The sequence below is a fragment of the Enterococcus sp. AAFC-DPL-5146 genome, from assembly GCF_058216635.1.
Genome location: NZ_CM177103.1, coordinates 1,844,969 through 1,902,639 on the forward strand (window position 1 = coordinate 1,844,969; position 57,671 = coordinate 1,902,639).

Below are 57,671 nucleotides of genomic sequence, written 5' to 3' on the forward strand. Positions count from 1 at the left end.
TTTTTCCTTTTTGTTCATAAATCGTTTGGAAATCAGCTAATATTTGACAAGGGTGATGGTCATCTGTCAATCCATTAATAATAGGAATCGATGCTTCTTTAGCCAGTTCAGCGACCATTTGATCTGAATAAGTCCGAATCATGATTGCATCGACATAACTAGACATTACTTTGGCAGTATCTTTGGTTGGTTCCCCTCGCCCCATTTGAGTGCTTTTAGAATCTAAAACAATGGCTTGTCCGCCAAGCTGAATAATTCCTGCTTCAAATGACATACGAGTCCGTGTGCTGTTTTTTTCAAAAATCATCGCTAAAATTTTCCCTGACAATGCGCCACGATAGGCCTCTGGTTTAGCTTTTATTGCGATTGCAAGTTCAATAATTGATATAAATTCTTTTTTTGTTAATTCTGTTAAATCTAATATACTCTTGCCATACATCGAATTAATCATCTGCCTTCTCCTCACTCAATACTTTTTCTAACATTGCCAGAGCTTCTGTAATTTCTTCTTTTGTAATTGTTAGTGTCGGTAATAATCGCAAGACAGATTTCCCTGCTTTTAAAGTAAGTAAACCTTCTGCTTCAAGTTGTTGGCTCACCTGATTTAAGGTCCTTTGATCAGATAATTGGATACCGATCATTAACCCTTTCCCCCGCACCGATTGGACAATCGAACTTTTTTCAGCTAGTTGTTCTAATCCTAACAATAATTGCTTACTTTTATTTTGAACCTCTTCTAAAAATGCTGGTTGATTGATTCGATTAATCACTTTGTTTGCCACACTCATTGCTAATTTATTGCCGCCAAAGGTCGATCCATGACTGCCTGGTCCAAATGATTTTGCCAGACTACTTTTACCTAACATGGCACCAACTGGAATCCCATTCCCCAAGCCTTTTGCCAAGGTAAAAATATCTGGTTCAATATGATAATTTTCATAAGCATAAAAAGTTCCTGTGCGGCCAATTCCAGTTTGAATCTCATCGATAATCAACAAGGCTCCAAATTCATGGCAAAGTGATTGAACAGTCTGAAGCCATTTCTTATCTGCCGGCACCACACCGCCTTCGCCTTGAATCAATTCCAACATAACAGCTGCTGTCTGATGATTCATTTCTTCTTTTAATGGTTCGATTTGATTAAAGGGTAAATAAACAAAATCTGGTACTAATGGCTCAAACCCAGCATGAATACTCTCTTGTCCCGTAGCACTCATTGCACCGTATGTTCTCCCATGAAAAGAATTCGTAAATGTGATGATTTTACTTTTTCCTGTTGCTTTACGAGCCAACTTGATTGCTGCTTCATTTGCTTCTGCACCGCTATTGCAAAAATAACTAACATAGTCTTTTCCTACCGCTAATTTCTTAGCGACTTCTTCTTGTAAGTGATTTTGGTACAAGTTGGGCGTATGCCATAAAAGATTCGACTGATCTGTTAAAACTTGATTAAGCTCAGGATCATTATAGCCTAAGTTCATAACACCTATGCCGCTAGTAAAATCAAGATAGTTTTTCCCAGTTTGGTCTGTTAGTGTGTTTTTGAATCCTTTAATGATCTCCAATTCTTTTCTTTGATAATTAGGAAATAAATAGCTCATGCATGTACCCCCGTAGACGTGATTGTTGTCCCTGGATGTTGGATTCTATTAGTAATATGGACATTTCCCACACCACCTTTAATTGCTGAAACCGCACTTTCCAATTTCGGCAGCATCCCACCTTTAATGATTTTTTCTGTTTTTAACTTAGAGATATCATTAGTAGTTAGTTTTTCCAACAATTGTTCTTCTTTTTTTACACCGGGAACATCTGTTAATAAAAAAAGTTTTTCTGCTTGCAGTTCTTCGGCAACTTTACAAGCGACTTGATCCGCATTAATGTTTAGCCATTCTCCAGTCTCTGTTAAGCCTAAAGGAGCAATGATCGGAATATGATTGGTTTTTAGTAAATGCTCTAATAGTTCAGTATCCACCTGTTTTACTTTTCCAACAGCTCCCAGCCTCTGTTTGTCTAAAAAACTTCCAGTAATAATTTGACCGCATGATGCGTTTAAACCAACAACTGAAAATCCTTCTTGTTGAAAATGTGTTGTAATCATCGGCTGGACTTGGCCAATCAATACCATTTTGGTAATTTTCAACGTTTCTTCAGTTGTTACTCGCAAGCCTTCTTGAATCTTCACAGGTACCCCTAAACGCTGCATCATTTTTGAAATATAATGTCCCCCACCATGAACAATCACTACTTTTTTCCCTTGTGTTTGCCATTGATTAACTTGCGAAAAAAATGATTTTGTTAAGTTATCACTGGCTACTCCACCCATTTTTATAACAATGACCTTCTTCATATCTGTCGCTCCCTCTGTGTTTTAAACCTTCGCTTCTCTATTATTATGGATAAACTGGTAGATTATTTAATCCGCATGTCTCATCAAATCCGGCAAAAATATTCAAATTTTGAATCGCTTGTCCAGCAGCTCCTTTTCCTAAATTATCGATGACGGTTACAATCGTTAGCATGTTCGTTTCTGGGTTATAGGCAAGACCTATATCACAATAATTCGATCCGATAACTTGTTTAAGTACAGGATAGTGACCTGCTTTTTGAATGCGGACAAATGGATTCGTTTCAAAGTGTTCTTCATATAACTGGATTAATTTCTCGTCAGAAATAGGTTGTTTTAATTTTGCATAAGCCGTTAAAAAAATCCCTCTTGTTACTGGAATCAGCGTAGTAGAAAATTGAATTGCTTTGAGTTTGGGCTCCCAAATTCGTAATTGTTGGCTGATTTCAGGAATGTGCTGATGTGTGTTCATTTTATACAGCGTCATATTATCATGTGTTTCAGAAAAATGGGTGCTTTGCGATAGCCCTTTGCCGGCACCAGAAATGCCCGACTTAGCATCGATGATAATAGAATCTAGAAAAATTTTATTATCTATCAATAAAGGTGCTAAAGATAATTCCGCAGCTGTAGCATAACAACCTGGATTGGCAATCCATTTTGATTCTGGATCTTGTCTATATTCAGCTAAACCATAATCAAACTTTTGAATTAGGTTGTTTGGTGCAGCTTTAAATGAATACCATTTTTCATACTCACTTTGCTCTTTCAAACGAAAATCACCAGATAAGTCAATCACAGGAAAATCTGCTTCTATAAAAGGAACAGCTAACTCTTTGGAAATTCCAGATGGCGTTGCTAATAAAACAAGTTCACTTTGCTCCATAATTTTTTCTGGATTGATTTCTTCTAAAGGCAAAGAGATTAGCTGTTGCAAATGTGGATTCACGTCACTAAATGATTTTTTATTCATTGAATGACTATGAATCGAAACGACTTCAACAAATGGATGTTGTCTAAGATAACGTAGAAGCTCCAATCCACTATAACCTGTAACACCAATAATAGAAACCTTCATCACTTCACTTCTTTTCTTTTTAGTTTTTATCTATCAGATGTTGTTTTTCATATTATACGTTCTCTCCCAGTACAAGTCAATGGTTTTTTATTTACAAATATGCAAATATATAAATATTTATGCAAAAAAGTGTGGTTATCCATTTTAATTATGAATAAAAAAGAATCAGAGATAAAGCTTCATAAGCTTTATCTCTGATTCATATAAACAATTTACACTGAAAGATAAATTGCTACGGTTCCGTCTTTTTTATAATGTTCCACATCACTCTTATACGTACGTCTTTTTTCTAAATCCTCATCTTTCCAAATTTCCTGCCATGCTTCTCCTACAGCTTCTGGACTAGCATGTTTTACTGGAATTTCTATATAATCCCCTTTATAGATTACAGTATTATCAGGGTAATCTGCTATCTCATTACCAATTAATAAGTCATATTCTCCTTTGAAATTACTCTCATAGTTAGAATAAACTGCAAAAAATTCTCCTTCTAATTTCATCGTTGAAACCTCGCCCCATAATGAGATGATTTCATCCACCCGATCGTTACTTGTACGAATTTTCTTTCCTCTGATTATTTTTTCACTTAACTGAATCGTCATATTCTACACCCTTTCATCGGTCTAGGAGGAGCATAACATAATAAAAATGACAACTGTCTGTCATCATTTATCGTCCAATTAATTACATGTAAAATTGAACAATAACAATTGCAATCAAAATAAGAATCCCAGGAAGGTAATTAGATACTCTGATTTTTGTAATCCCCATAATATTCAGTCCAATACCTAAAATCATCAGTCCACCAATCGAACTTATTTCTCTCATTAATAAATCAAGCAGTTCATTAGGGATATATCCCATCATCAAACTGGCTAGTATCGCTATAATCCCTTGATAAAGAAAAACAGGTACTGCAGAAAAAAGCACGCCTACACCTAGTGTAGCTGTTAACATGATTGATAGAAATCCATCCATCACAGCTTTTGTAAATAGAGTCTGATGATTGCCTGCTACACCACTTTCGATTGCACCGATGATTCCCATAGAACCAATTAAAAAAATTAACGTAGCTGTCACAAACCCTTCAGCAAAATTACTGCCTGGTTTTGCATAACGCTTTTCCAATTTCAACCCTAAATGATTCATCTTATCTTCCAAATTTATTACTTCACCCAGCATTGCACCTATGCACAAACTAATTAAAATCACAATAAACGAAGATGTTTTAAAAGCCATCTGAACCCCCAATACTATAACCCCTAAAGAAATTCCTTTAGTGACTGTATCTTTCATCTGTTCTGATATATTTCGTAAAACAGCCCCCAATAAACTCCCAATTATAATTGCTAACCCATTGACTATTGAACCTAGTAAAATCATTTCTCTACCCCACTCCTATTTCATCCTACATTTTTTCTTATTATACGATAGGAATAGTAAAAGGGGAATATTATTCGTTTATTGTGCAATATATCTGATGAATAATTATTTTTTTGTAGTCTCGTGCTATTTTTTACCTGTATTATCAACTATACTAATCATAGATAAAAAGAGACAATTAAAAAGTGAGGAAACAAAATGACAACTATAGATATAGAAAAGGTCTTGGAGACCTGTTTGCTAGCTGGGAAAATTATGCTGGAAAGTGATGCAGAAATGTATCGGGTAGAAGACACCATGAGTCGGATTGCATTGGCCTCTGGAGACTACCGACTAGTAAGCTACGTGACACAAACGGGGCTTTTTGTGGGACTTGATGGGACATCAACAATTCGAATGGTTCAGATTTTGAATCGTTCCATCAATTTGGAAAAAGTTTCAAGAATCAATCAACTTTCCAGAGAATACGTGGCTGGTACTTTCACTTTAGATGAACTTCTAGAGCAACTCAAAGAATTAGAACAAGAACGTAAATTTTTTCCTTTGTGGTTGCGATTTGTTAGTGCAGCTATTGTCAGCGGAACTATTATGATTTTGTTTGGCGGTGTTTGGACAGATTTACCTTTAACTTGCTTAATTGGAGGTTTAGGGTATGGCCTTTACTACTCCAGTTTAAGGGTTTTACGTATCAAGTTTCTTTCGGAATTTCTGGCAGCTTTTTCTATTGGTTGTGCGGCTCTGTTAAGCACTCAAATTGGATTAGGGATAAATCAAGATATGATCATAATCGGTTGTGTCATGCCTTTGGTTCCAGGCGTTCAAATGACAAATGCCTTACGAGATTTATTGGCGGGGCATTATTTATCTGGCGTTTCTAGAGGGACAGAAGCGATGATGACTGCTTCAATGATTGGTTTTGCTATTGCTTTTGTTTTTCAATTGTTTTATTAAGAGTTGGGTAAATTTCTCTGTTGAGATAGACAAACTCATTACGCTTTTAATTTAAGGAGGTCCATCATTCATGTTTAATCTATTAGTTCAATTTTCTTTTAGTTTTTTAGCATCTGCAGCATACGCCATTATTACAAATGTTCCTCGTCGTTCGTTGGTTGCTTGTGGTTTATCTGGTGCTTCTGGCTGGATGTTTTATTGGGTTTCGATTCAATTAGGTGGCAATGCGGCTTTAGGTTCTTTATTGGGGGCTTTAAGTGTTGCTGCGGTTAGTTTTGTTTGTTCACGAACGTTAAAATTGCCTGTTACGATTTTTAATATTCCGGGAATGGTTCCCTTAGTTCCTGGTGGACTTACATATCAAGCAGTCAGAAATTTAGTTATCGGCAACTACGAGACCGCAATTTACTCCATGGTTCAAGCAATCATGATTGCTGGTGCAATTGCATTAGGTTTGGTTTTATCTGAGGTTTTGAATCATAATATCCGCAACTTTAGAGAAAAACGTGAGATATTGAGTTTAATTCGAAAAAAAGAAGAAAAATAAATTTATGATACTTGCAAAAGAGGTGAATAGATGAGTGCATTGATTATTCTTTCATAGATAAATGAAGAAAGGAAAAAAATAATGATTAAAAAAATAGAAAAGCTAACTTCTAAAGAATTAGAAGAAATAATGACAATTTGGCTGACTGCAAATATCGAAGCTCATCCCTTTATTCCAGAAAGCTACTGGCAAGAAAATATTGATTTTGTTAGACAGCAACTACCTCAAGCTGATTTGTATATTTACAAAGAGACAGAGCAGATTGTCGCTTTTTTAGGGATGAATGAGACATATATTGCAGGGATTTTTGTATTGAGTGCCTACCGTAATCAAGGAATCGGTCAAAAGCTTTTAAACGAAGTTAAACGTTCCTACAGCACCTTAAATCTTTCTGTTTATGCAAAAAATCAAAATGCCTTACATTTTTACCAGAAACACGAATTTCAAATGGTTTCAGAACAATTTGATACTAATGGTGAACTGGAATATAAACTTGTTTGGGAAAGATAATTACTAAAAAAGTACCAGCCAAAAAATCGGCTGGTACTTTTTTTAAAACGAACGATAGACATACTGATTTTTCGGTGTTTCTACTTGTTTTACTTTCGTAACATCTACAACAGGGATTTCTCGCTTAAATGGTGAATAGTAGTTTGAATGGATTGTTCCCGTCAGTTCCACCCAATCATTATTCTTAAATGATTGTTCTTTAGGCATATGCGTCAATAATCCAAACACACCAGAATCAGCTACACAATGAATAATACCAAAGCGGAAAACAAAAGCAGCCGTTTGCTCATTTTGCGTAGAATTAAAAACAAAACCTTTATAAGAAATGGTCTTACCTATAAATTCACTTGGATAATTATAGATTAATTCCATGACTTCTAAATAATTTTCATCGGTAACTGCTACATGATTATCTTTAACATATTTACTCAACGCTTTTTTCATCTGTTCATTGTAATCAGTCTTATCAAAATAAATACTCGTGTCAGGTTTTAAGTATTGTGTTTGGACATCCGGATCTCCGACAGACTCTTTACTCAAAGGAAAATTAAAGCCTTTTGCTTCAACAATCGAGGTATCCAAACTAATTGTTGGAAACATAAATCCAACAATCAAAGGCAACGACAGTAACAGATAAGCAATCCCCTTTTGATAAGGTTTATTTAAGCCATGGTCGTGTTCATCATGGTCATGATGATGGTATTCAGTTGTTTTTTGATCCCCTTCTTTATTCCAAATAATCAGTTGAACAATCGCTAGAACAAAAGAAAGCACCATCGATAAAATCGCTAAATATTGGTAATGAACATTTATATATTGATTTAATCTGCCAGACACTTGTAGGTACATCATTAAAATCGTATATCCTACCAAAATCAAAAATCGAATCATTTATTCTTCCCTCCTTAGATTGCTAACGCATAAAGACTGACAACTACCGTAACGATACCAACAAATTTCAACATAAATGATGTTTTAAAATAACGTTTCATCATCAATAAATTCTTAATATCCACCATTGGTCCAAAAACAAGGAAGCCGACAACTGGTCCACTACCAAATAAACTCAATAAAGACGAGCCAATAAATGCATCAGCTTCAGAACACAATGACAACGTAGCGGCTAATACAAGCATAACTAAGATAGCTAAAATTTTTGTATGACCTAATTGTAAAATAGCTCCTGTTGGTAAATACGTCTGCATTGCAGCTGCTAAAAGAGAACCAAAAATCAAGTAACGTCCCGTATCGAAAAACTCATCAATTCCATGGGTCAATACAGACCAGCACTTGTGCCAAAAAGTCTCCTTCTCATGATCGTGATGATGATTTTCTTCAATTGCACAGGCATCATTAAGAGCAGATTGCTGTAAAACAGGTTCTTTATTAATATAAGCTAGCCAAACACCGACAACTAATGCCACTAACATACTTCCTAAAACTCGCCAAATAACAAATTCCACTGAGTTTCCAAAAGCAATAAAAGTAGAAAACAGGACGATTGGATTAATAATTGGTGCCGTGATCATAAATGCAAATGCAGTATATGTTGGCACATCCTTTTTCACAAATTGATGAACAATCGGAACAATGCCGCATTCACAAGATGGAAAAAAGAAACCAAGAAAACTCCCTACAATGATTGATAAAAGTTTATTTTTAGGTAATAATTTTTTAACTCTTTCTGGGGTTAAAAATACATGCAACGCACCTGATATCACACAACCAAGCATAACAAAAGGTAACGCTTCGATTACGATTGATAAAAAGATCGTGCCCATTTGCAAAACTGAATGAGGTAAAAACTGAAACATCTAATTCCTCCTACTGCTGTTAAAAATAACATCAGTAACTGTATCTTTACATCTGCTTTTTAACATTCAAAAATATAGTTAACTATACTGCACCTGCAAAAAAAAAACAAGATAATGCCGCATTTATTAAAAGTTCTATAATATATTCCACACATAAAAAAAGAGTAAAACAAAACCAATACTTAGTTTTGTTTTACCCAGTCACTTAGATTGCAAATAATTCTGACGCTGATTCTGGATCTGTGTCATATACATTAAAATCAAAATTAACTCCTAATCCTTTTTCAGTTAAAATTGATTCCATTGCCATCCGAGCATGTTCTTTTGTATTATTTTCTTTACTTAAATGCCCTAAATAAATTCGTTTCGTCTGATCACCAATCACATCAGCCATCGTTAAGGCACCATCATCATTAGATAAATGACCTTTATCTCCCAAAATTCGCTGCTTTAAACTCCAAGGATAAGGACCCATCCGCAAGATCTCTAGTTCATGGTTACTTTCGATTAAATAGGCATCCGCATTTTTGATCGTTCCTCGAAGATGATCGCTACAATAACCAGTATCCGTCAACATGACAAACGAACGGTTATCTTTAAAGAAACGGTAAAACTGTGGTGCTGCAGCATCATGTGAAACCCCAAAACTCTCGATATCCATATCACCAAAAGTCAAAACTTTACCCATATCGAATATATGTTTTTGCTCAAGTGCGACATTTCCGATTAAAGGGTCCATTGCTGCCCATGTTTTTTCGTTTGCATAAACGTCTAATTTATATTTTCTAGCAAGTACTCCTACACCATGAATATGATCTCGATGCTCATGGGTAACTAAAATAGCATCTAAATCTTCTGGTTTGCGATCGACTTCGGCCAGTAATGAAGTAATTTTTTTTCCGCTTAATCCGGCATCTACAAGTAGCTTTTTGTTTTCTGTTTCAATAAAAAGGGAATTACCTGTACTTCCGCTAGCAAGAATGCTGATATTAAAAGCTTTTTCTTGACTCATTAATCTGTTCGCTTCCCTTCTTTAGTCTACAGCTACTTATTATACAACCATCGCTAACGATTTTCCACCTTTGGGACAGTATTGTTTGTAATAATCGTATTGCTCATGGCATTTACTTGTTCGATTTGTAGATTACTTCCATTGGACTTAATACCGATAAACCATACAGGAACATAAACATTTTTTTCACGAATTTTATAAATCCTCGTATACGCTAGTTCTCTAAAGGAAATTTTTGAATTGCTTGGAATCTTATTATTTATATACAACGTTTCTATGGCATCACGCTCAGAGGATAAATCCATCTTATCCCGTAATTCCTCTATCCCCTGGATATGAGTTTGGGTATATTTATAAATTTTATGAATTCCTGCAGATTCATCTGATTTTTCTAGTTTTAATGAAATTTGTGCTGTATCATCTTTAAAAGGAATATCCTTATAATTTTGTGAAACAATCACTTCGGGAAATTCCCCATCTAAACTAGAAAACTCAGGTAAATAGTGATATTGATTACCAAAAAGAACACTGTCTTTATTATTTAAAAAAGCTTCAAGTGATTTGTTTACATTTTTTTCATCAATAAAATAACTAGTTTGGCTGTTGCTCATTTGAGGATAACCGATTAAAGAATTATCGATTAATTCGACTCCATTTCTAAAGAAATTCCGATCTCTTGTTTCACGTTCATTTTGAATCGCCTCATCAAAGTTTGTTTGTTCCCCACTTAAATAGTACCCTTCCATTTTGTCGCTAGAAAGAGCATTTTTATAGGTAATTCCATCTTTGCCTAGACGTTTTTCAATACTGTCAGTCTGATCTGAAAAAGAAACGTTGCTTTCTTCTTTTAATCCTTCTTGATAAATACCAAAGAGGAACATATTTAAACCTAAAAATGCGAGGAAGAAAATCCATTCGATTCGTTTGAAGTCCATTATTCCACCTCCAAATTCGCCAGATGTTCCAATAATTCACGTTCTGGGTACCATTTGTTATCATAGCGAATGTACCATTCTGGAGTTAAATCGACAACTTGTGTAATCTCTTCAATCTTGTGCCACGTATAACCGATTACCATTGAATTGATTTTCCCTGAATCAGCACCGTTTGCAGCTAATTGTTCCAACAAGTTTTCTGTACTTTTCAAAACAACTTCTTCTTCTGATGGAATCGGTACTTGAATCGTATCCACACTTGTTTCGATTACAACGCTTGTTTTTTCTGCCTTCTCATTACCAATCGTAACACGAACTTGCCCTTTGTCATTTTCACTAAAAACGGGATAACCTTCGACAAACGTGCGGTAATTGACCTCAGAATTAACTCGATCAAAATAACGAATATTCCCCATATTTGTGCCTAATTTTTTTACATAATTAAAGCTGTCCGAATAGATATTATCTTCGGGCGTTCGAGTTCCTAATTCACCATTAAATTTGATTGTTCCAAGTTTTTCTTCCGCAATCAATCGCTCACTGCCACTGGTATAAGACAGATCCTTACTATCTTCATTTGTTTGAATATCATCAGGATTGGTAAAAAATGCATTGCGGAACTTAGTGACCGGCTGAGAAGCTAAGATATAACTGTATTTTTTCATTTTTAAATCTTCTGACATAAAATAATGTTTTCCAGCGATAGCCTGTTGCTCCGATATTTGATTGTATTTTACACCAACCTTATTCATTAAGGTTAATACTTTTTCGTTGTCAATAGTAATTGACGCTTCATAGATATCTTTACGGTTAAAATCCAAGAAACGAATTTTATTTTGACTTAAATCAACTTGAATGCACGTAAAATAAATATCCTCATTATCGTTGATATCTGCTAATTTAAGATCTAGATCATATACCGAGGTATACTCGCTTAACAAAAAAGGACCTTCATATAATAGCTCAAATCCTTGATTTATTAATAGATATTTTTCAAACTGTTCTGAATTCCCCTGAACTGTTTGGACTAATTCACCAAAGGTACTATGTTTAATTTCGTTTTGAATATTCGTAATCAGATTTTCACTGTTGTTCATTTCAGATTTGCCATCCTGCATTCTGACTAAACGTAATGGTAAAAATACATCTGTATCCAGCCGTTCATTTACAACTGGAGTGGCAAGTTTAGGATCATTTTTAACTGGCTGTTCTTTTTTTGCTGAACTGATCCAGATACTAACTGAAAGATACAGACTCAACAGCACTAAAAAAACTAAACCAATTCGTACGATTCGCTCTGTTTTTTTCATTCCCACCAATCCTCCTCATAAGGTTCATAAGGCAAGGATATATAAAAGGTAGAACCTTGACCTTCTTGACTTTCCACCCAAATCGCTCCGTTATGAGCCTTGACTACCTCTCTTGAGATGGCTAAACCAAGTCCAGTACCACCTTGTTCCCGGGCACGAGCTTTATCTACTCGATAAAATCGTTCAAAAACTTTATTTACATCTTTTTTTGGAATCCCTAGACCTTGATCCGTAACACTGAATACTACACTATTATGAGTTTCCAACAAACGGCAAGTAATTTCTCCACCATCAGGAGAGTATTTGATAGCATTGTTTAAGATATTATCCAATACTTGAATGACTTTATCTGTATCTAGTTCCACCCATAAATCACGTTTCGTGAACTCACGGTGAATGGTATAATTTTTATCATTGGCTTCCACCATCATATCGAAACGATCCAATACAAAATTAATCAATTCATTAAAATTGACGTACTCTAACTGTAACTCACCATTACCTGAATCCATCCTTGAAAGATTTAGCAAATCATTGATCATTCGAATCATTCGATCCGTTTCTTCCAATGTAACATTCAAGAAATTTGGTGCAATTTCAGGATTTTCCCAAGCCCCTTCACTTAATGCCTCGATATAGCTTCGCATGCTAGTTAAAGGTGTTCTTAGTTCATGAGAAACATTTGATACAAACTCTCGACGTTCTCGTTCATTTTTTTCTTGTTCTGTTACATCATGAAGAACACAAACAAGACCTGTAATAAAGCCGGATTCCCGACGAATCATTGCAAAATCAACACGAATAATCATTTGGTCTTCTTCCATTGAAGACGACGAACGATCAATCAGTATTTCCTCAGGTTCTTCCAGTAATTTCCGTAAAGTGTAATCTGTTTCAATATCTAAAAGCTCCAACAACGAAGAACCAATCACACCTTCGTCTTTGACGTTTAGTAAAGAAAGTGCCATTTCATTGATAGTGATGACCTTACCTCGTCTATCTGTTGCAATAACGCCATCCGTCATATGAGCTAACACACTGTCCAGGCGATTCCGTTCGGCTTCCATTGTTTCTTGTGCCTCTTCAATTCGTTCAGATAATTGGTTGAAGGTTTCCGCCAACTGTCCTAACTCATCTTTTCCATAGACTTTGACTTTACCAGTGTAATCACCTCTAGCAATCCGCAGTGCTTGTTCTCTCATTTCACCAATTGGCTGGGTGATTGATCTAGCAATCAACAGTGTTACAATGATTGAAATCGCTCCAGCAATAAGCGAAGCCGTAAAGAAAATACGAGCGGTATCTGTAATTTCCTGATATTTTCCTTCGATATTACTTTTAACATAAAGAACCCCGATGACTGTGTCGCCAGTCGGGGATTGGATAGGCTGAACATTGATGTATACACGTTTATCTTTATCCATGGCTGAATATTTTTTAGCACTGAAGTCATTTAAATCACGATAATCATTCTTCTTACCAACGATTCCTTGCTGATTCAAATCACTCGTCGCACGAACAATTCCTTTATCATCAACAACACGGGCTTCGATCGTTTCAGAGGCTGAGAAATCACTCAATGTTTTCTTTAAATTAGCATCAATCTCTGAGCGATCTCGATCTTTTTCTCCTAGTTTCGTACTCAATGTGCTAGCTAGTTGAGTTACTTGTAAATCAACATTTTTTTTATAATCATTGATCGTTGTTGACTCTAACTCTCGGATAAAGTAGCCTCCAATGATTTGGATTGCAATCAATAGTAACAAAATAAATGATAAGGCTATCTTAAAGTTTACCGATTGAAAAAAGTGAACTTTTTTCTTCATAAATCACTACTCCTGTTCAGGGTTTCGAAGATAATAGCCGACACCACGGCGAGTGACTAAATAAGTCGGATGGCTTGGACTGTCTTCGATCTTCTCTCTTAAGCGACGTACGGTTACATCCACTGTACGAACATCACCAAAATAATCATAGCCCCAAACCGTTTGCAGTAAATGTTCTCGCGTCATCACTTGACCAATATGTTTGGCTAAATAATAAAGCAATTCAAATTCACGATGTGTCAGTTCGATTTTGCTCCCTCGTTTTGACACCATATAAGCATCTGGATGAATCGTTAAGTCACCAATTGTTAATTCTGATTGTGTTGTTGATTCGGCTTCTTTGGCACTAGTTGCACCACGACGCAGATTAGCTTTGACACGGGCTACAAGCTCACGATTAGAGAAAGGCTTGGTTACATAATCATCTGCACCTAATTCTAAACCTAAAACCTTATCAATTTCAGAATCTTTTGCCGTCACCATAATAATAGGCATATCGTAGGTTTTACGAACTTCTCTAGCCACTTCAAGTCCGTCCATTTTTGGAAGCATCAAATCTAAGATAATTAAATCTGGTTCAACTTCTTTCACTTTTTCGACTGCTTCTTCACCATCATAAGCAGTAAATACTTCGTATCCTTCTTTAGTAAGGTTGTATTTCACAATTTCCGAAATCGGCTTTTCATCATCTACAACTAATATTTTTTTCATATAAGAGGCACCTCTTTTTTCTTTTGTCTTTTCGTTGTTTAACCATATTCTCCCTTATTATACCTTATTTTGTCCACTGTTTCACCTTTGATAAAAGACTCCTTACTCTTTTCTTATCTATACCTTGCAAAAACTTAGGCTTTCCGACTATAATTAAGAATAAGATTTTTTAAAGGAAGCGATAAAAATGAAAGCACCAAGATTACAACCTGGTGATGAAATTCGAGTCATCGCCCCCTCTAGTAGTTTTTTACGATTAACGGATTTGGGAACTGAAGCAGCTGTGAAAAAGTTGACAGAATTAGGATTTAACGTCACTTTTTCTGAACACACGAATGAACAAGATATCCTTGGCTCTTCTTCTATCATGAGCCGAGTCAAAGATTTACATGAAGCTTTTTCAGATGAAAATGTCAAAGGTATTTTAACAGCAATCGGCGGCTTTAACAGCAATGAGTTGCTCCCTTACCTTGACTTTGAATTAATTAAACGACACCCTAAAATTTTTTGCGGTTATAGTGATATCACGGCTTTATGTAATGCAATTACTGCAAAAACAAAATTGCTTACTTACGTAGGCCCGCATTTTTCTAGTTTTCAAATGGACGAACTGCAAGAGTATCAAACAGAATTCTTTTTGCATGCAACGTCCGATGAAAAAGCGTTTGACGTTTGCGCTTCTGATTCATGGAGTCAAGATGAATGGTATTTACCGGATTCTAAACGAACATTACTTGCAAATGATTGGAAAGTTTATAGTCATTCTAAGCCTGTAACTGGCATTTGTTATGGCGGTAATTTGGGTACATTCCAGCTACTTTTTGGTACTCGCTTTTTACCTAAACTAGAAGGATCAATTTTATTTATTGAAAGTGCGGAAGAAAATGATTATCATGATTTTGCACGTGGTTTGTCTTCGTTATTACAAGTTGTGAAACATCCTCAGGCGTTATTAATTGGACGTTTCCCTAAAGAAACTGAAATGACAGAAGAACGACTTTTAGCTGTTCTAAGAAAATATCCTGTATTACGTGAGATACCTGTTATTTATGACATGAATTTTGGTCATACTCAACCGATTTTCACCATTCCTATTGGTGATCAAGTAACTGTTGATACCTCTCAGAAAAAACTCACCTTTTTTTAAATTGAAATCCACTAATGTCAACTTCACTTCATTTAAGAGTAAAATTGACATTAGTGGATTTATTTTTTGTATTCTTTTTCCCATTGTTCATATAAAGTTATTTTATCATCTAATAATTCAAGGTGACTTTTGACTTTTTGGTATTCAGATACGATTTTTATACGATGGTTTAATAATAACTGTTTGCGCTCAGTAATTGTTGTATCACCTAGTTTTCTTAACTCAGTATATTTTTTGATGTCTTTTAAAGAAATTCCTGTATTTTTTAATTTAATCACAAAAGTTGCCCAATCAAATTCTTTCTCCCCATAAACCCGATAATTATGTTCATCTCTTAATGGCTCGATTAACCCTTCTTTTTCATAATACCTCAATGTATGTTCACTAATACCAATTTTTTTTGCAAATTCACTGATTGTATACATTTTTTTCATCCTTTTTTTATTTTCTCCTTGCTTTAGAGATGACTCTAAACTTTATAATTCAATTGTACCATCAATTCTATTTTTTAGGAGGAAATAATTATGAAGTATACAGCAATCACAGGAGCCAGTTCAGGAATTGGATTAGAAGCAGCAAAAGCATTTAGCCGGATGGGGAAAAATCTTATTTTGATTGCTCGCAGAGAAGATCGTCTTACTACCTTGAAAGAGGAAATTTTATCTGAAAATCCTAGCTTAGATATTATCATCAAGACAACTGATTTATCACAATGGGAAACGGTTTTGACAATGTACAATGACCTAAAAATTTACGACATTGAGACTTGGATTAACAATGCTGGTTTTGGTTATTATCATTCTGTCGCAGATCAGGACTTAGATAAAGTAAATCAAATGCTTCACTTAAACATTGAAGCACTTACCTTATTATCAACTCTCTATGTCACTGATTATGAAAATAAAGAACAAACTCAATTGATTAATGTCTCTTCAGCAGGCGGTTATAAAAATATCCCCAATGCAACAACCTATTGTGCTACTAAATTTTATGTGAGTGCTTTTACTGAAGGGCTCTCTCTTGAATTACAAGCTAAAGGTGCACCTCTCAAAGCCAAAGTTTTAGCTCCTGCCGCTACTGAAACAGAGTTTGCTCAAGTTGCCAATGGTTCCACCTCTTATAACTATAATGAAGGATTTTCTAAGTTTCACACAGCCAAAGAAATGGCTCATTTTCTTGTAGAACTTTATCAAAGTCAACAGGTTGTTGGACTTGTTGATCGAAATACTTTTGAGTTTAATTTATCCGGTCCACGCTTCGATTATTATCAAACTGGCATAAAAAATTTGTAACTCATTTACGTAAAAAACTTGCCTGACAGAATTAGTCCATCAGGCAAGTTTTATTTTCTTTTTTATTCTTCTGTATCAAGCAAGTACTTACCAACTAAAGCTGCAAGTATACCGCCGATCAGTGGAGCTACAATAAATACCCAAACTTGCGATAATGCTTCGCCTCCAACAAAGATTGCTGGGGCTAAACTTCTAGCTGGATTGACAGATGTACCAGTTAGTGGAATCCCAACTAAATGAATCATGGTTAGAGTTAAACCAATCACTACTCCTGCAAGTTTTGCATTGCCTTTTTTAGCACTTGTTACAGTCATGATAACCAAAACAAAAATAAATGTTAAAATAATTTCAACTGTTAAAGCACCAACTGCACTCAAGTCACCAAAGGCATTTTGGCCTAAGTTTATTGTTTCTTTTCCAGAGGCCTTCAAAATAGTCAACAATGTAAAAGATGCAATCAAACCACCAACGATTTGTCCAACAACGTAGTAAATCAAGTCCATCGTTGAAATACGTTTATTGAACCACATACCTAATGATACTGCTGGATTTAAATGAGCACCAGACACTGTACCAATACTATAGGCTGCTGCAATAATCGTTAAGCCAAATGCTAAAGCGATCCCTGTTGTACCAATACCTTCCATTCCATTTCCCAATACCGCGGTTGCTGTACCAAAGAAAACCAAGATAAATGTTCCAAGACATTCTGCAATTGCTTTTTTCATAAATTTTTCTCCCTTCGATTTTACTGCTTCAAAAGATTACCATACTCACGAAAATTTTCATGATAGTTTCAACTAAAATTAAAGGAAAATTTAGTAAGTAATATCTTAATCTATTTGACAAATTTAATCATAAAAGGAAATGAAAAAATATACCAACAAAAGACATCGGATTAATGTACATTGTTGGTATATTCAAAAATTAATCTAAAAGTTGGATACCAATCCCTAAAAGCCCTGGTCCTGTATGAACAACTAAAGCGGGACTGATCGTACCAAAATAAATTTTTTCTGCTTGTGGAAATTGCTCTTTCAGTTTTTCGTAAAAAGCTTCTGCTTCTTCTACTGCTTGTCCTTGAGCAACTGCTAAAACAAATTTCTTATGATCTCCAACAAAGGCTTTGACTAAATCAAATGTCTTGTCTAAACTCTTCTTTCTACCACGAGCTTTAGCTACCGTGTGATAGACCCCATCTCCATTACAAGAAATAATTGGATTTAACTTCAACGCATTTCCTAAGATAGAAGCAACTAAACCAATTCGTCCGCCTTTTTGTAAATACTCCAACGTTGCAACATTGAAAAATACTTTTGTTTTAGCAACATTGCTAGTCAATTTTGTTTTGATTTCATCCCAAGAAAGATCTGCTTCTATTAATTTAGCTGCTTCAATTGCTTGCAGACCGCTGCCGATCCCAATATTTTTTGTGTCTAAAACATATGTCTCTAGACCTTCAAACTCCTCTGAAATCAATCGAACCACATTATAGGTTCCACTTAACCCACTAGAAATCGTCACAGCTAGAACTTTTTCATAACCGTCTGCTTTGATCTGTTCAAAAATTTTTGTAATCGTTTCACCATCTGGTAAAGAAGTACTTGGAATCTCTATCGGCAAACGTTCATAGACTTCTTCCGGTGTAATATCTACCTTATCTGTATAAATACGATCTTTATAAATAATTTGTAAAGGAATCATATACATTCCGTATTGTTCAACTAATTCTTGCGGGACATCTGTTCCTGAATCAACTAATAAGGCAATTTTTTCTTTATTCATTCTCTTGTTCTCCATTTTCTTCTAAATATTTTTGTTCTAGTTCAATGACTTTTTCAGTAAATAATTTTGTTGCAAAAGATAGTGTCGCACCTTTTACTACCATAAATTCAAAAGGAATTGGTTGTTCAAAAGCGGCAATTGGTTTGTTTCCTAATGCTTGTGAAACAACAACTGCTAATGCAGCCTCCTGTTCATCACAAAACAGATTATATGCTTCACGAATACCAACAGCTGCACCTTGAAAAATAATTCCTTGCTTGATTTCTGGTATGGTTAATACTTGCTTCAACAACGTAATAGCTATTAAAAATGCTAAATGTTTTTGATTGTATCGTTTTTTCTTGGGTGCTGGAATCAATCCTAATTTCACATAATTATTGACCATTGATGATGTTAGCAATGTGTGCTTTTCTTTTAGAATAACAGGAGATAAATAGCGTTCAACTAACGTAATCACTTGATCCATATATAATTCTATTTCAGGTAATTCATGCCATCTCGGCAAATGAACATCTACTAATTCTTCTCCCCAGACTTGCAAAGAGGTTTTTATTTCATTCACAAGATCCCTCCTTCTACTTACAAAAACAGTTTAACATTTTTTTGAAAAACATTCAATCTAGTTTCTAAAACTAGATTGAATGTTAAGAAAAAAGCAAGCTTTCTTTAGTTAGCAAGCTTGCTTTAATATCTTAAATTGACCATCCCTTAAAAATCGTTAAATCCATCATCCTCTTTCGCATCCTGCTTAGAAGGATCAAATCCAAATTTTCCTCTATTTGGAAAATCAGGTGAGCCATATCCTCCATGAGGGTCAAAATCTGGCTCCATTTTTCTAGGATTACCAAAACCGCGACCACGTCTACCTCGAGCATGATGACCTTTAAAGTTTCTCTCTTCTTCAGGTATTTCATCATACAAAGCTTCAAGTAATTTACTCATAATTATTTGGAAGGACTCTTGTTCTGATTCTGTTAAAACATCAAATATGTTTTTTTCTTCTTGTTCACTATTATCAGCTGCTGTCATTCCTGATTCTGTTAAGCGAATGACCATCACTCGTCGATCGCTTTCTAAGGGCTCACGACTGATATAGCCTTTTTTTTCTAATTTCCCTAGTAATTCACCTAAAGATTGTGGGCGCATATCTAGTAAATAAGATAATTCTTTTTGAGTCGTTTCAGGTTTTAGCTTTAACAAATTCAGGATTCTACCTTGTCCTCTATGAGGATTGCCAAAAGGCCCATGTTCTCTGCGTCGTTTCATAAAATATCTTTGCATCATTGCTTGCAAACTAATAAATTGTTTCATCAATGTTTGTTTTTCCATAATTGATTCCTCCATAAAATACAGTATAGTTCAGGTACCTGTCTTTTATTATAAAGGTACCTGATTAAAAAGTCAACAACTAAATAATAATAAGTAATCAATTATTATAAAGTTACCTGCATAATAAAAAAGAGGTTAGATGCAAACTCGATCGTTCTGCTTCTAACCACTTAATTAAATTCTATATTTTTTTCAACTCTCGTTTTCCAAAAACAATGCCAATAAAAAAGAATAACTCCAATAAAACAAAGAACAAAATAAAACAATGCATAAAAAATTCTTCTGGTAATACATTAATGATGGGGTCTGTCACAGGATCAAATAACCAGTCATCATTATTGAAAAAGAACCCATGAAATGCGACAAAAAACTGATCAAAACCAATTGCCATCATGATACCAAAGAATACTGGAATAAGCATTCCCCATTGAAATGGACGAATCAAACGCCATACTCTTCTCTGCTTAATTAGCCGAAAAAGAAAAATACCACTTGGAATGACTGTTATAGCAAGAACTCCATAACAAAGTAAAAATAGACGTTTTACTTCATAAAAATGAAATGCTCCGCTTTTAGAAACTGGAAAATCCGATAATTTCAAGGTGTGATTAAAGGGATTATTTAAGTATGCCATTAATTGATCATAATTTTGTAATAAGGTTGACTTATCCATTGACACATAATCTAAAATCTTCAACGAATCAATATCAATCACATACAATAAACGAAAATTAATCGTAATTGTAATAGCTAAAGAGATAATAGTCAAAATCAAACATAAAAGACCCGCTCTCTCAAGCCAAATCCAGCTTCTTTCTTTTACTTTCATAATCAAAAATCCCACTCATCTAAAGACTCAACAATGTAAGTTGGTTTTTCAGGTAAGCTTGCAGCAGCTGATTTAGAGGTAAAACCAGATAAAACCAGCAGACTATCAATACCGTTTTTAAGACCAGATTGAATATCCGTTTCATAATTGTCACCGACCATGATAACAGCTTCTTTATCCAACTTCATAACTTTTAGCGCTTCATTCATAATAATGGCATTTGGTTTGCCGATCATAACGGGTTCTTGTTGTGTTGCTGTTTGAATTAACGAAACAAACGAACCTGCTCCAGGCAATAAGCCTCGTTCAGTCGGAATACTTTTATCAGGATTTGTACCAATAAATGTTGCACCATTTCTGATACAAAGAGCCGCTGTTGCAAATTTTTCGTAATGAATATTAGTATCCAATCCGACAACAACATAATCTGGCTGTTCTTCATCCCATTCAAAACCTGCAGATAAAATCAAATCAACAAGCCCAGACTCACCAATCACAAAAACTCGATTCCCCTTGCCTTGTTCCTTCATATAGTCAATTGTTGCCAAACTTGCTGTGTAAACAGTCTTAGCAGATACATGAATATCAAATTCCTGCGCTAGTCGATTGGCAACGGCTTCTGGTGTTTTTGTTGTATTATTCGTCACGAAAAGAAAAGGCAAATTCAATTCTTGCAAGCGTTCTACAAATCGTTTTCCTGCTGGAATAACTTCTTTGCCTAAATAAATCGTGCCATCTAAATCAATTAAGTATCCTTGATAATGCTTTTTCACAGATGATTACTCCTCACGTTGACGAATAGTAAATGAACGTCCTTGGCTAGAAACACTATCTTGTTTACCAACGACTGGTTTTTTCACTTCATTTTCTTTACGATTTTTAATCACTGGTTTCGTTTTGTTTGTTACTGGTACACGTTTTTCTTCTGTATGAGCTTGATTGTGATTTACTGGTTTTTTATTTGTTTTCTTGCGACGAGGTTGTGGCTTTTCGTTTTTTCCGCCAATTCGCTCGATTACAAAGTAAGCACAGCCAAAATTACAGTACTCATATAAATAATCTTCCAGTGTGTCAATTCTCTGTTCTGGTGAAGCTTTACGATTTGATTCATTGAAAAATCCTTTTAAACGAAGTTGATCGTATCCCCAATCACCTACAATATAATCATATCTTGAAAGAACATCACTAAAGCGTTCTCCTAATCTTTCCGCATCAAAAGCCTCTCGATGATTCTTCACTAAAAGATATTGACGTTCACCAATCGTTAAATGAATATCATCAACAACAGTAACGATTTCGCCTTTTTTCTTTTCTTTGACAGGTTCTTCTTTTATTTCTTCAAGGACAGCAGTTATTTCTTCTGTTAAGGTAGCTGCTGGTTCTTCTTTATGTTTAGTTGGTTTATTAGATTTGTATGGTTTCTTTACTTTGTCTGTCATTTTTTCACCGCCTAGATTTTATTATACCTTGTTTTTATAGGATTGGGTAGTGGGCACTCAAGTAGTTTGCTAAAACAGTTCGGAGAAATTCTGGAAAAATAAATTCTACCTCTCCCGCAAGTTCAATTGTCGGAAAGAACGGGATAAACATGAAATGATCAACGGTAGTAAATGTATATTTCTGTTCTAAATTGATGGGCTGCCCCTGCCAAAGAACTTGTTTTTTCTTTTTATTGTAGGCAAGTCCATCATAGTATAGCTCCCCAAAAACTTTCCCGCGAAATCCCATCCCAGTGATTGGAAATTTACGTAAGTACTGACGGTTCTTTTCCATCTCTTGAACCAAACGAATCAATTCATTTCCTGTTAATGTTACCCGAATAAGATGCATTGGATGAGGTAAGGTTTCGTGTAACTGATCTTCATCAACGATACCTTGAGGGATATCTGCCAAAAATAGGCCATTATTTAAAATTGCTGCATCCGTCTGTCCCCTTTCTCTCAGAGCCTTTAGTGTGACTACCATCAGTGATTGTTCCTCATTTAAGGTAAAGGACAATGTCTGAGGGATATCAGCGATTTTTTTTGCTTTTAACAACTGATGACCTAAAGCTAAATAGTCTTCACTCTCTCTTTGATCATCTGGCAAGTCAGGTAAATCAGCCGTTGGAACTGCTTTGGCTTCACTGTGAATGATCTGTCCAGTATCAACGGTTAAGTGAACTTCTCCAATATAATAACCAAATTTCCCAGCAGCTGATAATTGAGTGTTATTGATTTTTTCGCCCTGTTTGAATACATGATGTGTGTGGGAACCCAACAGAACATTGATTTCAGGAAACTCATTTGCAATCTTAATATCTTCATCGATTCCTAAGTGGCTCATTAAAATCAAGAGATCACATTTTGGTTGAACTTCTCTGATTAAAAGCGGCAATATGTCTTTGGTTGAGTGAATAGACCAACCATTTGGCTCATAAGTTAAAGGGAATGATGCTGTCAAGGCAATCAAACCAATTTTCACTTTTTCTTTTGTTTCTATGATTTTGTAAGGCCTTACCCAATCAGGTGCTTCACCTGTATTTAAATCAAATAAGTTCCCTAACAAAACATCAAAATTCCCATGATCGTATAAATGATTCAGTTGTTCTTTGGAATTACCGATTCCTTCATTATTGCCAATTGTTGCAGCATCGTAGCCTGCTTCATTCATCAACTCTATGTTCGCTTGTCCGTCTGTTGCTTCTGTCAGCGGATGCCAACGATCAATGAAATCTCCAAGATCAACCGTGATTACTGTTTTTCCAGCTTTTCTATATTTTTCTCTCTGACTGATTAAATATCGTCTGATTTTGGGCCAATTTTCCAAATGTGAATGTAAATCGTTGGTATGCATGATAACGATTTCTTCCATTGTCTCGTCCCCCGATTTTAGTATATAAAAATATAGTACCATACTTCCAGATGAAGTATAATAAACTAACCGCTAAAAAAAGGAGAAAAAAATGAAAATCAATGGACCTTTCGGAACAATTTGGTTGGACGCTGATAATAAAGGCTTAACAACCGTTTCTTTTTTTGAACTTAACAATCATCAGACAAATCAGCACACTGAGCAAGCTGCAAAAGAGTTAGCAGAGTATTTTTCGGGGAAGCGAACCAATTTTACTGTTCCTTTATCCATTAATATCGGCACACCCTTTCAACAAAAAGTTTGGGATGCACTGTATCAGATTCCTTATGGTGAAACTCGTAGTTATTTAGCTATCGCACAAGCAGTCAATTCACCTAAAGCTGTTCGAGCAATCGGTCAAGCAAATAGTAAAAATCCGATTCCTATTATCATCCCTTGTCATCGAGTAATTGGTAAAAATGGAAAATTAACTGGCTATTTAGGGAGTTCTGAGCATGATGGTCTTAGTATAAAAAAATTTCTTCTACAAATAGAAAATACATTGTAGATTCAAAAAATAATGAGCAAACAAAACGGCACTCGTTTTGTTCGCCCATTATTTTTCGTTGTTGTTGTATAAATAGAATGAAAATTCACTTAAAATTTATTCTTTGTTGTCTTTATTTTCTTCACTATCTTTGCCACGATATTTCTCTAAATATTGTTCTTTTGTCATAACATCATCCACATCCATATTAAACTCAATAAGCTCTAACCCTGTCATATGGTGAATGGCGTCTTTTACTTTTGCAACTGTTTGATCGAAAACAGTTGACATAATCACATCATATTCACAAATCACAGATACATCAACAGCCACTTGTTTTGTCCCAACTTCCACATCAATTCCTTTAGTGATGTCTTCATTGTCTCTAAAGCGATCGGCAAGATCAGTAAAAAGATTACCACTTAATCCTAAAATACCATCTACATCTGAAATAATGACACCTACGATTTTTTTGATAACCACATCACTAAACGTCAATTTTGTTTTTAGATTACCAGTATTACTTTGTAACTCTTCTGTCACTTGCATTCCCTCCTTTAAAAATAGTTTTTAAATTCCTATCATAGATCTTACTGAATCTATCAAGGAATAAAAATCCAAGTCTTCATCACGCATTTTTCCAATGATATAACCTACTGCTGCAAAAATCAATAAAACAAGTGTTTTTCCTAAGCCAATAAGTAACAAAAGTACAGCTAATAGGAAAAACAGAGTTGTCCAAATAATCCGGAAACGATAAGGTTTAAGCAGTTTAAACCATCGTTTTTTTTGCTCTTGATCCATTGCTTTCCCCTCCTAAATCACTCGTGATTTCTTTTTGCCGAAAGTCGTAGATTCTGCTGGTTGTTTTTCTCTTAAATGAACGGTTACGTGACTCTCGATTGATTCCAAAGCATTAGATAATGCGCTTTGTATCTCTGCCTTAATCTCTTCTGCCATCGGCTGGTATCGTTCTTTACTAAGAACGTCAAGCCATAAATTGACAGCTACTTTTTCTTTTCCTTTGATTTTGATTTTCATTTTTGTCTTATCTGGATGGATGATTTTACTGTACGCCTCTTCTACCAATTGTTCCACTGTACTTTTGGGTATTTCAATCCGATTTTTGCCTTCCTTCACGACCAAGCGTTTTCTTTGACCAGAAACGGAAAGAACCACCACTAAACTTAGAAGTAAAAGTACCCCTAAGGCAAGTAAAATACCTTCAAAGAAGGAAAATAACCAAGGATAGCTATAAAGAAGCCAATCTACTTCATATGACACCCACGGAAGGTCGATCAATTGACTAAGTAAGCCCAAAGTGCCCACAAATAGCAAGAGTATGATTAGTGCAAAAATAATTTTTAACAACCGTTTCATATACTTCCCTCCTTCAAAGACTAGTTGTTTTGCTACTAATCAAATTGTAACGCCTAAAAAAAAGTATTACAAAAGATACGAATTGTCTTTTGTAATCGACGGTTCAAGTTTCGAGAATAAAAAAACAATTATCTGATATCCAGCTTATTACTCACTGAATCACAAATAATCGTTTTTTATTTTAAAATCAGATAATGACCACTTTTTTCAATATTATTCATCAAGATACTCTTCTTTAGAAAATTCCGTATCTTCATACTCCCCACTATCACCATAAAATTGATTATATCGTTGTTTAAACTTACGGAATATATAGGTAACTAACACCTTGGCAATCGCATAAATCGGAATCCCAAATATCAAGCCAAACATCCCTAATAAATCCCCCATAACCAATAAGACAATAATAATTGTCAATGGGTGGACAACTAAACGTTTACCCATGACTTGCGGTGCAATTAAATGCCCATTTAACATTTGAACTATCATCCAAACGATTGTCATTTTAATAAACATTCCAAATGAAACCATTAACCCAACAATCGCTGCTGGTATAAATGCAATAACTGGTCCAATATAAGGAATAACTGCTGTTACTCCCACAATAATGGATAAGGTTCCAGAATAAGGCATTTGAATGATCCAAAATCCGATAAACGTTAAAACACCAATCGCAATTGATACTAAAATTTGTCCTTTTAAATACGCACCTACTTGACTACTCATCGTTGCACCAATTTCTTTGGCATCATTTCTAAAACGTGGTGGGACAATCTGTAAAATAAAAGAGAAAAATTTCTGATCATCTTTTAGCAGGAAAAAAGTGATAATTGGTGCTGTCACCATTACTAAAGCAAAACCTGTCAACGTAGAAAACACTGTGGATGCACCTTCCACTGCTTTGCTGAAATAACTACCAATTCCATCGGATACATTGTCAAACCATTTTTGAATTCCCGCTAGCGCATTTGCTAATGGTTTCTCTAACGCAGAATTATGGAAAAACTCGGTAATCATCTTATTTAAATCAATCATATACTGGGGAAAACTTTTGATTAGTCCATCTACTTGCTTTTGTAGAATCGGAACTACAAGTATAATTCCCACAACAATCAATGTTACTAGAATCAAAAAAATAGCTGAAACACCATACACTCGCTTGATTTTATGTTTTTCCATCCAATTCACCAATGGGTTAAACAAATAATATAAAATCAAGGCTAAAATCGTTGGGCCAATAATTGTTTTAAAGACAACACCGATTGGGCCAAAAATAAAACCAACTTGATGAAAAACAAAAATCACTGCCCCTAGCAACAATAATGCAACTAGTGTAAATAATAAGTTTTTTCCACCAAGAAATTTAATCCAACGTGTCTCATCTTTCTTTTCCATCTTCTTCCCTCCTTAAATTAAAAATATAATAAGCTCTTCAAATCCCGTAGAAAAATAGAAAGATAGGTTTGCGATTCTTTTTGTCACAGGCAGATTTTATCTTTTCCAGTACCCTTCACTCATTGGGGTTTTAGCCCTTAGTAATTAGTGAGATCAACGTGTCCAACTCATGAAATTAGATAACATCACTCCATTTATTGTAACAAAAAATCTGCTTCTGTAAAAAAAAATTCACTTTGAAATTTTTAACAGATAGAATCAAAAATCACCCAGTCGCTACTAACTGACTGAGTGATCTTTTTATCTTAATTCGTTGCTTTACGTCCTTTACGTTGTGTTGCTTCCATAATTACTGGAAGAATTACTGGACGGCGTTTTGTTTGCTCAAACAAGTAACGGCTAAGCTGTTCACGAATGTCTTGTTTTAACTTACTCCACTCAAAATCGCTACTTTCAAGATGCTTTTCAACAATTTCAGTTACAATATTACTGCTTTCTTGCATCAAGTCTTTACTTGTTTTTACATAAACAAAGCCTCTTGATGTAATCTTAGCAGGAGAAACAATTCTTTTTTCACGACGATTGATTGTCACTACAGCTACAAAAATACCATCTTCAGATAAAATCCGACGATCTCGAAGTACGATATTCCCGATATCTCCAACACCAATTCCATCGATCATGATATTGTCAGCTGTTGTGCTGCCAGCGACGGTCATTTTCTGTTTACTGTATTCAAGAATATCTCCTCGACCAGTAATGAAAATATTTTTGTAAGGTATTCCTAGTTCATGAGCCAAATCAGCATGTGCTGCTAATTGACGATATTCCCCTTGAACAGGGATAAAATATTTTGGTTTCATCAAGTTTAACATCAACTGTAAGTCATTTGGATTTCCATGTCCGGAAACACGCATATTATCAGAAATCTGTTTAACAACACCACCTGCACGATAAACAATGTCTTCTGTCTTTGCCACAGCTGTTTCCATTGCAGTTGTCGGAGTTGTTGTGATATAAACCAAATCGCCTTCTTTAATTTTGATGACACGGTGCGTGCCATTCGCCATTTTTTGTAAAGACTTAATTGGTTCGCCCATTGTTCCTGTTTCCAAAACGACTAATTGATCTGCTTGATATTTTTTCATATCTTTCACACTAATGATCAAATCTTCGCTTGGTAATTTTAATTTATCTAACTTAATTGCTGTATTGATAATTCGTTGGAAATCTTGACCTGTTAGAACAATTTTACGGTCTGAACGATGCGCAGCATCTAGTACTTGTTGAACACGTTGCAAATTACTTGCCACACAAGCCACGATGATTCTGCCTTCCCAATAGCGAATCGTATCAAATACTTCATCAGCGATTTGAAGTTCAGAAACCACTTGGGTTGGATTTTCAGCATTAGAAGAATCACTTAACAGTGTCAATACGCCTTCTTTGCCAATCTCAGCTAAACGACCAAAATCTGTTTGATACATCGGAATTGCGCTTTGATCAAACTTAAAATCACCAGTATAAACAATGTTGCCTTCTTTAGTTTTTAAATTGATTCCGATAGAATCAGGAATCGTATGTGTGGTTCTGAAAAAGCTAATCGTTGCATTGGCAAAATCAATTTCTGTATGGGCATCAACTACATGAAAATCATTGAAGTCTTTAGATGTTGCTTGATCTCCTACATTTAATTTTGCTAACTCGATTGTTAATTCCGTCCCAAATACTGGTACATGAACTTTAGATAAAAGATAGGGTAATGCTCCGATCGCATCAGCATGACCATGCGTTAAGAAAATTCCTGCAACGCGGTCAATATTTTCCTCCAAATACGTAAAATCGGGAATCACTACATCAATTCCTAAAAGTTCATTTTCTGGATATTTTAATCCACAATCCAGTACAAAAATTTCATCTTCCACTTCTGCGATATACATATTTTTACCATTTTCACGAACGCCGCCTAAGGGAACGATTTTTATTGTACTCACTAGTTTCACCTCTCTATATTCTCATACTGAATCAAAGATCCAGTATGCTTAAAATTTTCGCCTTTTCTTCAGAAGTACATGATACAAGAGGTAAACGTAATTCGCCAACTGATATGCCCATATGATTTAATACGGCCTTTACAGGAGCTGGAGAGGGTACTGTAAAGAGTGCGTTCATTCTAGGTAATAGCTTACGTTGAATGCTTGCAGCTCTCTTGATTTCACCTTGATCCAGTGCTTGGAACATGTCATACATCTCAGTTCCAAAAACATGACTTGCAACTGACATGACCCCTTGTCCTCCTATTGCTTTGATTGAAAAAGCTAAGGAATCTTCTCCAGTATACACTAAAAAGTCTTTTGGCGCCTTCTCTATCAACTCGGTCAGTGCATCTAAACCGAAACATTCTTTGATAGCAATGATATTTTTCAGTTCTGCTAATCGCAAACTTGTTGATACATCAAGACTTGCCACCGTTCTTCCAGGTACATTGTATAAAATAATCGGCAAATCACTGGCCTCAGCAATTGCTTTAAAATGTTGATACAATCCTTCTTGATTTGGCTTATTGTAATATGGAACGACTGCTAATCCAGCATCGATCCCTCTAATTGCTGAAATTTCCTTCACAAACTCAACAGAATCTCTTGTATCATTGGTTCCCACACCACAAATAATCGGCACTCGTCCGTCGACTAAGCGGATTACTTCATGAAACAACTCAATTTCTTCATCATGAGTTAATGTTGGTGATTCCCCTGTTGTTCCCGCTAAAATAATACCTTCTGTATGATTATCAAGCAAATGTTTCACTAATTTAGGCAGTTGAGCAAAATCAATTGCGCCATTTTCATCAAAAGGTGTGACCATTGCTGTAATAATCGTTGCGTTTTCTAAATTCATACTTACTACCTCCTAATTTTAAAAGCGTATCGGGCTCTTTCAATCTCAGCTGAAAAATAGGAAAATATGGTTGTGGTGCTTTTGCCACAGGCAGATTTTATCTTTTTTCTGAGAGACTAGCCCGCGTAGCTAGATAACATTTAAAAGTGTAGAGGACTCGTTCAGCGCTGACTAAAAAATAGGAACCATTGACTATGATGATTTTTGTCACATTCAATGGTTTTCTTTTTTCGAAGTACTAATCCTCATAGCTAGATAACTTTTTCGTAACAACCTTCTACTTTGCTATAACTTGTACTTTAAAACATCTGTTCATACGATTAACTATGTTTTAAAGTAACCAAATCCATCTCATGTAACTTTTCTGCAATTTGAACAGAATTCCAAGCTGCTCCTTTTAACAAGTTATCAGAAACGACCCACATATGGTAACCTTTGTCGATGTCAATATCTTGACGAATTCTTCCGACAAATGTTTCTTTACGGTCTATACTTGTCAAAGCTTGAGGGTACAATTGTTGACTTGGATCATCTTGTAAAACTGCTCCTGGAGCATCTGAAATCAATTGTTTTATTTTATTGACGTCAGATCCCTCTTCTTTAACTTCAATGTAAATCGACTCAGAATGACCAGATAAAACAGGAATCCGTACACATGTTGCAACGACTTTGATGCTGTCATCTTCCATGATTTTTTTTGTTTCATTAATCATTTTCCACTCTTCGTACGTGTAATCAGCGTCTGAAAAAACATCAATCTGTGGTAACGCATTAAATGCGATTGGATAATGTTTTTTATCTCCTCCACAAGGTAAAATATCAGCCTCTAACTCTTCAGCAGGCGTACCATTGATATAAGCTAATGCTTGTGATTTCAACTCTTGCATAGCATTAATTCCAGCACCACTGACTGCTTGATAAGTTGAAACAATCAAGCGATCTAACCCGTATACTTTACGAATTGGTTCAAGAGCCACCATCATTTGAATCGTTGAGCAGTTTGGATTAGCAATGATTCCTCTATGCCGTCTTAATGCCTCTGAGTTGACTTCTGGCACAACTAAGGGAACTTCTGGATCCATTCTGTAATGGCTTGTATTGTCCACCACAACGGCTCCACGTTTGACCGCTTCTGGTGCAAATTGTTTTGAGATGCTTCCCCCAGCGCTAAATAACGCAATGTCCACATCATCAAAAGATTCAGGCACTAACTCTTCGATTACATGGGGTTGCCCCTTAAACGTTACTTCTTTTCCCGCAGAACGTTTTGAAGCTAAAAGTTTTACCTGTTTAATTGGCAATGATGTCTCTTGTAACATCTCAATCATTTTTGTGCCAACAGCACCCGTTGCGCCTACCACGGCAACATTATACATTTTTTCCATACTTATTGATCTCCTCTCAAATTCCTGAAGAAAGTTGCTTTTTCTATTTTACCATAATATCGGCTTTTACTACATAGGAAGTAAAACGATTTTTCATCAAAATAAAAGATAATATATTTCAAATGATTCTTTAATGTCGTTCTTATGATCTATGCAACTTATTCGACTAATCTTTTTTACAGTTTTATACTAGCTTAGCAACTTATTTTGTGTTACCTAGTTTTGCGGGCTGAACGGGTCCGTTACGCTTTAAGAGGAGGAATTTTAGATGTACACCGTAGCAGATTATTTGCTAGATCGTTTAAAAGAAATAGGGATCGATGATATTTTTGGCGTTCCTGGAGATTATAATTTAAAATTTTTAGACCATATCACCGCTCGAAAGGATTTAAACTGGATCGGTAATGCCAACGAATTAAACGCTGCTTATATGGCGGATGGTTATGCTAGAACCAAAGGGGTTTCAGCTTTTGTCACAACTTTTGGCGTCGGTGAATTAAGTGCTATCAATGGTTTAGCAGGAAGTTATGCAGAAAACGTGCCTGTCATTGAAATCGTCGGCTCACCAACAACAACTGTTCAAGAAGGCAAAAAACTTGTTCATCATACACTAGGCGACGGTGACTTTTTACACTTTGAAAAAATGCATGAAAAAGTCACCGCTGCAAGCGCTCACTTAACAGCGGAAAATGCTCTGACAGAAATTGATCGTATATTAACGATCGCTATAAGTAAAAAACGCCCAGTTTATATTAATTTGCCCATCGATATTGCAGAAATTGAGGTATCTAAACCTGATACACCTTTATTAACTGGACAAAAAGAGCTAACGAAAGCTGAATCAGAACTTTTAGAAACTATAGAAAAAGCTCTAAGCAATTCAGCTAATCCAGTTATCATCGCTGGCCATGAAATCTTAAGTTATCATCTTGAGGAACATTTAGATGCTTTCATTCAACAATACAATCTTCCAGTGACTACTTTATCTTTTGGAAAAGGAGCCTTCAATGAAGAGGATCCACATTATTTAGGCACTTATTCCGGTTCTCCAACGACAGAACCTTTAAAAAGCAGAGTTGATGAAGCCGATTTAGTTCTACTTTTAGGCGTCAAATTAACAGATTCAGCCACTTCTGGATTTAGTTTTGGCTTTACTGATAAGCAAATTATTTCTATTGGAAGTACAGAGGTATCCATCTATGGGAAAAAACAAGCAGGTATTCAACTGGATCTGTTTATTCCTGCATTAAAAACAATCAATTATTCTGGTTTTATTGGTGAAATCATTCCTGTAAAACGATTATCAAATATAGAAAATATAACTAAATCATTGACACAAAACCATTTCTGGGAAATGGTTGAAACTTTCCTTGTCCAAGGAGATACAGTGGTTGGTGAACAAGGAACTTCTTTCTTTGGACTAACGAATGTTCCCTTAAAAAAAGAAATGCATTTTATCGGTCAACCTTTATGGGGATCAATCGGTTATACTTTCCCTTCTGTCTTAGGTAGCCAAATAGCCAACAAAGATAGTCGCCATCTATTATTTATTGGAGACGGTTCACTACAATTAACGGTTCAAGAACTAGGAACTGCCTTACGTGAACAACTATCACCAATCATTTTTGTTATTAACAACAACGGCTATACTGTTGAGCGGGAAATTCATGGTGCTACAGAGCAATACAATGATATTCCAATGTGGGATTATCAACATTTGCCACTGGTATTTGGCGGTACTAACGATACTGTGGCAACTTACAACGTTAAAACAGAAGTTGAATTATATGAAGCTATGAAAACAGCTAGAAATGACACAAAACGATTACAATGGATCGAAGTTGTGATGGATCAAGAAGATGCACCGGAATTATTAAAAAAACTAGCCAAGATTTTTGCCAAACAAAATTCTTAATATTTACACGTTTATCTCAATTCAATACCAGTCGAATCTATTGACTTTTGAATGTGTTTTGTTATAGTTAAAAGCGACATTTACTTAATTTGAAGGAGTGAATAAGATGGCACGTGTTGAAAGTTTTGAATTAGATCACAATACAGTAAAAGCCCCATATATTCGTTTAGCGGGTACTGAAAAAAATGGCGAAGCATTGATTGAAAAATATGATTTACGCTTTTTACAACCAAATGAAGATGAATTACCAACAGCTGCAGTTCATACATTGGAGCATTTACTAGCAGTGAATTTACGCGATCACTTAGAAGGAATCATTGATATTTCTCCAATGGGCTGCCGTACTGGATTTTATATGATTATGTGGAACGAGCACTCACCAAAAGAAATTCGTGATGCCTTGGTTAAGGTATTGAACTTTATTGTTGAGACTGATTTTGTCCCAGCGGTTTCAGCAAAAGAATGTGGAAATTATAAAGACCATTCTTTATTTTCTGCTCAGGAATACGCGAAGATTGTTTTAGAGAAAGGGATTAGTTTAGATCCTTTTGAGCGAGTGATGTAAGAACGGTTCACTTTAGAATAAAAAACTAGCAGATCTGATCAGATGTTTCAAATCCTACCTGCTAGTTTTTATTATTTAGATGGATGTTTTGATAAGCTTGCAAGTCTACCTTCGATTAATTTCAATTCCAAATATTTTACTATTTTGTTTCCCAACCCTATTACTAACTTTCTATGTTATCTAAGTTTTCACTATTTTTTTCTTCTCTTAACCTCTTCTGTAATTCCTTATCATAATTTCTCGCCACTGGAATCAGAAAGTTGATTACACCACATACACACGCACCGATACCTGCAATCACAAACATTTTTTCCACACCGATTTTATCTGCTAAGGGCCCTGCAAAAACTAACCCTACTGGTCCTGTAATACTCATCAAAGAATTCAATACACCTAACACACGTCCAAGAACATTCGGTTCATAACTTTGTTGGATCATTGCCATTAACAAGGTATTGAAATACGGGGTGGCAAAACCTGCAATTGAATTTAGAATAACAAAATAGATAAATCCTCTACTAGTTGCCGGCAACAAACCACTCAATCCAATTGTTACACCAATCACAGCATAAGCAAAAAAGATTAGATTCATGCGATTTTTCCACTTCCCAAAAATCCCAATCACAGCACCACCAATCAACATCCCTACAGAATAAACTACTTCAACCAATCCAGCTTGACCAACAGTTCCATTAAAGTAATTCATAGTCATCAGAGGATATAAACTAGCAGCGGGCATAAACAGCAACATAAAAATAGCCCCAACGATGGTAATATACCAAAGACCTTTATTTTCAAATAGCTTGTTAAACCCAAATTTAGCATCTTCTAAAAGATGAATTGGTTCTCCTTCTGAGATAATCTTTTTAATCGTAACTGGAATCAACAGCCCAATACCAAAAACAGCCCCAAGAACATCCAACAAAATAAGAAAATTCATTGGAATCATAGAGTAGAGCACTGCACCCAATGCAGGGGCAATGATAAAGTTTGCCGATTGAACCATGCTAAATTGTCCATTGACCTTCGTTAGCTCATCTTCTGGTACCATCGTAGGCAATATCGACTGAATCGTTGGCATTTGAAACGTTTGTGCAATCGAACGCACCAGCAACGAGATAAATACTAGCCACAATGGAAAATCGGATGAAATCGTTCCGACAATTGATAGTATTAATGCAAAAATAGCTACAATGACATCTGTTAAAATTAATAAAACTTTCTTATTCCAACGATCAATAAGAGGGCCCGCAAACGGGCTCAACAGCACCATTGGCAACATTCCCAAAAGCATAGCCAAGCTCAAAACAGTTGCTGAACCCGTTGTCTTTGTCAGATACCAAATGATAGAATACTGGACAGCCATACTTGTGATTCCCGATAAAAATTGTCCTGTTAGAAACAGGTAAAAATTTCCTTTCCATTGATTAGGCTTAAATATAATTAAATTTTTAGACATAAAAACACTCCTCGAATGATTAATTATTATTCAATTTCAGATATAATAATCTTTTCTAATTTTGAAGCGTTTGTCCAAAACTAGAAAAGCCTATCCTTTTTTCAAACGGATTGAATCAATATTTGTCTTCAACATATAAATCATGTGGCTCTTTCCTCTCTTTGTTAGCTTTCTATAGGTTGATTTTACCTGATGTATGCTTCTCAAACAAATAATTAATTTGATTTTTTGCGACAATAATTATTTGTAAAGATATTTACGTTGATTACGCAAGATTTTAACTACTATATTGGTCTTTTTTTAGTTTACATTTTTTCATCAATGAAAGCTCTGAATGGTAAAATTTTCCCCATTTTCCAATCTAAGTTTCAATTAATTGTTTATTTATATCACAAAAAAAGCCAAAACTTTATAAGTTTCAGCTCCGTTTATCAAACTATTTCAAATTTATTAAGCTTCATTTTTGCACTAATCAACTTACACCTTATCAGTAGGTATAAATAAGTTAGCGTTAATTTTAAGAAGAACCATCAAGACCGCAGACGTTGCGATTGCCGTCGCTAAAGCACTAACTCCATTCATCACAAATGAAAACAACCATGGATTCATCCCCCAAAGAGCAAAACTTCCCCAGAAAATAACCCCTGCGATAAAGTGCCAAAAATAACGCATAACTGTACCGAAAAATGACGCATAAATAATAATTCGACTACTCTTTACATACTCTTTATTTTTGATGGCTTGTTGTAATCTTCCACTATAAACACCTGCAAAACCTGCAAAACCAAAAGCCAAGATATATTCAATAATTACTTGAATTGGCATTAAATAGTAAACTTGCGCCGCCGGAAAATGAAGTAGGCCCCAAATAAATGCTGAAAAAAATCCTGCCTTTGCTCCTCTTCGTAACGCATAAAGTGTGATCGGAATCATTCCTAGTGAAACCGAAAAGCTACTGCCGATATTGGTTGGAATAAAAGACAAAATCATCGCAATTGCCGCAACAATCGTTCCTTCAATCCAGATTTTTAACTCTACTTTTCTTTGCATAAAAAAAACTCCTCCTTGTAGAACGACCAATTCACAAAGGAGGAGTAAAAGTATCTATTTACTCCATCACAATTCCTACGCTCGTATTAACGAACAGGTTCGAAGGGTTTAGAGTTGGTACTCATTCTCAGCCAAGGCTCCCCTTTGTGATGGGTTCTATTTAATTTTTAGTTGTTCTCATTTTTACTGACAACAATGGAATCGTAACATGGTGGTTGCTAAAAGTAAAGAAATAAAGTTTTAGCTAATACTCAAATTTCGTCGTTTTACTTATCTATTTAAGGTAAAATAAAAGAAAAAAAGGAGGAGTATGATGAAAAAAAAAGTAAAAAAAGTTGGTTCTATTTTAATTATGGCAGTATTTGGAGGAATCATTGGTTATTCTGGCAGCTATCTGATTGGAAGTAACAGATTATCAATCTGGGATGCAGTAATTTTTCTCTTCGCATTGATTGTTTCTTTTATTTTCCACGTTATTATCCACGAAGCTGGACACGGTATTTTCGGGAAAGTCTCTGGTTATAAAATGGTTAGTTATCGGATTTTTTCATTCATGTGGGTTTGGCAAAAAGATGGAAAGATTGCTTTTCGACGATTTAACGTTCCAGGAACATTAGGCCAATGTTTAATGGCACCACCTCCATATGCGAAAGGAAAGTTTCCCTTCCGCTTATATTTACTTGGAGGGATTCTAGCTAACTTAATTACTAGCTGTATTGTTGGTATAGTTTTTATGCCTGATTCCATGATCGCTGCTGCCTTTTTTATTGCAGGTATGTTTATTGTTATAACAAATGGTTTTCCAACTGGTTTTAATGATGGAATGACTTTCAAAATTGCGTCTTCTAGCCATGAGCAACAATATTTACTCTATGTACAATTTGAAACAAACTACCAATTGAATCAAGGAAAAACATATCTTGACCTACCTGAACTGTTTTTTGAATTAACTCCAACCAAGACTAAACAAACCTATCTCAATGATTATCAATACTTTTTAAGAATTGCTCGTTTCTCGCAAGAACGTGATTGGAGACGTTTAAGTACCCAGATGGAATACTTGTGGAGCCAGTTGGATGATTTGCTTCCTCCATATCAAATTGAAGTAAAAAAAGAACTGATTTTTTCTCTCTCTATCACTAAACCAGAAGATGAACGTATTCTTCAATTATGGTCGGACAAAAGCGTTCAGCTTAGTTTAAAGCAGCCTTTAATGGGTAATAAACGAATAGAAGCCTCTTACTATTACTTTGTAAACCATGACCCTAAACTGGCTTTACTTTGCTTAAAAGCTGGAAAAAAATTACTAGATAAGGCTCCTGTATTAGGGGATGCAAAAGCTGAAATGAACTTGAATGACTGGTTACAGGAACAAATTTCTCTAGAACAAGGTACTTTATTTTAAATAGAAATAAAAATGACTGGCAATATTTTATTTAAACATCGCCAGTCATTTTTACATATCTTTTTAATAGTCACCTTTAATAACAAAGAACGAGCCGCGAATAGTTCCTGCCAACTTAGATTTTTGACGAGCAAACTTGAACTTTCCTTCAAACTCAACTGGGATTTCCATACCGTCAGAAAGTTTAAATCCTACTGCACGTTTCCCACCGTCTTCAAGTGTATACATCACATTTACGGCCAAGCCATTTTCATAAAAAACATATGCCATCTTAATTCCCTCTACTTCAAAGCTTGATACTTCTAATGGTTTATACGGGAATTTCATATCTCTTTGTGCTAAAATTTTTTCAATCCAAGCTAAAGTTTCAGTATCTTCACTAGCTGGCACCGTTATAAATTCATGTTTGTATTTATTCCAATAATAACGAGCTTCATTCGCACGTAAACCTGCCATCGCTTCCGCCACTGGAGAACTTTCAAAACCAACTGTTGAGACGTTTTTGAAATCTACTTTATAGGACATTTGAACTCCTCTTTTCTTTTGATGTATGGTAATTATATGCAATGATGGATTCATTGACAAATAAAATGGATTTGGTTTTTCTTGAGATGATTTAACAACATTACATGCAACCATAAAAAAACGAATATCGCTATCGACATTCGCTCATTTACTTTATCCATCTTTACAATAATTCTTTTCTCAATTCCTCATCCGTGCGATCAGATAAATACTTAGGCGCAATATCCAGAACGGTATACGCTCCAAATTGCTTTTCTTTAGCCAAACGAGCACAAGCTCTAGCGTAAGCAACTAACACACTTGCGGTAAATTCAGGGTTACTTTCCAATTGTAAATTATACTCAATCACTTGCTTCGTCTTTTGATGGGTTGTCCCAGTATGAAGAACTGTTCCGCCATGAGGCATAGCTTTATGATTTTCATCTAGTTCAGCCTGTGAAATAAAGTGAACTTCCGTGTCATAGTCAGCAAAATAATTTGGCATAGAAATGATTTCTTCCCGAATTCTCTTTGAATCGCCTTCATCTTCTAGAACAACAAAACATTCTCTAAAATGTTTATCACGAGTCGTCAACTGTAATGTTTCACCTGCTTTGAGTTTCTCGATAACCTCATTATTTGGAATCGTGTATTGAACAGCATCTATCACTCCATCAATTCGTCTTAATGCATCGGAGTGTCCCTGACTAACTCCTCTACCCCAAAAAGTATTCGTCTCACCATCCGGTAAAATACTTTGGGCATATAATCGATTTAAGCTAAACAAACCTGGATCCCACCCAGTTGAGATAATTGATGCCGTTTGATTTTCTTTTGCCACTTGGTCCACTTTAGCAAAATGCTCTGGAATTTTTGCGTGTGTATCGAAACTATCGATTGTATTAAATAAATGCGTCCATTCTGGCGTTTGCGTTGGTAAATCTGTTGCTGATCCGCCACATAAAATACAAACATCGATGTCATTTTTTTTAGACTTAAGTTGATCCATTGTGAACGCCTGTCCACCTTCTGTTTCAACAGTTTCAGGTGCTCTTCTCGTAAAGATGCCGACTAACACCATATCTTTATTCTGTTTGATAGCACGTTCCACGCCCCGACCCAGGTTCCCATACCCGACAATTGCTACTTTTATCATACTTACATTCCTCCACTTCTATGCCTCAAATTATACCAAATGGAAAAGTCATTTGACAATTGGAATTTATATAAGCAGACTATTTTGCGAAAATTACATTCATTCTTTTTTTGAGTCTAATCTTTGGCTAGTTTTTAGCATTGAGAATTTCCCGTTAATAGCCATTTTTTGCAGATAAATATATGAAAGATTTACCCAAGCAAAACTCAATAAAAATCCTCCAATCACATCACTAGGATAATGAACCCTTAAATAAATTCGACCTAGTCCAATCAACAGTACATAAACAACTAGACCTATTTTTAACCATTGATATTTTTTTGGATTATTTGAATAGACAGTATGAATCACTAAAATTATCGAACAGGCGAGACACATCGCCAATAAAGAATGGCCACTAGGAAAGCTGTAAGAAGTTTTTTCAGCCAGTTGTTCTACATTGGGTCTGATCCTTGCAACAGATTGTTTCAGGATAAATCCTAGTGCACTAACGACAAAAACATTACTACTCGTCCAAACTGCCAAAATCCTATAGTTATTCCTCCAAAGTACAAAAGAAACAATCAAACTTACGATAAAAATAGGAACGATCGTAGCTGTTTTGGCAAATAAGTTCACAAAATTGGTAATCACGTCACTAGGTTTCCAGTTAAACTGGTAGATAAACGAATCTAACTGACTAAACCATGAAGGATTTGTAACAACTAAAAAAGTAAGTATTGAAAATAATACAATACTTAAAATAGCTGGAGTAAATTTTTTTTCTTTCAATGTAGACATCCTCTCATTTCTAATTCATTAAACTTGTGAAGGTTAAGATGTCATAATCCTCTCAAAAGAAAAAAGCCAAACAATTTTTTCATAAGACGTTTGACTTTCAATCAATCTCATCGTCTGAGTTTTAGCACTATACAACGTAAAGAAAAATTCTTAGCTATTTTATGAAAAGCCTTAATTCGACAATTCCTGTTTTACCCATTGGCGTCTTTCGACGTTTCTGCGCAATAGCTTGTGTTTGTATAGGAGCCTCACCTAACAAGTTTATTTATTTTTATAAATCGTACCGTTTGGACGTTATTTTTTCAAGTTTTTTTGTTTCTCTTTATTTTTTCTTAATTTTAAAAGAGGAACCCGTCAATTTTTTTGACAAGCCCCTCTTTTATTTTCTAGTTTATATTGAATTTTATTTTACGCATCTAACTCTTCAAACTGTGAATTGTAAAGTGATGCATAGTAGCCACCTTCAGCAAGTAATTCTTCGTGTGTTCCTTGTTCTTTAATATCGCCATCTTGCATATAAAGAATTTTATCTGCATCTTTGATTGTTGATAAACGGTGAGCGATAACAAATGACGTACGACCAGCCATTAAGTTATTCATAGCGCCTTGAATCAATCCTTCTGTCCGTGTATCAACAGATGACGTTGCTTCATCAAGAATCAAGATTGGTTTGTCTGCTAAAATCGCACGAGCAATAGTTAACAGTTGTTTTTGACCTTGAGAAATATTTGAAGATTCTTCATTTAATTCCATATTATAGCCGCCAGGTAATGTTTGGATAAAGTGGTGAACATGAGCAGCTTTTGCAGCTTCATACACTTCTTCATCTGTTGCATCTAGACGACCATAGCGAAGATTTTCCATAATAGTTCCTTTAAATAACCAAGTATCTTGTAAAACCATCCCAATATTTTTACGAAGATCTGCACGATTAAAGTCTTTAATATTATAGCCATCGATTTTAATTGCACCAGAGGTAACATCGTAAAAACGCATCAGTAATTTAACCATGGTTGTTTTACCAGCTCCAGTTGGTCCAACAATTGCTACTGTTTGGCCAGAATCCACATGTGAACTGAAATCATTAATAATGATTTTATCTGGTGTGTAACCAAAACGAACATGTTCAAAGTCTACCATACCTTTTGCTTTATCAATTTTAACTGGATTTTCTACAGTTTGCTCTTCTTCGTCCTCCCCAAGAAATTCAAAGACACGTTCAGCAGCTGCTGCCATTGATTGAAGTAAATTAGATACTTGAGCCAATTGAGCAATAGGTTGTGTTAAGTTACGAACGTATTGGATGAAGGCTTGAATGTCACCAACAGTGATTGAACCATTGTAAGCCATAATTCCACCAAAGATAGCAACAGCTACATAGCCAAGGTTTCCAACAAAGTTCATAATTGGTTGCATCAAACCAGAAAGAAATTGAGATTTCCATGCTGATTTGAATAATACATCATTTTTTTCTTTAAATTCTTTCAGAGCGTTATCTTCATCATTAAATAAACGTACGATGTTGTATCCACCGATTGTTTCTTCTACTTTACCATTGATTACTCCAAGATATTCTTGTTGTGTTTTAAAGTATTTTTGTGAGTTTTTCACAACAATCATAATCAAAATCATTGAAATCGGTACAATCAAAATGGCAATACCCGTCATCTGTACTGAAATTGACAGCATCATTACAATAACCCCAATGATGGTGAAGGTTGACGTAATCAATTGGGTGATTGATTGATTTAAGGATTGACCTAATGTATCTACATCATTTGTAATACGTGATAATACTTCACCCGTTGTCCGACTTTCAAAATAGTTCATAGGCATACGGTTGATTTTTTCTGAAATTTCTTTCCGCATCCGATAAGTGATTTTTTGCGAAATCGTTGACATGATCCATCCTTGGATAATCCCAAAAAGAGAAGCAACAAGGTAAAGACCTAACATGAATAATAAGATGCCGCCGATTTTATCAAAATCAATTCCGCCAGTACCTTGATATTTTTTGATTAAGCCATTAAATAATTCCGTGATCGCTTTTGATAAGATTTTTGGTCCCCAAATATTGAAAATAGTTGAGGCAATTGCAAAAATTATTACAAAGAAAACAGGAATTTTATAGGCACCAAGGTAAGACAGTAATTTTTTCAAGGTTCCTTTAAAATCTTTTGCTTTTTCCACTGGAGCAATTTGTCCAGGTCCACCGCCACGACCGCCACGAGGGCGAGTTTGTTTTTGTTCTGACATTCTATTCGCTCCTCCCTACTCAGCTTCTTCTATGCCTAATTCGGCATTGCTTAATTGCGACTGGGCAATTTCTTGATAGACTTTTGATGATTCCATTAATTCTTCGTGTGTCCCATGTCCTACTACACGTCCTTCATTTAACACAATAATGTTATCTGCATGAAGAATCGTAGAGATTTTTTGGGCTACAATGATTTGTGTTGCACCTTTGATATTTTCAGACAACGCTTTACGCAACGCTACGTCAGTTTTATTATCAAGAGCAGAAAATGAATCATCGAAGATTAATATTTTAGGATTTTTCGCTAACGCACGGGCAATGGATAGACGTTGTTTTTGCCCACCTGAAACGTTGGTCCCACCTTGAGAAATTTCACGGTCATAGCCTTTTTCATTTGAATCAATGAACTCTTGAGCTTGAGCAATTTTAGCGGCTTTTTCCATTTGTTCATCTGAAATATCTGCATCACCAAATTTAATATTTGAAGCAATATCTCCAGAGAATAAAATTCCTTTTTGCGGAACGAAACCAATGATTTCATGTAATTTATGCAAACTCATTTCGCGAATATCAATTCCGTCAATCGTAATCCGTCCACCTGTTACATCAAAAAGTCGTGGAATCAAGTTAACGATTGTTGATTTACCTGAACCAGTTGAACCAATTAAAGCTGTTGTTTGCCCTGGTTTAGCCACAAAGTTAATATGATGAAGCACATCTTCGTCAGCATCGCTGTAACGGAATTCTACTGCTTCAAATTTCACTTCACCTTTAAAATCATGATTATCTTTAGGGTGTTTTGGATCTGTAATTGTTGGAACTGTTTCAAGAACTTCTTCCACACGACCAGCTGCAACGTTGGCACGAGGTAAGATAATTGAAACCATTGACAACATCATAAATGCCATAACAATCATCATTGTGTATGTGATAAATGCCATCATATCACCCACTTGAAGTTGACCATTATTCATGTTATGCCCGCCGACCCAAACGATCAAAACAGAGATTCCATTCATCATCAACATCATCACAGGCATCATGATAGACATTGCACGGTTAACGAATAATTGAGTTTTCATTAAGTTCGTGTTGGCTGTGTCAAAACGTTTTTCTTCAAATTTTTCACGAGAAAACGCACGGATAACTGGTAAACCAGTAATAATTTCACGAGAAACTAAGTTTACTCTATCAACCAAGTTTTGCAATGCTTTAAATTTTGGCATGGTTGTTAATAACAATGTCATAACTAAAACTAAAACAGCCACCACAGCGACTCCAACAATCCATCCCATACCCGTTCCTGTTTTATAAACATTGTAAATTCCGCCAATACCTAAGATCGGTGCATATAAAACGATACGCATAATCATAACGATCCCCATTTGCATTTGCTGAATATCATTGGTATTACGAGTAATTAATGAAGCGGGGGAGAATTTTTCCATTTCTGTGTTTGAAAATTGTAATGTACGTTCATATTGTCCCACACGTAAATTTCTTGCCACAGATGCTGCAACTAATGAAGCAATCAGTCCAACAATAATTGCTGCAACAGCTGAAACAAGGGTTAAGAGGATCATTTTTGTCCCTGTTTTCACCATATAGTCTGTTTGAATTTGTTGTGTATTCATATCTAGTGCTTTGTATTCAGCAAGTGTTAATTGAATGCCCACTGTTTTCATTGAATCAGCACCTAGATCTCCTAAACTTTCTTTAGTTGCTTTACGAGCCGCCTCGACTTTAGCTGGCATCGCTTCAGTTTTTGTTTTGATTGAATCAGCTAACGTTTTAGCTTCGGCACCTTTCGCTTGAGCTTGTTGAGCCAATGCTTGAGCTTCTGTGCCTTTTTCAGTTGCTATAGCAATATCAGTTGAAGAGGCAGCTGCTTCACCAGCTGCTTTAGCTTGTTCACCTAAAGTGGTTGCTTCTTCGCCAAGTTGTTTTGCTTTGGCAGCGTCTGCTCCAACCGTTTTATAGTCTTCAATAATTGCTTTGGCTTCACTTCCACTTGATGAATCTTTTGATTGAGAAGAAGCTAACATCATCATTGGCAGATTAAAGATATCTGCTAATTTTGCTTCTGTCATATCATCTTGAAGGTTTAATTTATAGACTTCAACGTCTTTTCCATCAATCTTTTCGGTTGTTCGTTTATAGTTGTCTTCAACTGTTTTTTTCTCATCATCGGTCATGAACATTTCAATTCCTTGAAGAGTTGTTTTCCTGATTTTTTCAGGGGTGGAGTATTCAAGCCCTCCTTGTTGAATACCAACATCGACGATACCTGATGTTAGTTTTGGTAAGCTTAAATCACTATTTGCCTGTACGACTAAAAGCACAAGAACTGCGATGACCGCATACCAGTATTTGCCGAGATATTTAAAAATCTTCACTATTGGTCACCTTCCTCTTTCAGGGATATTTGTTGGGAGTAGTCTACGAATTTCGCAGTCAGGTCGATAAATTGTTTTGTGTCTTTCTCTCCCATTAGTTTAAAAACTTGAACAATCTTATCACGCATTTCTTTCTTTTGAAGCTTCGCTACTTTCTTTCCACATTCGGTTAAAGTAACGTTGATGCGACGACGATCATTAGGGTCCATAGTACGTTCGATTTGGCCCTTTTTTTCTAAACTGCCTAACACAACTGCAATACGAGCACTAGACAGTTTAAGTGATTCAGCGAGATGTTTCGGGCTAGTTGGTTCACCATAGCGATAAAGAAACTTGATGACAATACTTTCACCTTGGTTACTCTTTTCTAGTCTACTAAATGCACTATGTCGATTTTGAACCATTAGACGCATAAGCTCTTGTTCGGCCTCTTCTGCAAATGACATATGACTCCTCCTTTTCTCAAAATAATTGCTTCTACCATTAATAGCTAACGGTGTTAGTAATTAATACTGTTCGATATTAACGCAAATAGCTTTTGATGTCAATAGTATTGAATTAAAAATAAAAATGAATCCGTTTTTATTTAAGAATCTTAAAAATGTGTTCGATATTCTATTTAAAAGAGAAGAGATTTTTCGCTAAAAAAAATCTGAAAACATTAATAGGCCATGTCCCCAGACTAACTTTTATAGATTTAAATTTACTATTTCTAACAACAGAATCTACATTACAACATGCCCATTTTGAGAGGATTTCAATGAATTCATTTAACTGCTGCGGATTAAAATGAACAACAACCGGATAACAAGCATATCCGCTGACTTTAAAAACTCGTCTATTTCGTTGATTGTTCTTTCTATTATCTTTTAACTAAGCAAGTCGTTGTCCAATTACTTACTCTGTAAGTTGGATTTTTTCGCTGATGTCTTTATTTGATAATTTGACATTTACTTCTAAAAGCTACAAATTTACTGAACACAATGAACTTAGAACTTTCAACTTACTTGATAAAAAACAGCCTACTTTTATCAGAAAACGAGTCTCCGTTATTTCAGTTAACCTTAAAATCGAATGAAGCTGACTTAGTAGGCTAATAATCAATCAAGTTTTTTTCGCGTTTATTATACCTAAAAACAAATATCGCCATAGTATGAACTCGCATAAATACAATTCTTTATATTTTCAAATTTACGAGATAGTAAAACAAAAAGTTGAGTAAAGTTCTTTATTAGAACTTACTCAACTTTCTTACATGCCTCTTTAGTTTAACTGTTTTAACTAGGGATATCTTATTTAATTCTGGAATAAATGTCACTACACTTTAAAAGATAACCATTTCTTTACAATTAAAAATAAGAGAATCAATGTTAAGCCAACTACAAGAAGAAACAAACTTACTGCTTCTCCTGTGGTCGGTAAGATATCAATAGAATCACTTTTTATAACCGTTGAAACTTTATCACTTTTATTTTCCTCATCATTTGAATCATTTACAATTTGTTTTTCACTTTTATTTCTATTCAATGTTCCGTTTACTGGAATACTAACTTCTGCTTCTCCATAAACAGTATTTCCCATTCCAAATAGTCCCAAAAGAAAACAAGTAACAAGGATTAGCGAAAAAATGATGCTTTTTTTTTTCATACGATTATTTAACGGGATTTCCATCTTTACCTAATACTTCAAATTTCATAGTCATTGCATAAGAAACTGTTTGTCTAGCAGGTTCGTCCGCTTTAGTAGCTTTGTCGGATTCTATTTTTTCTGGTGTTACTTTACCTGTATATTGAAATTTATATTCAGATCCTTCTGATTTTCCAGAAAGAATTGGAGATTCCAATTTGCTCAATAATTTGTTCATTTCACCAGTTGGGGTACCATCAGCTGTAATAAGGTCAAAGGCTGTCTCACCCTCTTTGTTATTTTTTGGTTGTAGACTTAATTTATCAATCGCTTTTGCCGCTGTTGCGTCCTTTGGAAGAGTAAAGCTTGCTAAATTAACATTTACTGGACGAGCCGATAAATTAGAAACATGGTACTCACCTGACGTAATTACTTTTTCATCGTCTGTGTCTGAATGAAACAATACTGAAGTCGGTAACTCAACTTTAAGCCATTTTTCATCTCCTTCTGGAATGTTTTCTTCGGGATCTGCATTATCCATCTGACCAAGTGTACCTTTAACTGGGATTTCAACCCCCTCATTAGAATCGTATTGGTTGCCATCTACGTTGTCAATAACCTGATGTTCTGATGCAAATGCTACTTGACCTGTTCCTAAAATCATTCCGCCTAATACTAATAATGTAAATACTGTTTTCTTCATATAATAATCTCTCCTAAAATTTTTTTAATTTATCTTTAACAGCTTTTAGCTACTAAATTCATTTATTAACAGTAATTTTGATTACTGCTTGAGTTGTTCCTCTTTTTTCCTTAAGCTTACTATCATATATATCTACCTGAGCTGTTGCTTTGTATGTTCCCGCCTCTAAAGTTTTACCTAATTTTGCTTTTGTTACTTCAAAGCCAGGCTGAATCATTCCTGATTCATAAACAAGCGACTTATCTTTATCCAATATCACTTTTACATTGATTGGATAGGCATTAACAGGCTCATTTTTTATATAAATATTTCCTTCAGAAGTTTTTTGATCAAAAGTAGCTTCTGGAAATATGGTTAGAGTAAATTGTGTTTCGTCTACTTTATTTTGTTGATAAGCATTCAATTCTTTACTTGTCATTTTTTTGGCATCTCTTACATCTGGATATTCTCCAGCAATTAATTCTTTTGGATTTTGTTGGGAATAATGCCAATAAAACGACCCCGCAGTTCCAAGAATTAAAAGAAGTAATAACATGAGTATCATCCATTTTTTCTTTGTTTTTGTTTCATTATTCATTACCGTTCTCTCCTTAGTCTTTCATACCAAACTTCAGAATTATACTGCTCTCTAAATGTGGAGAGTCTTCTGATTTATCGTTAAAATACTTTCCTTCAAACCTAATTTCACTCGACTTACTAGCTGTCAAATCTGTTAAGAGTTTCGAGGGTGTATTGGTATTTAAGCTATTAACTTTTTCTTTACCATCTACAAGCAAGTTCAATCTTAATGATTTTTGTTGCTTAGATGGATCTTCTTCTTTTTCTGATAAATAGTTCACACCTGACGTTTTCCCAATAGAAAATGAAGCCATTTCAACTGCCAGTGTAGTATTTGTTGAGTTATTTTTTATTGAGTACGATTCAGAAATAATTTTGTCTTTCGTTTTTCTATCAGAGAAGAATAACATTTTAGTAGGAATAGTTACATTCACCCACTTATTCTCAACATTTATTTTAATCTTGTAATCGTACTGAATTTTTTTACCTGTTTTTAGAGTTTCTTCTACTCTTACTTTAGCTGGCTTTATTCCTGGTGTTTTGGTGTCCGGGAACTCAACAAATTTCACAGATTTTATATTTTTATATTCGTTAGCATCAAAATATTTGTTCATATTATTTTTAAACTCTTCATTTAACATATCATCCGAAGCATTCAACACTGTCGAAACTTCTTTTGGTTTTAATTGATTTACCCTTAATGGCTGATAGCCGTCCTTTGTAATTTCATAATAAACAGCCCTTTTTTCATTGTTATACTGATTTCGTTGCTCATTCTCGTAGAGATAATTTTTTTTAAGTTCTCTCTCCCACGCTCGAACAACATCACCATAATGAACGGCTTGTTTCTTGTCTGTTCCCCATTTTTTTAACGCATCCTGCTTTAAGTCTTCTCCCATAGCTTCAATATAAGTATTTCCACGTTTTATTTCATCCATGATACTCGTATTTACTTCACTCAGATCAAACCAATCAAACTGATAATACAACTCTTTAAAATAAGAATGAATCGAAGTATTATCGTCTAACATTCCGGAAACCGCTGCTATGATTGGTTTTTCCCCAAGTATCAAAGGAAAAGCAGCACTGGTACGATCATCCCCCCAAGCGCCATATGCGACAACAGAACGTCCCCATTCAACTTTAACAGGAACAGATACATCAACTTTTTGTCCAGTTTCACTTCTCGTTACAGTTACAGTCATCGTCTTATTTCCAACTGCATCTGCTTCTACCGTATCTTTAACTACAACCGTATAGTCCTCTGGTTTAAGCTCTTCATTATCTACTTTCACATTTTCAACAAAATCCTTTGGATTTAAACTATCTATTGATTCACCTAAAGAGATAGTTTGAGGCTTGCCTTGTGCCGATAGTTTTCCGTTGACAAGCACCTTAACTTTGGCAGTTGTTTCCTTTGCTATTCCTTTAAACATGTACTCATATTCGTAAACACCTGATTTACTTGTATCTATATTGGTATCTAAATTTGGGACACCTTTAACACTTATTCTATCGTCAGACCATGGAACAGCTTTTCCATCTTCATCCGTAGCACTTAAAAACCCGTCTTTCCAACTTATCTTCTGTTCCCTATCTACAACTAAATCTTTTGTCTTTAGTGAGGATTTATCTTCTTTTACTGTTACCTGAATATCGTAATCGTACTGAATTTTTTTACCCGTTTTGAGGGTTTCTTCTACTCTTACCTTAGCTGGCTTTATTCCTATCGTTTTGGTGTCAGGTAGATTCACAAATTTTACAGATTTTATATTTTTATATTCGTTAGTATCAAAATATTTCTCCATATTATTTTTAAACTCTTCATTTAACGTGTCACCAGAAGCATTCAATACGGTGGAAACTTTTTTTGGTTTCAATTGATTTACCCTTAATGGTTGATAGCCGTCTTTTGTAATTTCATAATAAACAGCCTTTAATCCATTGTTGTATTGATTTCGTTGTCCGTTTTCGTAGAGATAGTTTTTTTCAGGTTCTCTCTGCCACGCTCGAACAACATCACCATAATGAACGGCTTGTTTCTTGTCCGTTCCCCATTTTTTTAATGCATCCTGTTTCAAGTCTTCACCCATGGCTTCAATATGAGTATTCCCATGTTTTGTTTCATTCATGGTAATCGTATTTGTTTCACTCAGATCAAACCAATCAAACTGATAATACAACTCTTTAAAATAATAATGAATGGATGTATTGTCATTTTCTAAACCAGAAACTGCTGCTATGATTGGATTGTCTCCAAGTATCAATGGAAAGGCAACACTAGTACGATTATCCCCCAAAGCACCATATGTAATAACAGAACGACCCCACTCAACGTTAACTGGAACAGATACATCAACTGTTTTCCCAGTTTCACTTCTCGTTACAGTTACAATCATTGTCTTAGTTCCAATCGTATCTGCTTCTACCGTATCTTTAACTACAACCGTATAGCTATCTGGTTTAAGCTCTTCATTATCTACTTTCACATTTTCAACAAAATCCTTTGGATTTAAACTATCTATTGATTCACCTAAAGAGATAGTTTGAGGCTTGCCTTGTGCCGATAGTTTTCCGTTGACAAGCACCTTAACTTTGGCAGTTGTTTCCTTTGCTATTCCTTTAAACATGTACTCGTATTCGTAAACACCTGATTTATTTGTATCTATATTGGTATCTAAATTTGGGACACCTTTAACACTTATTCTATCGTCAGACCATGGAACAGCTTTTCCATCTTCATCCGTAGCACTTAAAAACCCGTCTTTCCAACTTATCTTCTGTTCCCTATCTACAACTAAATCTTTTGTCTTTAGTGAGGATTTATCTTCTTTTACTGTTACCTGAATATCGTAATCGTACTGAATTTTTTTACCCGTTTTGAGGGTTTCTTCTACTCTTACCTTAGCTGGCTTTATTCCTATCGTTTTGGTGTCAGGTAGATTCACAAATTCTACAGATTTTATATTTTTATATTCGTTAGCATCAAAATATTTCTCCATATTATTTTTAAACTCTTCATTTAACGTGTCACCAGAAGCATTCAATACGGTGGAAACTTTTTTTGGTTTTAATTGATTTACCCTTAATGGTTGATAGCCGTCCTTTGTAATTTCATAATAAACAGCCTTTAGTCCATTGTTGTATTGATTTCGTTGTCCGTTTTCGTAGAGATAGTTTTTTTCAGGTTCTCTCTGCCACGCTCGAACAACATCACCATAATGAACGGCTTGTTTCTTGTCTGTTCCCCATTTTTTTAATGCATCCTGTTTCAAGTCTTCACCCATGGCTTCAATATGAGTATTCCCATGTTTTGTTTCATTCATGGTAATCGTATTTGTTTCACTCAGATCAAACCAATCAAACTGATAATACAACTCTTTAAAATAATAATGAATGGATGTATTGTCATTTTCTAAACCAGAAACTGCTGCTATGATTGGATTGTCTCCAAGTATCAATGGAAAGGCAACACTAGTACGATTATCCCCCAAAGCACCATATACAATAACAGAACGACCCCACTCAACGTTAACTGGAACAGATACATCAACTGTTTTCCCAGTTTCACTTCTCGTTACAGTTACAATCATTGTCTTAGTTCCAATCGTATCTGCTTCTACCGTATCTTTAACTACAACCGTATAGTCCTCTGGTTTAAGCTCTTCATTATTTATTTTCACATTTTTAACAAAATTCTTTGAATTTAAACTATTTATTGATTCACCTAAAGAGATGGTTTGAGGATTCGCTTGTGCTGATAGCATTTCTTGAACAGTAATCTTTGATTTAGAATTTGTATTCTTTACTTTCCCATTAAACGAATATTCATATTCGTAAACACCTGATTTACTTGTATCTATATTGGTATCTAAGTTTGGAACACCGTTAATGCTTATTCTTTTGTCAGACCATGGAACAGCATTTCCATCTTCATCCGTAGCACTTAAAAACCCGTCTTTCCCAGTTACTTTCTGCCCCATATCTACAACCAAATCTTTTGTCTTTAGTGAGGATTTATCTTCTTTTATTGTGATCGTTGCTTCATTACTAAACTGTTCGTTCTCTGGATAGTATATTCGAGCGATATATGTCCCTGGCATTTTTGTATCCAAATTTTTTCTTATCCATTCTTCTCCTACTTGTTGCCCAACAGGATAAATGTAGTAATAATTAAAATCCTCTGCTTTAAGTTTGTTTTCTTCTTTATCTGTTACGTTCTTGAAGGGAGAATTTGGGTCAAACTTCTCTCCTTGATATAATTCAACATTTTGTAATTCCAATTTAGTTTTATCTTCTTTGACTTCTACATATACTTCATTGCTATAACCTACTCTAGGCATATAAACCTGCAGTAGATATATACCTACTTTACTTGTATCTATGGCTGTAGCTCTATCCTCATATTCTATTGGATGATTATTAACAATGTAATTAGTCGAAGAAATATCTTTATGATCAGTCAGCCTTCTTCCATATTCATCGTATACATTGAATAATATGGAATTGGGATCAAATTTCTGCCCTATATATAATGTTACACCTACTATACTTGGCTTGGGTACATCTCCATGTACATCGCTATTTCTATTAATTTTTTTAGTTGTTTCTTGAGTATCTTCCTTTTTCTCACTAATAGACTTTGATTCTACTATGTCATGTTCGTTTTGATTTGTAGTACTAACCTCTGCTTCATTATCTTCAGTACTAGAATCCATTACTTCTTTTAGTTCCTTATGTTTACTTTCTACAATTCCAGTATTTTCTGTGATATCTTTTGCAAATACCAAAACTGATCCTGATATACTTTCAAATGTTAAAGTAATACACATACTAAAAGACAATATTTTTTTTATCGTTTTATTTTTCATATAATTTCTCAATTATATAAACACCACCTTTTGCACGCACTCGAATTATATTTTTTTTGAATAATCATATAATTCAATAATCCATTTTTTAAAAATAATTTTTTTGAATTGCTTATTCACTATTTAAACACGTTTGATATGCTCTTGTTTATCGTAATCTGTTTCCCCGTAAAACAAAATCAAATAATTTTTTTCTATTTAGTAGTCAAATCGTTTGATTTCTTGAATATACAGATGCTATAATCTACGAAATTAATTTATTTTTAATTTGTATAATATATGTATTTTAAAAGGAGATGGTATTACTGGAAAACTTCCATATGACTTCTATCAGTAAGCAAAAATATGATCTATTTAATTTTATCTATTTTAGTGAAGAGAATGTGTATATTAAAAGTATCACTGATTATTTTATGATTTCCTCCACTTCAGCCACTAGAAATATACGTGAGTTGAATGAAGATCTTTCAGATATTTTTAAAGAGGAACACATTCAAATAGTTAGAAACAATAATATTTACACGATACTAAACAAGACAGATAAACCAGCAGCCTATATTATTGATAAAATTCGTCTTGAGTACTTTAAAGACACTGATCAATTCAAAATTATTGAAGCATTAATAAAAAAAAGATTTGACAGTGTAAAGTCTTTAGCTAATTACTTACATATTAGTACTCCTCATTTATATAAAGCGATTAAAAAAATAAACACTAATCTTGAAAAATTTGAAGTTAGAATCTCATTTCAAACTACTTCTACTTTTAGTAATTTTATAAGTGAAAAAGAAATTAATATGCGTGTTTTTCTCTATTATTATTATTGGCATTTTTATAAAGGGTTGGAGTGGCCATTTAAAAGACTTGCAGAAACTAGCATGACTGAATCAAAAATTTTAGAAATTTTTACATATTCTCAAATTCAAAGATTTAATTACTTAGCTTCCCTTTCAAAATTTAGAATTTATTCAAGAAAACAATACATTGCACTAGAGGAAGAAGCTTTATTAGACCTCTCTCCATATAAGATAGAGAATGACTTTGGTCTACTTCTTGACTCAAATACTTACAAAATTCCTGAAAAAATCCTAGATCAAGAAAAAGTATTCTTTAATTTTTTAGCACGTTTCTATATTGCAGATTGCGATGATAGAGCGCAAAAAATTAACATTGCCGCTCAATTTTTAAAAGCTTCTACGCCTCTAATCACATACACAAAAAAACTCCTGAATAAATTATTTTCAGACTATCATATTGACGTATCTGAAGATGTATGGTTACTTTCTTATTACAATCTAAATACAATCTTTCTTTATTTAAAGTACGTTAATCTTGATTATTCAGACTGGTATAAAACACGAGATGGTTTGGGAAATCACCCTACACATAATCCAGTATGGGAGATAGCTGAAAAAAATTTTATCACTTATTTCACTAATACGTTTACCGATCTTCCCCCGCCACTTAAGATAACTGAAGGAATGACTAAATATGTTGCACAGTGTCTACACTACCTTGTAGATAATAATGTAAAAGTAGAACCTATCAAAATTTGTGTCCAATATGGTCGATTATTTTATTTAAATGATCAAATTAAACATACAATCAACTTAACTTTTCAATCAAAGAATATTATGTATGTAGACACCACTGAGAATGCTGACTTGATTATTTCAGATAGCTATCAAGGTGAATGCGACAACGCAGTTTACTTCTTTTTATATGACACTAATGACGAAAGTAATTGGAAAGCAATGATTACTACCATCAAAAAAATGTTTTACAAAAAAGTGCTTATACCACGTAAATATACGGTAGAAACCAATGAATGAGATTGTTCATTCATTGGTTTTTACCATATTTTTATTATTAGCGATGTTTAGTAACACAGATTTTATACTAATACTAGAATTATATCTTTCCTTTTATTACATAATAAATCGTACTATTCCTCCCAAAAAACTTTCAATCAATACATTCCTAAGGTTTTTAGGATTATTTTTATTTGCTTCCCTTGCCGCCACTTTTCAAGAAAATGAGCTGTGACAAAGATGCTATAGTTATCTTTATATGAGGTGAATAAAATGGATTTTTTTTTAAGTGACAAAGATCATAAAAAATATAAACTTTTAAAAACAATATTGGCGAATCCTGGTATTGAAATGTGCCGTATTAAAGATCATTTAAATATTTCTTCCACAAGCATTCGTAGATTTTTACATGAGCTCAATCAAGAACTAGCTGAGGTTTTTCGAAAATGTACTATTTCAATCCATTTATTAGACACGGGATACTCACTTACATGTAATAAAATTCCAAACAGCTTTTTATTAGATTCCATAAAACTATTTTATATCAAACAATCTAATGAGTTTAACATTTTAAACACTTTAATTACCAAGCGTTATGATAGTGTCAACCAATTATCATTGAGAATAAATATTAGTCCCTCTCATTTATACAAATATGTTAAAAGCCTTCGATTTTTTCTTTCCCGTTTTAACCTAGATATTGATTTTTCACATAATAATACGACTAACTCTAACTTAGTTGGAACTGAGATTGATAAACTGTATTTTCTTAATGTTTATTTTTGGGAAATATACAAAGCTGTCGAATGGCCTCCATTTATTGTTGATTCTCATCCGTTCTACAATACAGCTGATCTTTCACCTTTTCAGGAGAAAAGAATACGCTACATAAGTTCCATCTCTAACCATCCTGCAATTAAAAATCGTAAGCTTACGACAGATTCTGATTTGAAAGAGATTTTTGATATTTTCCAAAAATTCAATGGTGCTGTAACATCTGGAGTATCAAAAACTCCTATAGAAAATTTTTTCATTCGATTGTTCATTCCGGAATTCGATTCTGACTTAAATAAAGTGTGTATAGCAAAACTGGCATCAGAACTTAAAAATAATAAACTTGTGTCTTTATCTACTATTTTTTTAAATAGTCTTTTTGAATCGTATCAAGTTTGTCCTAACGAATCTCAATACAATGTTTGTTTCTATCATTCGTTAGTTATACACATTTTTTTAAAATATGTATATACTGACTTCTTTAGTCCTTTTGAAAATTTTCCAAGAGTAAGTGAACTTACTTCAGAAGAATTAAGCTTTGTTGAATTGGAAACGAGTTTATTTCAATTTTATGAAGAACTAACTACTGAAAATAGGCACTACCCTCTTCAAGTATCTAAAGCAAATCTTTTGTATATGGTTAATTTTAGTTATTTTATATTAGACTATTGTACTGAAACAAAAAAAGTCCATGTTTATGTCGAATTTTCTAAAAATATTTTTTCAACACAGATGCTTAAGAAAAACTTATTAGGGATATTTGGACATGATAATATCGAATTAACAAACTCTCAGCGACAAGCAGATATCATTTTAACTGATTTTTCTTATGAAGGGATGGAACAGGAAAAAATATGTCATTTTGAAAATCCGTATAGCCATTGTTCTTGGAATAATGCTTTAACAGCTATCACCTCCATGCTCTACAAAAAAAAGGGATTCATTAATAATTTTACAATTCAAAGTGAAGCTATATGTAATTAGATTTGATTATTTTTTATGTTTTTTTCTAGATAAACGATTCAAAAAAAAAAGCAGTAAATCGATTTCTACTTCGATTTACTGCTTGTTTTTTACTACTGAATTAATTCATAGTCAATTTATTTAAATTAAGCTGGTGGTATGAATTGGATAATTTTTTTATTGAAATGTGAGTAACCACAGGCAATTGACATAACAATTAATAGTAACTCCAGTTCAAACCCATTAACAAAACCGCTGCCAGATTTTAACATAAAAATAGCCGAACCTAAAATAGCAATAAATCCCAATGAAACCAGCGGTACTAATAGACCGATAATCATAAAAATACCACCGCCTACTTCAATAAGAGCAATAATTACAGGCATAAAAGATGGCAGACCCAACCCAACAAAGAATTCTGTTGTTCCTTTAAGATCTGAAAATTTTGCCACTCCATGTAAAACCATGGTAATACCCAATGTTATTCTTATTAATAAAAGACTTGTACTTGTTGCATTTTTTAACTGCATGAATTTTATAACCTCCTTTAATTGATGGTTAATTATATCATACAGAAAGATCACTTACAATAAGTAAGTTAAATAATAGTTATTTTTATACATAGTAAAACACCTAGCTAAATTGCTAAGTGTTTAATAAATAAATGTTTTTCTATATCCTAATTTCCATCTTTTAGTAGACTCATCAATTCAAATCCAGTGTTCATTTTAGAATAAATGGAGCAAACTACGAACCGTTCTTTTCCTGCGAATTCCACCATTTTATATCGTCCTGAAGAGGCTGGTATATGATGGTGACCATGAATAGCGCCAACTATGTTATATTCCTCAAATAACTGTTCAATTTTCGGCTCTGAACAATCATATTTTTTGTTATAAGATTTACTTTTTGGTGAAAGCATACTAAGTTCATTGAACAACGGAGCATGGGAAACGATTACTGTTGGTATATCGTAATCCTTATTTAGCAGGTAGTTTAATGAATTTAAGATAAACTTTTGTTGTTCTTTTTTTCGTTTCACTAGTACAACGGGGATTGTCAGTCCTATATATCGAATGCCATCATGAACAATGCTGCTATTATTTAACACGCTCGTTTTAGGAAATCGTTTTTCTAGCTCTGCTTTGACACATTCATAATAGATATGATTTCCTGTTGGCAACTTGTACCAAGAATCATCTGGATTTCGCATAAGATCTTGAAACCATTCATTTTTGAAAAAGGGTCTCCATTGTTCCCACTGTTGATCTTCTTTATTTGGATTATCTGGCAATACATCTGCTAATTCATGATTTCCTATAACATAGAGTCCTTTAATTTCTTCATTTCTTACATGAGAATCAGAAATATCTCCAACTAAGATGTTGAAGTTTTTATTCATAAATGTAAGTTTCCCATCAATCGTATGGATGTCAGAGACAACATTTACTATATTAGGATTTTCTGTTGGAAGAACATTTTCAAAATATTGTTCTAGTTCTCTAGGATCAACACTATGTGCAGTGTATTTTTTCCTGACTTCAGACAACTCTTTTCCAATTTCTGATCGTAAAAGTAACTTGTTATTTGAAGGTGCAGTTTGTTTCATGACAATAATTGAATCTTCTATCTTTT

At 34.5% G+C, this 57,671-nt stretch carries 54 protein-coding genes and 2 riboswitches (2 of these 56 running past the window's edge); of the genes, 11 read left to right on the top strand and 43 right to left on the bottom strand.

Going from position 1 to position 57,671, the window contains the following annotated elements; all coding sequences use genetic code 11:
* From argF to AC4BB2_RS08450, 6 genes are all read right to left on the bottom strand, one after another.
* On the bottom strand, positions 1-451 hold the 5' end (the start) of the coding sequence (gene argF, locus AC4BB2_RS08425) for an ornithine carbamoyltransferase (RefSeq protein WP_490472497.1). The gene continues 485 nt to the left of window position 1, outside the view; 451 of the gene's 936 nt are visible here — the first part of the coding sequence; the start codon lies at positions 449-451; its stop codon lies beyond the left edge, outside the window.
* Positions 444-1,601 carry an acetylornithine transaminase gene (gene argD / locus AC4BB2_RS08430; RefSeq protein ID WP_490472498.1) on the bottom strand — a complete coding sequence of 386 codons (1,158 nt, stop codon included), beginning with the start codon at positions 1,599-1,601 and terminating at the stop codon, positions 444-446. Before argD ends, argF begins: the two co-directional genes overlap by 8 nt.
* The gene (argB, locus tag AC4BB2_RS08435) at positions 1,598-2,350 is read right to left on the bottom strand and encodes an acetylglutamate kinase (RefSeq protein WP_490472499.1); all 753 of its coding nucleotides are present in this window, start codon (positions 2,348-2,350) and stop codon (positions 1,598-1,600) included. Before argB ends, argD begins: the two co-directional genes overlap by 4 nt.
* Positions 2,351-2,393: 43 nt before the next feature.
* The gene (gene argC / locus AC4BB2_RS08440) at positions 2,394-3,425 is read right to left on the bottom strand and encodes an N-acetyl-gamma-glutamyl-phosphate reductase (RefSeq protein WP_490472500.1); all 1,032 of its coding nucleotides are present in this window, start codon (positions 3,423-3,425) and stop codon (positions 2,394-2,396) included.
* Between the two features lie 212 nt (positions 3,426-3,637).
* The gene (locus tag AC4BB2_RS08445) at positions 3,638-4,027 is read right to left on the bottom strand and encodes a GyrI-like domain-containing protein (protein ID WP_490472501.1); all 390 of its coding nucleotides are present in this window, start codon (positions 4,025-4,027) and stop codon (positions 3,638-3,640) included.
* Between the two features lie 82 nt (positions 4,028-4,109).
* Positions 4,110-4,808, bottom strand: a complete 699-nt coding sequence (locus AC4BB2_RS08450; RefSeq protein WP_490472502.1) for a DUF554 domain-containing protein — start codon at positions 4,806-4,808, stop codon at positions 4,110-4,112.
* Between the two features lie 198 nt (positions 4,809-5,006).
* Here AC4BB2_RS08450 and AC4BB2_RS08455 point away from each other — a divergent pair, with 198 nt between their 5' ends.
* From AC4BB2_RS08455 to AC4BB2_RS08465, 3 genes are all read left to right on the top strand, one after another.
* The gene (locus tag AC4BB2_RS08455) at positions 5,007-5,759 is read left to right on the top strand and encodes a threonine/serine exporter family protein (RefSeq protein WP_490472503.1); all 753 of its coding nucleotides are present in this window, start codon (positions 5,007-5,009) and stop codon (positions 5,757-5,759) included.
* 70 nt (positions 5,760-5,829) lie between these two features.
* On the top strand, positions 5,830-6,306 hold the full coding sequence (locus AC4BB2_RS08460) for a threonine/serine exporter family protein (RefSeq protein ID WP_490472504.1): 477 nt from the start codon (positions 5,830-5,832) through the stop codon (positions 6,304-6,306).
* 81 nt (positions 6,307-6,387) lie between these two features.
* Complete coding sequence (locus tag AC4BB2_RS08465) at positions 6,388-6,816, top strand: GNAT family N-acetyltransferase (RefSeq protein ID WP_490472505.1); 429 nt, start codon at positions 6,388-6,390, stop codon at positions 6,814-6,816.
* Positions 6,817-6,858: 42 nt separating this feature from the next.
* Here the strand turns inward: AC4BB2_RS08465 and AC4BB2_RS08470 are convergent, their stop codons facing one another.
* The 7 genes from AC4BB2_RS08470 to yycF form a co-directional block, all read right to left on the bottom strand.
* The gene (locus AC4BB2_RS08470) at positions 6,859-7,707 is read right to left on the bottom strand and encodes a TIGR03943 family putative permease subunit (protein WP_490472506.1); all 849 of its coding nucleotides are present in this window, start codon (positions 7,705-7,707) and stop codon (positions 6,859-6,861) included.
* A 14-nt stretch (positions 7,708-7,721) separates the two neighbouring features.
* Positions 7,722-8,630, bottom strand: a complete 909-nt coding sequence (locus AC4BB2_RS08475; protein ID WP_490472507.1) for a permease — start codon at positions 8,628-8,630, stop codon at positions 7,722-7,724.
* Between the two features lie 205 nt (positions 8,631-8,835).
* On the bottom strand, positions 8,836-9,642 hold the full coding sequence (locus AC4BB2_RS08480; RefSeq protein ID WP_490472508.1) for an MBL fold metallo-hydrolase: 807 nt from the start codon (positions 9,640-9,642) through the stop codon (positions 8,836-8,838).
* Between the two features lie 53 nt (positions 9,643-9,695).
* Entirely contained in the window at positions 9,696-10,577 is an 882-nt protein-coding gene (locus AC4BB2_RS08485) for a two-component system regulatory protein YycI (RefSeq protein WP_490472509.1), read from the bottom strand.
* Positions 10,577-11,887 carry a YycH family regulatory protein gene (locus tag AC4BB2_RS08490; protein ID WP_490472510.1) on the bottom strand — a complete coding sequence of 437 codons (1,311 nt, stop codon included), beginning with the start codon at positions 11,885-11,887 and terminating at the stop codon, positions 10,577-10,579. Before AC4BB2_RS08490 ends, AC4BB2_RS08485 begins: the two co-directional genes overlap by 1 nt.
* Positions 11,884-13,713, bottom strand: coding sequence for a cell wall metabolism sensor histidine kinase WalK (gene walK / locus AC4BB2_RS08495; protein ID WP_490472511.1), 1,830 nt, complete (start codon positions 13,711-13,713; stop codon positions 11,884-11,886). Before walK ends, AC4BB2_RS08490 begins: the two co-directional genes overlap by 4 nt.
* Positions 13,714-13,719: 6 nt before the next feature.
* On the bottom strand, positions 13,720-14,424 hold the full coding sequence (yycF, locus tag AC4BB2_RS08500) for a response regulator YycF (protein ID WP_010764627.1): 705 nt from the start codon (positions 14,422-14,424) through the stop codon (positions 13,720-13,722).
* Between the two features lie 187 nt (positions 14,425-14,611).
* On the opposite strand from yycF, the gene AC4BB2_RS08505 reads away from it, so the two are divergent.
* A complete protein-coding gene (locus AC4BB2_RS08505; RefSeq protein WP_490472512.1) occupies positions 14,612-15,571 on the top strand; it encodes a S66 family peptidase in 960 nt (319 codons plus the stop codon).
* A gap of 59 nt (positions 15,572-15,630) precedes the next feature.
* Here AC4BB2_RS08505 and AC4BB2_RS08510 read toward each other — a convergent pair whose 3' ends face one another.
* Positions 15,631-16,005, bottom strand: coding sequence for a MerR family transcriptional regulator (locus AC4BB2_RS08510; RefSeq protein ID WP_490472513.1), 375 nt, complete (start codon positions 16,003-16,005; stop codon positions 15,631-15,633).
* Positions 16,006-16,095: 90 nt separating this feature from the next.
* Here AC4BB2_RS08510 and AC4BB2_RS08515 point away from each other — a divergent pair, with 90 nt between their 5' ends.
* Positions 16,096-16,863 (top strand): SDR family NAD(P)-dependent oxidoreductase, encoded by a 768-nt coding sequence (locus AC4BB2_RS08515; protein WP_490472514.1) that lies wholly within the window; start codon positions 16,096-16,098, stop codon positions 16,861-16,863.
* Positions 16,864-16,925: 62 nt separating this feature from the next.
* On the opposite strand, the gene AC4BB2_RS08520 is transcribed toward AC4BB2_RS08515, so the two are convergent.
* From AC4BB2_RS08520 to AC4BB2_RS08555, 8 genes are all read right to left on the bottom strand, one after another.
* Positions 16,926-17,591 (bottom strand): MIP/aquaporin family protein, encoded by a 666-nt coding sequence (locus tag AC4BB2_RS08520; protein WP_490472515.1) that lies wholly within the window; start codon positions 17,589-17,591, stop codon positions 16,926-16,928.
* A gap of 199 nt (positions 17,592-17,790) precedes the next feature.
* Positions 17,791-18,648 (bottom strand): DegV family protein, encoded by an 858-nt coding sequence (locus AC4BB2_RS08525; protein WP_490472516.1) that lies wholly within the window; start codon positions 18,646-18,648, stop codon positions 17,791-17,793.
* The gene (locus tag AC4BB2_RS08530) at positions 18,641-19,210 is read right to left on the bottom strand and encodes a DUF1836 domain-containing protein (RefSeq protein WP_490472517.1); all 570 of its coding nucleotides are present in this window, start codon (positions 19,208-19,210) and stop codon (positions 18,641-18,643) included. The genes AC4BB2_RS08525 and AC4BB2_RS08530 overlap by 8 nt, the downstream gene beginning before the upstream one ends.
* A 146-nt stretch (positions 19,211-19,356) precedes the next feature.
* Entirely contained in the window at positions 19,357-19,977 is a 621-nt protein-coding gene (locus tag AC4BB2_RS08535) for a MarR family winged helix-turn-helix transcriptional regulator (protein ID WP_490472518.1), read from the bottom strand.
* 181 nt (positions 19,978-20,158) lie between these two features.
* A complete protein-coding gene (locus AC4BB2_RS08540) occupies positions 20,159-20,806 on the bottom strand; it encodes a TIGR01906 family membrane protein (protein ID WP_490472519.1) in 648 nt (215 codons plus the stop codon).
* A 2-nt stretch (positions 20,807-20,808) separates the two neighbouring features.
* Entirely contained in the window at positions 20,809-21,579 is a 771-nt protein-coding gene (locus AC4BB2_RS08545; protein ID WP_490472520.1) for a TIGR01457 family HAD-type hydrolase, read from the bottom strand.
* Between the two features lie 6 nt (positions 21,580-21,585).
* Positions 21,586-22,245 (bottom strand): YutD family protein, encoded by a 660-nt coding sequence (locus AC4BB2_RS08550; protein ID WP_490472521.1) that lies wholly within the window; start codon positions 22,243-22,245, stop codon positions 21,586-21,588.
* A 34-nt stretch (positions 22,246-22,279) separates the two neighbouring features.
* Positions 22,280-23,659, bottom strand: a complete 1,380-nt coding sequence (locus AC4BB2_RS08555) for a bifunctional metallophosphatase/5'-nucleotidase (protein WP_490472522.1) — start codon at positions 23,657-23,659, stop codon at positions 22,280-22,282.
* Positions 23,660-23,750: 91 nt separating this feature from the next.
* On the opposite strand from AC4BB2_RS08555, the gene AC4BB2_RS08560 reads away from it, so the two are divergent.
* Positions 23,751-24,206 carry a methylated-DNA--[protein]-cysteine S-methyltransferase gene (locus AC4BB2_RS08560; protein ID WP_490472523.1) on the top strand — a complete coding sequence of 152 codons (456 nt, stop codon included), beginning with the start codon at positions 23,751-23,753 and terminating at the stop codon, positions 24,204-24,206.
* Between the two features lie 96 nt (positions 24,207-24,302).
* On the opposite strand, the gene AC4BB2_RS08565 is transcribed toward AC4BB2_RS08560, so the two are convergent.
* The 7 genes from AC4BB2_RS08565 to AC4BB2_RS08595 form a co-directional block, all read right to left on the bottom strand.
* Positions 24,303-24,728, bottom strand: coding sequence for an Asp23/Gls24 family envelope stress response protein (locus AC4BB2_RS08565; protein ID WP_490472524.1), 426 nt, complete (start codon positions 24,726-24,728; stop codon positions 24,303-24,305).
* 27 nt (positions 24,729-24,755) lie between these two features.
* Positions 24,756-24,989, bottom strand: coding sequence for a DUF2273 domain-containing protein (locus AC4BB2_RS08570; RefSeq protein ID WP_490472525.1), 234 nt, complete (start codon positions 24,987-24,989; stop codon positions 24,756-24,758).
* A gap of 12 nt (positions 24,990-25,001) precedes the next feature.
* Entirely contained in the window at positions 25,002-25,565 is a 564-nt protein-coding gene (gene amaP, locus AC4BB2_RS08575; protein WP_490472526.1) for an alkaline shock response membrane anchor protein AmaP, read from the bottom strand.
* A gap of 213 nt (positions 25,566-25,778) precedes the next feature.
* Positions 25,779-26,960: an AI-2E family transporter gene (locus AC4BB2_RS08580; RefSeq protein ID WP_490472527.1), complete on the bottom strand. Its 1,182-nt coding sequence runs from the start codon at positions 26,958-26,960 to the stop codon at positions 25,779-25,781.
* A 305-nt stretch (positions 26,961-27,265) separates the two neighbouring features.
* Complete coding sequence (locus tag AC4BB2_RS08585; RefSeq protein WP_490472528.1) at positions 27,266-28,954, bottom strand: ribonuclease J; 1,689 nt, start codon at positions 28,952-28,954, stop codon at positions 27,266-27,268.
* Positions 28,955-28,985: 31 nt separating this feature from the next.
* Positions 28,986-29,858, bottom strand: coding sequence for a 4-hydroxy-tetrahydrodipicolinate synthase (dapA, locus tag AC4BB2_RS08590; protein ID WP_490472529.1), 873 nt, complete (start codon positions 29,856-29,858; stop codon positions 28,986-28,988).
* A gap of 320 nt (positions 29,859-30,178) precedes the next feature.
* Positions 30,179-31,243 (bottom strand): aspartate-semialdehyde dehydrogenase, encoded by a 1,065-nt coding sequence (locus tag AC4BB2_RS08595; RefSeq protein ID WP_490472530.1) that lies wholly within the window; start codon positions 31,241-31,243, stop codon positions 30,179-30,181.
* 268 nt (positions 31,244-31,511) lie between these two features.
* Here AC4BB2_RS08595 and AC4BB2_RS08600 point away from each other — a divergent pair, with 268 nt between their 5' ends.
* Together AC4BB2_RS08600 and AC4BB2_RS08605 are read left to right on the top strand one after the other, a co-directional pair.
* Complete coding sequence (locus tag AC4BB2_RS08600; RefSeq protein WP_490472531.1) at positions 31,512-33,158, top strand: alpha-keto acid decarboxylase family protein; 1,647 nt, start codon at positions 31,512-31,514, stop codon at positions 33,156-33,158.
* 106 nt (positions 33,159-33,264) lie between these two features.
* Complete coding sequence (locus tag AC4BB2_RS08605) at positions 33,265-33,723, top strand: S-ribosylhomocysteine lyase (protein ID WP_490472532.1); 459 nt, start codon at positions 33,265-33,267, stop codon at positions 33,721-33,723.
* 163 nt (positions 33,724-33,886) lie between these two features.
* Here the strand turns inward: AC4BB2_RS08605 and AC4BB2_RS08610 are convergent, their stop codons facing one another.
* Together AC4BB2_RS08610 and thiT are read right to left on the bottom strand one after the other, a co-directional pair.
* A complete protein-coding gene (locus AC4BB2_RS08610; RefSeq protein ID WP_490472533.1) occupies positions 33,887-35,182 on the bottom strand; it encodes an MFS transporter in 1,296 nt (431 codons plus the stop codon).
* Between the two features lie 477 nt (positions 35,183-35,659).
* Complete coding sequence (gene thiT / locus AC4BB2_RS08615; RefSeq protein ID WP_490472534.1) at positions 35,660-36,232, bottom strand: energy-coupled thiamine transporter ThiT; 573 nt, start codon at positions 36,230-36,232, stop codon at positions 35,660-35,662.
* A gap of 55 nt (positions 36,233-36,287) precedes the next feature.
* Positions 36,288-36,386: riboswitch (TPP riboswitch) on the bottom strand.
* A gap of 159 nt (positions 36,387-36,545) precedes the next feature.
* Between thiT and AC4BB2_RS08620 the strand changes: the two genes are divergently transcribed.
* Complete coding sequence (locus tag AC4BB2_RS08620) at positions 36,546-37,637, top strand: hypothetical protein (protein ID WP_490472535.1); 1,092 nt, start codon at positions 36,546-36,548, stop codon at positions 37,635-37,637.
* Between the two features lie 63 nt (positions 37,638-37,700).
* Here the strand turns inward: AC4BB2_RS08620 and AC4BB2_RS08625 are convergent, their stop codons facing one another.
* From AC4BB2_RS08625 to AC4BB2_RS08670, 10 genes are all read right to left on the bottom strand, one after another.
* Positions 37,701-38,162 carry a DUF8821 family protein gene (locus AC4BB2_RS08625; RefSeq protein ID WP_490472536.1) on the bottom strand — a complete coding sequence of 154 codons (462 nt, stop codon included), beginning with the start codon at positions 38,160-38,162 and terminating at the stop codon, positions 37,701-37,703.
* 163 nt (positions 38,163-38,325) lie between these two features.
* Positions 38,326-39,297 carry a diaminopimelate dehydrogenase gene (locus AC4BB2_RS08630; protein ID WP_490472537.1) on the bottom strand — a complete coding sequence of 324 codons (972 nt, stop codon included), beginning with the start codon at positions 39,295-39,297 and terminating at the stop codon, positions 38,326-38,328.
* A gap of 99 nt (positions 39,298-39,396) precedes the next feature.
* Positions 39,397-40,068 carry a phosphatase PAP2 family protein gene (locus tag AC4BB2_RS08635; RefSeq protein ID WP_490472538.1) on the bottom strand — a complete coding sequence of 224 codons (672 nt, stop codon included), beginning with the start codon at positions 40,066-40,068 and terminating at the stop codon, positions 39,397-39,399.
* A 108-nt stretch (positions 40,069-40,176) separates the two neighbouring features.
* Positions 40,177-40,344, bottom strand: a riboswitch (M-box (ykoK) riboswitch).
* 141 nt (positions 40,345-40,485) lie between these two features.
* Complete coding sequence (locus tag AC4BB2_RS08640; RefSeq protein WP_490472539.1) at positions 40,486-42,333, bottom strand: ABC transporter ATP-binding protein; 1,848 nt, start codon at positions 42,331-42,333, stop codon at positions 40,486-40,488.
* A gap of 15 nt (positions 42,334-42,348) precedes the next feature.
* A complete protein-coding gene (locus tag AC4BB2_RS08645; protein ID WP_490472540.1) occupies positions 42,349-44,730 on the bottom strand; it encodes an ABC transporter ATP-binding protein in 2,382 nt (793 codons plus the stop codon).
* Entirely contained in the window at positions 44,730-45,176 is a 447-nt protein-coding gene (locus AC4BB2_RS08650) for a MarR family winged helix-turn-helix transcriptional regulator (RefSeq protein WP_490472541.1), read from the bottom strand. Before AC4BB2_RS08650 ends, AC4BB2_RS08645 begins: the two co-directional genes overlap by 1 nt.
* Positions 45,177-46,047: 871 nt before the next feature.
* On the bottom strand, positions 46,048-46,311 hold the full coding sequence (locus AC4BB2_RS08655; protein WP_490472542.1) for an LPXTG cell wall anchor domain-containing protein: 264 nt from the start codon (positions 46,309-46,311) through the stop codon (positions 46,048-46,050).
* A gap of 70 nt (positions 46,312-46,381) precedes the next feature.
* Positions 46,382-47,059: a hypothetical protein gene (locus tag AC4BB2_RS08660; RefSeq protein ID WP_490472543.1), complete on the bottom strand. Its 678-nt coding sequence runs from the start codon at positions 47,057-47,059 to the stop codon at positions 46,382-46,384.
* A gap of 58 nt (positions 47,060-47,117) precedes the next feature.
* Positions 47,118-47,636 carry a hypothetical protein gene (locus AC4BB2_RS08665; protein ID WP_490472544.1) on the bottom strand — a complete coding sequence of 173 codons (519 nt, stop codon included), beginning with the start codon at positions 47,634-47,636 and terminating at the stop codon, positions 47,118-47,120.
* A 13-nt stretch (positions 47,637-47,649) separates the two neighbouring features.
* Positions 47,650-52,488, bottom strand: coding sequence for a bacterial Ig-like domain-containing protein (locus AC4BB2_RS08670; RefSeq protein WP_490472545.1), 4,839 nt, complete (start codon positions 52,486-52,488; stop codon positions 47,650-47,652).
* A 320-nt stretch (positions 52,489-52,808) separates the two neighbouring features.
* Here AC4BB2_RS08670 and AC4BB2_RS08675 point away from each other — a divergent pair, with 320 nt between their 5' ends.
* Together AC4BB2_RS08675 and AC4BB2_RS08680 are read left to right on the top strand one after the other, a co-directional pair.
* Entirely contained in the window at positions 52,809-54,320 is a 1,512-nt protein-coding gene (locus AC4BB2_RS08675; RefSeq protein WP_490472546.1) for a helix-turn-helix domain-containing protein, read from the top strand.
* 252 nt (positions 54,321-54,572) lie between these two features.
* The gene (locus AC4BB2_RS08680; RefSeq protein WP_490472547.1) at positions 54,573-56,057 is read left to right on the top strand and encodes a helix-turn-helix domain-containing protein; all 1,485 of its coding nucleotides are present in this window, start codon (positions 54,573-54,575) and stop codon (positions 56,055-56,057) included.
* Positions 56,058-56,182: 125 nt separating this feature from the next.
* Here AC4BB2_RS08680 and AC4BB2_RS08685 read toward each other — a convergent pair whose 3' ends face one another.
* Together AC4BB2_RS08685 and AC4BB2_RS08690 are read right to left on the bottom strand one after the other, a co-directional pair.
* Entirely contained in the window at positions 56,183-56,566 is a 384-nt protein-coding gene (locus AC4BB2_RS08685) for a DoxX family protein (RefSeq protein ID WP_490472548.1), read from the bottom strand.
* Positions 56,567-56,715: 149 nt separating this feature from the next.
* Positions 56,716-57,671 carry the 3' portion of a metallophosphoesterase gene (locus AC4BB2_RS08690; RefSeq protein ID WP_490472549.1) on the bottom strand. The gene runs 742 nt beyond the window's last position, so only the last 956 of its 1,698 coding nucleotides appear in the window; its start codon lies off the right edge, out of view; its stop codon occupies positions 56,716-56,718.

Coding starts and splice junctions, on each gene's coding strand:
- argD (WP_490472498.1), bottom strand. CDS start 1,601: ATGAGCTATTTATTTCCTAATTATCAAAGAAAAGAATTGGAGATCATT.
- argB (WP_490472499.1), bottom strand. CDS start 2,350: ATGAAGAAGGTCATTGTTATAAAAATGGGTGGAGTAGCCAGTGATAAC.
- argC (WP_490472500.1), bottom strand. CDS start 3,425: ATGAAGGTTTCTATTATTGGTGTTACAGGTTATAGTGGATTGGAGCTT.
- AC4BB2_RS08445 (WP_490472501.1), bottom strand. CDS start 4,027: ATGACGATTCAGTTAAGTGAAAAAATAATCAGAGGAAAGAAAATTCGT.
- AC4BB2_RS08450 (WP_490472502.1), bottom strand. CDS start 4,808: ATGATTTTACTAGGTTCAATAGTCAATGGGTTAGCAATTATAATTGGG.
- AC4BB2_RS08455 (WP_490472503.1), top strand. CDS start 5,007: ATGACAACTATAGATATAGAAAAGGTCTTGGAGACCTGTTTGCTAGCT.
- AC4BB2_RS08460 (WP_490472504.1), top strand. CDS start 5,830: ATGTTTAATCTATTAGTTCAATTTTCTTTTAGTTTTTTAGCATCTGCA.
- AC4BB2_RS08465 (WP_490472505.1), top strand. CDS start 6,388: ATGATTAAAAAAATAGAAAAGCTAACTTCTAAAGAATTAGAAGAAATA.
- AC4BB2_RS08470 (WP_490472506.1), bottom strand. CDS start 7,707: ATGATTCGATTTTTGATTTTGGTAGGATATACGATTTTAATGATGTAC.
- AC4BB2_RS08475 (WP_490472507.1), bottom strand. CDS start 8,630: ATGTTTCAGTTTTTACCTCATTCAGTTTTGCAAATGGGCACGATCTTT.
- AC4BB2_RS08480 (WP_490472508.1), bottom strand. CDS start 9,642: ATGAGTCAAGAAAAAGCTTTTAATATCAGCATTCTTGCTAGCGGAAGT.
- AC4BB2_RS08485 (WP_490472509.1), bottom strand. CDS start 10,577: ATGGACTTCAAACGAATCGAATGGATTTTCTTCCTCGCATTTTTAGGT.
- AC4BB2_RS08490 (WP_490472510.1), bottom strand. CDS start 11,887: ATGAAAAAAACAGAGCGAATCGTACGAATTGGTTTAGTTTTTTTAGTG.
- walK (WP_490472511.1), bottom strand. CDS start 13,713: ATGAAGAAAAAAGTTCACTTTTTTCAATCGGTAAACTTTAAGATAGCC.
- yycF (WP_010764627.1), bottom strand. CDS start 14,424: ATGAAAAAAATATTAGTTGTAGATGATGAAAAGCCGATTTCGGAAATT.
- AC4BB2_RS08505 (WP_490472512.1), top strand. CDS start 14,612: ATGAAAGCACCAAGATTACAACCTGGTGATGAAATTCGAGTCATCGCC.
- AC4BB2_RS08510 (WP_490472513.1), bottom strand. CDS start 16,005: ATGAAAAAAATGTATACAATCAGTGAATTTGCAAAAAAAATTGGTATT.
- AC4BB2_RS08515 (WP_490472514.1), top strand. CDS start 16,096: ATGAAGTATACAGCAATCACAGGAGCCAGTTCAGGAATTGGATTAGAA.
- AC4BB2_RS08520 (WP_490472515.1), bottom strand. CDS start 17,591: ATGAAAAAAGCAATTGCAGAATGTCTTGGAACATTTATCTTGGTTTTC.
- AC4BB2_RS08525 (WP_490472516.1), bottom strand. CDS start 18,648: ATGAATAAAGAAAAAATTGCCTTATTAGTTGATTCAGGAACAGATGTC.
- AC4BB2_RS08535 (WP_490472518.1), bottom strand. CDS start 19,977: ATGGAAAAACAAACATTGATGAAACAATTTATTAGTTTGCAAGCAATG.
- AC4BB2_RS08540 (WP_490472519.1), bottom strand. CDS start 20,806: ATGAAAGTAAAAGAAAGAAGCTGGATTTGGCTTGAGAGAGCGGGTCTT.
- AC4BB2_RS08550 (WP_490472521.1), bottom strand. CDS start 22,245: ATGACAGACAAAGTAAAGAAACCATACAAATCTAATAAACCAACTAAA.
- AC4BB2_RS08555 (WP_490472522.1), bottom strand. CDS start 23,659: ATGGAAGAAATCGTTATCATGCATACCAACGATTTACATTCACATTTG.
- AC4BB2_RS08560 (WP_490472523.1), top strand. CDS start 23,751: ATGAAAATCAATGGACCTTTCGGAACAATTTGGTTGGACGCTGATAAT.
- AC4BB2_RS08570 (WP_490472525.1), bottom strand. CDS start 24,989: ATGGATCAAGAGCAAAAAAAACGATGGTTTAAACTGCTTAAACCTTAT.
- amaP (WP_490472526.1), bottom strand. CDS start 25,565: ATGAAACGGTTGTTAAAAATTATTTTTGCACTAATCATACTCTTGCTA.
- AC4BB2_RS08580 (WP_490472527.1), bottom strand. CDS start 26,960: ATGGAAAAGAAAGATGAGACACGTTGGATTAAATTTCTTGGTGGAAAA.
- dapA (WP_490472529.1), bottom strand. CDS start 29,858: ATGAATTTAGAAAACGCAACGATTATTACAGCAATGGTCACACCTTTT.
- AC4BB2_RS08595 (WP_490472530.1), bottom strand. CDS start 31,243: ATGGAAAAAATGTATAATGTTGCCGTGGTAGGCGCAACGGGTGCTGTT.
- AC4BB2_RS08600 (WP_490472531.1), top strand. CDS start 31,512: ATGTACACCGTAGCAGATTATTTGCTAGATCGTTTAAAAGAAATAGGG.
- AC4BB2_RS08605 (WP_490472532.1), top strand. CDS start 33,265: ATGGCACGTGTTGAAAGTTTTGAATTAGATCACAATACAGTAAAAGCC.
- AC4BB2_RS08610 (WP_490472533.1), bottom strand. CDS start 35,182: ATGTCTAAAAATTTAATTATATTTAAGCCTAATCAATGGAAAGGAAAT.
- thiT (WP_490472534.1), bottom strand. CDS start 36,232: ATGCAAAGAAAAGTAGAGTTAAAAATCTGGATTGAAGGAACGATTGTT.
- AC4BB2_RS08620 (WP_490472535.1), top strand. CDS start 36,546: ATGAAAAAAAAAGTAAAAAAAGTTGGTTCTATTTTAATTATGGCAGTA.
- AC4BB2_RS08625 (WP_490472536.1), bottom strand. CDS start 38,162: ATGTCCTATAAAGTAGATTTCAAAAACGTCTCAACAGTTGGTTTTGAA.
- AC4BB2_RS08630 (WP_490472537.1), bottom strand. CDS start 39,297: ATGATAAAAGTAGCAATTGTCGGGTATGGGAACCTGGGTCGGGGCGTG.
- AC4BB2_RS08640 (WP_490472539.1), bottom strand. CDS start 42,333: ATGTCAGAACAAAAACAAACTCGCCCTCGTGGCGGTCGTGGCGGTGGA.
- AC4BB2_RS08650 (WP_490472541.1), bottom strand. CDS start 45,176: ATGTCATTTGCAGAAGAGGCCGAACAAGAGCTTATGCGTCTAATGGTT.
- AC4BB2_RS08655 (WP_490472542.1), bottom strand. CDS start 46,311: ATGGGAAATACTGTTTATGGAGAAGCAGAAGTTAGTATTCCAGTAAAC.
- AC4BB2_RS08660 (WP_490472543.1), bottom strand. CDS start 47,059: ATGAAGAAAACAGTATTTACATTATTAGTATTAGGCGGAATGATTTTA.
- AC4BB2_RS08665 (WP_490472544.1), bottom strand. CDS start 47,636: ATGAATAATGAAACAAAAACAAAGAAAAAATGGATGATACTCATGTTA.
- AC4BB2_RS08670 (WP_490472545.1), bottom strand. CDS start 52,488: ATGAAAAATAAAACGATAAAAAAAATATTGTCTTTTAGTATGTGTATT.
- AC4BB2_RS08675 (WP_490472546.1), top strand. CDS start 52,809: ATGACTTCTATCAGTAAGCAAAAATATGATCTATTTAATTTTATCTAT.
- AC4BB2_RS08680 (WP_490472547.1), top strand. CDS start 54,573: ATGGATTTTTTTTTAAGTGACAAAGATCATAAAAAATATAAACTTTTA.
- AC4BB2_RS08685 (WP_490472548.1), bottom strand. CDS start 56,566: ATGCAGTTAAAAAATGCAACAAGTACAAGTCTTTTATTAATAAGAATA.